Below are 56,806 nucleotides of genomic sequence, written 5' to 3'. Positions count from 1 at the left end.
AGCGGGCGTTCGTCATCGTCTCGAGCGTCGTGAAGGTCTTCGACACGATGATCGCGAGCGTTTCTTCGGGATCGACCTGTTCGAGCACGCGCGCGAGATCGGCGCCGTCGACGTTCGACACGAAGTGGGTCGAGATGTCCGGCGTCGCGACGTGATGCAGTGCATGCACGACCATCTTCGGCCCGAGATCGGAGCCGCCGATGCCGATGTTGATCACGTGACGGATGCGCTTGCCCGTATAGCCCGTCCACGTGCCGCTGCGCACGGCGCGCGCGAAGGTCGCCATCTTCGCGCGCTCGGCGCTCACCTGCGCGTGGAACGGCGCTTGCGGGTCGGTCGCGCGCAGTGCGGTGTGCAGCGCGGCGCGGCCTTCGGTCGGGTTGACGATTTCGCCCGCGAACATCGCGTCGCGGCGCGCTTCGACGCCCGCGTCGCGTGCGAGCTGCACGAGCAGGCGCAGCGTGTCGTCGTTGATGCGGTTCTTCGAGAAATCGGCCGCGAGGCCGCCGCCCGGAATCGTGAAGCGTTCGGCGCGAGTCGGCGCGTGGTCGTTTTCCGGCGCGAACCAGTCGCGCAGGCGAGCGTGACGGATCTGTTCGAAGTGGGATTGAAGGGCAGTCCAGGCGGGGAGCGAATTCAGCGTCATGGCGGTTCGAGTGAAGCGTGAATCGGGAGGAATGCCGCGCCGGCTCATCGGGATCGGAAGGCCGGCGGACGAGAAGGCCCGCCGTGCGGCGGGGCAGTCAGTATAGCGGCGTTACGTGTCGGCGCGCGGCGACGGATAAAAAAGGCGATTGATCAGCGTGCGCACCATCGGCGCGAGCTCGCCGGCCGTGAGCCCGGCCGGGCCGGTGCCGTTCGCGGTCAGCGTGTCGGCCGCGAGGCCGTGCAGGTAGACACCCGCGAGCGCCGCTTCGTACGGCGCGACGCGCTGTGCGAGCAGTGCGCCGATCAGGCCGCCGAGCACGTCGCCGGTGCCGCCGGTGGCGAGCGCCGCGTTGCCGGTCGGGTTGATCGTCACGTGGCCGTCGGGTGCCGCAATCGCCGTGCCTGAGCCTTTCAGCACGACGATCGCCGCATAACGTGCCGCGAGCGCCTGCGCGGCCGCGATGCGGTCGTGCTGCACCGCCGCCGTGTCGCTGCCGAGCAGGCGGGCGGCTTCGAGCGGATGCGGCGTCAGCACGCACGGATTGCCGCGCGCGCCGCGTGCGGCGACGGCGGCCGCGAGGTCGGCGTGCGTCGCGACGAGGTTCAGCGCGTCGGCATCGAGCAGCGTCACGGCGTCGTGCGCGAGCACGTCGCGTACGAGCGTCGCCGCGGCTTCGCGCGTGCCGAGCCCGCAGCCGGCCGCGATCGCGGTCATCGCGCCGAGATCGAGGGTATCGGCCGGATGCAGCATCAGTTCGGGGAATGGCGGATCGTACGGCGGCGCGCCGGCGCCGAGGAAGCCGACGTGCACCTTGCCGGCACCGGCGAACAACGCGGCGCGTGCGGCCAGAATCGGTGCGCCGCACATGCCGGTGTCGCCGCCGAGTACCGCAAGGCTGCCGTACGTGCCCTTGTGGGATGCGAACGCGCGTGCGGGCAGCGCCGCGGCGAACCGCGCGGGCGCATTCAGCATGATGGCCGGTGCGGCGGGCGGCGCGACGTCGAGCGAGGCGATGTCGATCTCACCGGCGAGATCGCGGCCGTCGCCCGTGTAGAGGCCCGGCTTCGCGCCGATGAAGGTGAGCGTGTGGGTGGCCGTGACGGCGACGCCCGCGCCGACGATCCGGCCCGTATCGCTGTCGAGCCCGCTCGGCACGTCGAGTGCGAGCACGCGGCCACCGCCGCGTGCATGCGCGGCGATGCGCGCAGCCTGCTCGGCAAACGCGCCGTCGAGCGCGCGGCCGAGACCGATGCCGAACAGCCCGTCGACGACCCACGCGAATTCGTCCAGCGCCGCGGGCGGTGTGGCCGACAGCGGCACGCCGGCCGCGCGGGCCAGGCCGAGCGCCCATTGCGCGTCGTCCGGCCTGACCGGTACCGGCATCCACGCCTGCGTCGCGACACCGAGCTGCTGGAGCTGGGCGGCGGCCACCAGCGCGTCGCCGCCGTTGTTGCCGGGGCCGACCGCGAACCACACGGGGCGCGCGTCGCCGGCGACGCGCTCGGACAGCCAGCGCGCGGCGGCGGCGCCCGCGCGTCCCATCAGCGTGTGCGGCGGCAGCGCCGCGGTGGCGTCGGCTTCGGCCGCGCGCAGGTCGGTGACGCGCAGCAGCGCGATCGGATCGGAATCGGGAAGCGGGCGGGGAACGGTCATCGCGGGATCGTGGCGGCTGGCAAGGATGCCGCCACGGGGCGAGCCCGCGGCGGTCAGGTCGTGAAGCGGCCGGCGCTGAGCGCGGCGAGCGTGTCGGCGGGCCAGTGCTGGGCGTTGCCGCCCAGGTAGTCGGTCACCACTTTAGCAGACCCGCAAGCGAGCCCCCAGCCGGTCGGGCCATGCCCGAAATTGACGAACACACGCGGATGCGGGGTCGGACCCACGACGGGCAGGCCGTCCGGCGACAGCAGCTGCATGCCCTGCCACGACAGCGCGGCCGAAATCCTGGCGGCGCCCGGCACCCAGTCGTGGACGGCCTGGCCGAGCAGCGCGAGCGCGGCCTCGGACAGCGGCTCGGCGAGCGGTTTGGCGGTGTCGGCGAGGCTTTGCAGCACGGCGCCGCCGCCGATGCGCAGCCGCTGATGGGTACGCGTGATCGAGATCCGCTTGATTGAATCGACGACGCTCAGATGCGGCGCGTGCTCTTCGTACGCGACCGGCGCGGTCAGGGTATGGACGCGGACCGGGTGCAGCGGCAGGCGCCAGCCGAGCCGCTCGAGCAGCGGTACGCTGCCGGCGCCGGCAGCGACCACGATCGCGTCGGCGGAAATCACGTCGACCTCGCGCGCCTTGGCCGCGGTCCGCTGGCCGGACGGCGCGAGCTCGACCGCGGCGCGGCCGTTATCGACGCGGATCGCGGCGACGTCCGCGCCGAAGCGGAACTGCACGCCATGTTCGTCGAGCGTCTGCTTGACCAGTTTCGCGAACAGCGGGCAGTTGCCGGTGCGCTCGGTTTCGAGCAGCACGCCGCCGGCAAAGCCGGGCTCGGCCGGCACCGACGGTTCGAGTGCCGCGCATTCGTCGGCGGTGAGCGTGCGGTACGGCTGGTCGAGCGTGCGCAGCAGGTCGAGCGCAGGCTGCAGCGCGTCCCAGTCGCGCGGGTCGCGCACCACGTGCAGGATCCCGGGCTTCTGCTCGAACTCGAGTTCGAGGCGCGCTTCGATATCGGCGAGCGTGTCGCGCGACGCGTCGATCAGCGGGCGCAGCCGCGCGTACTGTGCGGCGAACGCGTCGGGCTCGCGCAGCCCGCCGAGCTGCTTGACGAAGCGGCGCACGCCGCCGTTGAAGCCCGGCTTGTAGACGATGCCGCTGTCGCGCGGCTGGCGCTGGCGCATGAAAGTCGGGCCGAACCAGACGTCGAGCGGGCTCGGCAGCAGCGCGCCGCCGTCGCCGTAGGTTGCACCTTGCGCGACGGTCGCGTGGCGTTCGACCACGCAGACGCGATGGCCGGCCGCGCGCAGCTGGTAGGCGGTGGCGACGCCGCTGATTCCGCCGCCGATGACGATGACATCCATGGATTGCTTCGATGACGGGCGGCGCGCACGCCGCCCGGTGAGAATTCGCTGAGGGCCCGGCCCGGTGAACCCGGAATGATAGCGCCAAAATCGCGGGAGCCGGCGTCGGGCGCGCATGCGCCGTGCGGTCGCACCGCGATGGCCGGCGCGTGGGCCCGTGCGGGCCGGCCCGGAGGGCGGCCGTGCTCGCCGCGTGCCCGAGCACCGTTGCGGTGCATGCGGACTACCGATCGGCCGGTCTTGGGCGGCCGACTTCCGGGTATAATTACGGCCTTCCTTTCGCCCCACGTCGCCACCTCGCGCGACTCATCGACGTCAGTCCAGCCCATGGCTCACTTCTCGTGTTTTCCCGGCGCTTCGGCCCTCTCCGATTTCCGTCAAACCCGTCTGCTCGACACGCTCAGGCAAATCGACGCCAACATCGTCGCGGTGCGCGGCCAGTTCCTGCACTTCGTCAATGCGGCCGAGCCGCTGGCGGCCGACGACAGCGCGCGCATCGACGCGCTGATGCACTACGGCGAGCCGTTCCAGCCGGCGGGCGAGAAGGGCACGACCGAGACCTTCGTCGTGCTGCCGCGCTTCGGCACGGTTTCGCCGTGGGCGAGCAAGGCGACCGACATCGCCCAGCACTGCGGCCTCACGCACGTGCGCCGGATCGAGCGCGGCGTCGAATTCACGGTCACGCTGAAGTCGGGCCTGCTCGGCGGCAAGAAGGCGCTGTCGGACGACGCGCGTGCAGCCGTCGTGGACGCGCTGCATGACCGGATGACCGAAAGCGTGGTCGCGGCGCGCGACGACGCGAAGCACCTGTTCGACGAGCTGCCGGCCAAGTCGCTCGAGACCGTCGACGTGCTGGGCGTTGGCCGCGGCGCGCTCGAGCGCGCGAACGTCGAGCTGGGCCTCGCGCTCGCCGACGACGAGATCGACTACCTGGTCGACGCGTTCCGCAAGCTCGAACGCAACCCGACCGACGTCGAGCTGATGATGTTCGCGCAGGCGAACAGCGAGCACTGCCGCCACAAGATCTTCAACGCGCAGTGGACGATCGACGGCGAAGCACAGGACATGTCGCTGTTCGCGATGATCCGCAACACCGAAAAGCTGAACCCGCAGGGCACGATCGTCGCGTATTCGGACAACTCGTCGATCATGGTCGGCGCCGAAGCCGAGCGCTGGTTCCCGCGCAACGCGGGCGCGGCCGGCGAGCCGGGCGAGCGCTACGGCCGTCACACCGAGCTCACGCACACGCTGATGAAGGTCGAGACGCACAACCACCCGACGGCGATCTCGCCGTTCCCGGGCGCGGCGACCGGCGCGGGCGGCGAGATTCGCGACGAAGGCGCGACGGGCCGCGGCGCGCGTCCGAAGGCCGGCCTGACGGGCTTCACCGTGTCGAACCTCGACCTGCCGGACGCCCGCCAGTCGTGGGAAAACGCACGCGACGCGGCGCAGCCGGTCGGCGAGCGCAACCCGAACGACGCGCACGGCCCGTATGGCCGCCCGGACCGCATCGCGTCGCCGCTGCAGATCATGATCGACGGCCCGCTCGGCGGCGCCGCGTTCAACAACGAATTCGGCCGGCCGAACCTCGGCGGCTACTTCCGCGTGTACGAGCAGAACGTCGGCGGGAAGGTGCATGGCTATCACAAGCCGATCATGATCGCGGGCGGCCTCGGCAACATCGCGGATCAGCATACGCACAAGCACGACGTGCCGGCCGGCTCGCTGCTGATCCAGATCGGCGGCCCCGGCATGCGGATCGGGATGGGCGGCGGCGCCGCAAGCTCGATGGCGACCGGCGCGAACACGGCCGAACTCGACTTCGACTCGGTGCAGCGCGGCAACCCGGAAATCGAGCGTCGCGCGCAGGAAGTGATCAACGGCTGCTGGCAGCTCGGCGCGGAAAACCCGATCCTGAGCATCCACGACGTCGGCGCGGGTGGCCTGTCGAACGCGTTCCCGGAAATCGTCGACGGCGCGGGCAAGGGCGCGCGCTTCGAACTGCGCAAGGTCGCGCTCGAGGAATCGGGCCTGTCGCCGCGCGAAATCTGGTCGAACGAAGCGCAGGAGCGTTACGTGCTGGCGATCGCGCCGGCCGACCTGCCGCGCTTCGAGGCAATCTGCGCACGTGAGCGCTGCCCGTTCGCGGTGGTCGGTGTCGCGACCGACGAACGCCAGCTGAAGCTCGTCGACGACGAAGCGGCGGGCGCCGACGAATACCCGGTCGACATGCCGATGGAAGTGCTGCTCGGCAAGCCGCCGCGCATGCACCGTGACGTCGCGCGCGTGGCGACCGAGCGTGCGCCGGTCGACGTGACGGGCATCGCACTGTCGGAAGTCGCGGTCGACGTGCTGAAGCACCCGACGGTCGGCAGCAAGTCGTTCCTGATCACGATCGGCGACCGTTCGGTCGGCGGCACGTCGGTGCGCGACCAGATGGTCGGCCCGTGGCAGGTGCCGGTGGCCGACTGCGCGGTCACCGCGCTCGACTACGCGGGCTTCAAGGGCGAGGCGATGACGATGGCCGAGCGCACGCCGCTCGCCGTGATCGATGCGCCGGCATCGGGCCGCATGGCCGTCGGCGAGGCAATCACGAACATCGCGAGCGCGCCGATCGCGTCGCTCGACAAGCTGAAGCTGTCGGCGAACTGGATGGCCGCGTGCGGCACGGCCGGCGAAGACGCCGCGCTGTTCGACACGGTCAAGGCGATCGGCATGGAGCTGTGCCCGGCACTCGGGATCGGCATCCCGGTCGGCAAGGACTCGCTGTCGATGAAGACGAAGTGGGACGAGCAGGGTGTCGCGAAGGAAGTGGTGTCGCCGGTGTCGCTGATCATCTCCGCGTTCGCGCCGGTCGAAGACGTGCGCCGCCACCTGACGCCGCAACTGCGCCGTGTCGCCGACGCGGGCGACAGCGTGCTGATCGCGATCGATCTCGGCCGCGGCAAGAACCGGATGGGCGGCAGCATCTTCGCGCAGGTCACGCAGCAGGTCGGCGACACGACGCCGGACGTCGACGATGCGGAAGACCTGAAGCGCTTCTTCAACGCGATCCAGTCGCTCAATACGCAAGACAAGCTGCTCGCGTACCACGACCGCTCGGACGGCGGCCTGTGGGCGACGGTGTGCGAAATGGCGTTCGCGGGCCACGCGGGCGTGTCGCTGAACGTCGACATGCTGACGCTCGACCCGAACCACGAATCCGACTACGGCGACGCGAAGGACTGGGCGAAGCAGACGAGCGGCCGTCGTGACGACCGCACGCTGCGCGCGCTGTTCTCGGAAGAACTCGGCGCCGTCGTGCAGGTGCGCGCGTCCGACCGTGACGCGGTGCTCGGCGCGCTGCGCGAGTTCGGCCTGTCGGCGTGCTCGCACGTGATCGGCTCGGTCAACGACCGCGACGTGATCGAGGTGTACCGCGACGCGAAGAAGATCTTCGATGCACCGCGTGCCGAACTCCATCGCGCATGGAGCGAAGTGAGCTGGCGCATCGCGCGCCTGCGCGACAACCCCGCCTGCGCGGATGCCGAATACGACGCGCTGCTCGACGCGGCCGATCCGGGCATCTCGCCGGTGCTGAGCTTCGATCCGGCCGACGACATCGCCGCGCCGTTCATCGCGACGGGCGCACGGCCGCGCGTTGCGATCCTGCGCGAGCAGGGCGTGAACTCGCACCTGGAAACGGCCTACGCGTTCGACCGCGCGGGCTTCGACGCCCACGACGTGCACATGAGCGACCTGCTCGCGGGCCGTGCGACGCTCGCCGATTTCGCGGGTGCGGTCGCATGCGGCGGCTTCTCGTACGGTGACGTGCTGGGCGCGGGCGAAGGCTGGGCGAAGACGATCCGTTTCAACGCGAACCTCGCCGACATGTTCTCGGCGTTCTTCGCGCGTCCGGACACGTTCGCCCTCGGCATCTGCAACGGCTGCCAGATGCTGTCGAGCATCGCGTCGATGATCCCGGGCGCGCAAGCGTGGCCGAAGTTCACGCGCAACAAGTCCGAGCAGTTCGAGGCGCGCTTCTCGTTCGTCGAAGTGGAGAAGTCGCCGTCGATCTTCTTCGCGGGGATGGAAGGCTCGCGGATTCCGGTCGCGGTCGCGCACGGCGAAGGTTATGCAGACTTCTCGCAGCAGGGCGACATCGATCGCGTCGCGATCGCGATGCGTTTCGTCGACCACCGCGGCGAAGCGACCGAGCGCTATCCGTTCAACCCGAACGGCTCGCCGGCCGGCATCACGTCGGTCACGACGGCCGACGGCCGCTTCTCGGTGCTGATGCCGCACATGGAGCGTGTGCATCGTACGGTCGCGATGAGCTGGCACCCGGAAAGCTGGGGTGAAGCAAGCCCGTGGATGCGCGTGTTCCGCAACGCGCGCCGCTGGATCGGCTGACCGGGATGATGTTCGATCCGAACGCGCCGGTCGAGGTCGTCACGCTGCGCGACGAACGCGCGAGCGAGGCCGACGCGATCGGCCGCGTGATCGTCGCCGCGTTTGCGGGCGAGCCGGAATGCGGGCAGTTCGAGCGGCGCATCGTCGAGACGCTGCGCGCGGACGGTGCGCTGAGCGTGTCGCTCGTCGCGGAGCGCGACGGGCGCATCATCGGCCACGTCGCGTTCTCGGCGGTTGCGATCGGCGGCGAGCCGGCCGGCAGCCAGCAGTGGTACGGGCTCGCGCCGCTCGCGGTGCTGCCCGATTGCCAGCGGCAGAGCATCGGCGCGGGGCTCGTGCGCACGGGGCTCGACGCGTTGCGCCGGCTCGGTGCGCGTGGTTGCGTCGTGCTCGGCGAGCCGGCGTATTACGCGCGTTTCGGGTTCGAACCGTCCGGCGACATCGTGTTTCCGGGCGTGCCGCCCGAGTATTTCCTCGCGCTGTCGTTCGATGATTCGGCCACGCTGCCGTCGGGTGACGTGCGCTATCACGACGTGTTTTATCCCGCATAGTGCGGGTGACGTCCGGTACGGAACAGGCCGCTCTTCGGAGCGGCTTTTTTATGGCACGTTTTCGCGCACCCAACGAAAAAGCCGCTCCGAAGAGCGGCTTTTCGATGCACGGGCGAGTATCGCCGGCGTTACTGAATCTTCGCCTGCTGGCGCAGACCTTCCTCGAACGCCTGCAGCTTCTGCTGCACCAGCTGTTGCGCGATTTGCGCCTTCACCTGCTCGAGCGGCGGCGGGGCGATGTCGCGGATGTCGTCGACGCGAATGATGTGCCAGCCGAACTGCGTTTTCACCGGCGTGTCGGTCATCTGGCCTTTCTGCAGCTTCTGCGCAGCCGCCGCGAATTCCGGCACGTAGGCCTTCGGGTCGGACCAGTCGAGATCGCCGCCGTTCTTGCCCGAACCCGGATCCTTCGAGTATTGCTTCGCGAGATCCTCGAACTTCGCGCCGGCCTTGATCTTCGCGATCAGGTCCTTCGCCTGCTGCTCGTTGTCGACGAGGATGTGGTGCAGGTGGTATTCGCGGTTGCCGCCGGCGCCCTTGACGAGGTCGTCGTAGCGCGCCTTCACTTCGGCGTCGGTCGGCTGGTTCTTCTTCAGGAAGCTCTCGATCATCGAGCGCAGCACGACGGTCTGTTGCGCGACTGCGACTTGCGCCTTCACGTCAGGACGGTTCGGGATGCCTTCGCGGATGGCTTCCTGCATCAGGATTTCGCGGTTCACGAGTTCCTCGCGCACGGCCTGCTGCAGTTTCGGGCCATCGGCCTGACCTTGCTGGACGAGCTGCGCGACCATCGCGTCGGCGCGCGACTTCGGAATCGGCGTGCCGTTCACGACGGCGATGTTCTGGGCGAATGCCGGTGCCGCTGCAAAAGCAGCCGCCGCGACCCACAGGCGGGGGGATTTCAGGATCATCGGGAATTCCTAATGAGACTAGATTGAAGATTCGTTGAATTCTTCGGGCGTGTAAGCCACGATCGCGAGCGCGTGAATGCCGCGCTGCATCGCATCAGCGAGCGCATCATACACCAGCCGGTGCCGCGCGACGCGCGGCTTGCCGGCGAATGCGGCCGACACGATCGTGACCGTGAAATGGCCGCCGGCGGCCGCGCCGGCGTGGCCCGCGTGCTGCGCGCTGTCGTCGCGCACGGTGAGCGACAGCGGCGCGAGCGACGCTGTGAGGCGCGCTTCGATCAGCGCGACGCGTTCGCCGGTCGAGGCGTTGAGAAAGGCGTCCGTCATGTCACTCGTCCTTCAGGTATTTCGTGAGCCACAGGCTCTGCAGGATGATGAATACGACCATCGCGCCCGTCGTACCGAACAGCTTGAAGTTCACCCATTGCGATTCGGTGAAGTTGTGCACCACGTACAGGTTCGCGACGCCGAGCACCGCGAAGAACAGCGCCCATGCAACATTCAGCTTGTCCCACACGGGGGACGGCAGCGTGAGCTGCTTGCCCATCATCTTCTCGATCAGGTTCTTGCTGAACGCATAACGCGCGGCGAGCAACCCGATCGCAAACAACCAGTACAGCACAGTCGGTTTCCATTGAATGAATTTCTCGTCATGCAGGACGAGGGTGGCGCCACCGAATACGACGATCACGCCGAGGCTGACCCACAGCATCGTGTCGACCTTCCGGTGCCGGAAGGCGACCCAGGCGACCTGGGCCAGCGTCGCGATGATCGCGACCGCGGTGGCGGTGAAGATGCCCCAGACCTTGAAGGCGACAAAAAACAGGATGATCGGAAACAGATCGAACAGGAATTTCATGGCGCTCGCAGCTGCGTGAAAGGCCGCTTGAGCGGCCTTTCACCGTTGTAGGGACCCGCCAGGCATCGCCGTCGCGGATCGTCGGGGCGGTCCGGCCCGAGGCTGACCGCCCGGCAGATCCGCCCGGCGCCGCTCATTCGTTTTCGGGTCGGGACTCGAAGTTTAACGCAGCCGAATTGATGCAGTACCGCAAACCGGTCTGGTCGCGCGGGCCGTCCTCGAAGACGTGGCCCAGATGCGCGCCGCAGTGGTTGCAGCGCACCTCGACGCGCACCATCCCGTGCGAGTAGTCGACCTTCTCGTCGATCACCTCGCCGTTGAGCGGCTTGAAGTAGCTGGGCCAGCCGCAGCCCGAGTGGAATTTGGAACCGGATTCGAACAGCGGCGTGCTGCAGACGACGCATTTGTAGATGCCGGCGTCTTCCGTGTCGGTGTATTCGCCGGTGAATGCGCGCTCGGTCGCCGCATGCTGCGTGACCTCGTACTGCATCGGCGTGAGCCGGCGGCGCAGGTCGGCGTCGTCCTTCTGGTACGGGAAGGTTTTGTCGTCGGAATCGTGGGACATGTGGGGTTCTCCTGATCGGTCGGTCGATACGCGCGGGTTGCGGGCTCAGGACGAGCAGCTCACTTCGAGCGACCCGGCCCAGTCGGGCGGCAACGCCGCGTACGCTTCATGCTCGGGTTGTTCGTCGAACGGGCGGCGCAGGATCTGCGCGAGCCGTTCGACTTCCGAAAAATCCTTTTCCTTCGCGCGCCGGATCGCGACTTCGGCCAGATGGTTGCGAAGCACGTATTTCGGGTTCACGCGATTCATCGCGTCCGCGCGGGCCGCGTCGTCGCGCATTTCCTCGGACAGCCGCGCGCGGTAGAGGTTCGCCCACGCATCGAACGCTTCGCGGTCGATGAACAGGTCGCGCACCGGGGCGTCGCGGCTCGCGTCGTGCTTCGAGATCTGTGCGAGGCGGCGGAACGTCAGCGTGAAATCCGCATGGCTCGCGTGCATCGTCTCGAGCAGCTTGTTCGCGAGTTCGGCGTCGCTCTCGCGTTCGAGCTCGAGGCCGAGCTTCGCGCGCATCGCGCGTTCGAGCGCGGGGCCGAAACGTTCCGGGAATTTCGCGAGCACGGCCTGTGCGTCGTCCACTGCGCGCTCGGCACGCGCGTCGTCGTCGGCGATGTCGTGCTGCAGCCCGATCAGCGGCAGCAGCGCTTGCGCGAGGCAGTAGCAGTTCCAGTGCGCGATGCGCGGCTGCATCCGGTACGCATAGCGGCCTTTGTTGTCCGAGTGGTTGCAGATGTGGTTCGCATCGAACGCGTCGACGAAGCCGAACGGGCCGTAGTCGATCGTCACGCCGAGGATCGACATGTTGTCGGTGTTCATCACGCCGTGGCAAAAGCCGACGGCCTGCCACTGCGCGACGAGGTCGGCCGTGCGCAGCGTCGCGGCTTCGAGCAGCGCGAGGTACGGATCGTCCGCGTCGCGGCATTCGGGATAGAAGCGGTCGATCACGTGATCGGCGAGCTGGCGCAGCAGGTCGGGGCGATCGTTCGAGAAGAAGTGCTCGAAGTGGCCGAAGCGCACGAAGCTTTCCGACACGCGCGTGACGACGGCCGACGTCTCGATTTCCTCGCGGACCACCGGCTGATCGGAGCCGATCACCGTCAGCGCGCGCGTGGTCGGGATGCCGAGGTGATGCATCGCTTCCGAGCACAGGAATTCGCGGATCGACGAGCGCAACACCGCGCGGCCGTCGCCCATCCGCGAGTACGGCGTGCGGCCGCTGCCTTTCAATTGCAGTTCGTAGCGGCGGCCGTCGGTGCCGGTGCGCTCGCCGATCGTCAGCGCGCGGCCGTCGCCGAGCTGGCCGGCCCATACGCCGAACTGGTGGCCGGAATACACCGACGCGTACGGCATCGCGTGCGCGGGCCAGTCGCGCGTCGGGTTGCCGGCGAACAGCTCGGCGAAGCCGGGCTGCGCGGCGATCGACGGCGGCAGGTCGAGCCGCTGCGCGACTTCGTCGGAGAACCCGACGACGTACGGCGCGGCAAGCGGCGCGGCCGGCAGCCGCGTATGAAACGCATCGCCGAGCGTGACGAACGCGCCTGCGGCGGGCGCGCCGAGCGTGGCGGCGAGGTCGGGGAGGGTGTCAGCCGCATCGGCTGCGCTTCGGGAAAACGACATGTTGAGCGCCTCTGGGTAAGCCGATATTGTAAGGCGGCGCCGCGCCGCCCGCATGGTGGCGCGCGCGCCGTGCGCCACGCCCGTCCGGGGCCGCTGACGGGCGCGCCGCAGAGGCTGGTCACCGATTCGCATCCTCACGGAGAACAAGACGATGGGTAAGCCGTTGCTGGGCCAGATGATGGACATGCCGTTGCTGGTGTCCTCGCTGATTTCGCATGCCGCGCGGCACGCCGGCGACACGGAAATCGTGTCGAAGCGCGTGGAAGGCGACCTGCATCGCTATACGTACCGCGATTGCGAACGCCGCGCGAAGCAACTGGCGCAGGCGCTTGCGCGGCTCGGCGTCGAAACCGGCGACCGCGTTGGCACGCTGGCGTGGAACGGCTACCGTCATCTGGAGGCGTACTACGGGATCGGCGGGATGGGCGCTGTCTGCCACACGATCAACCCGCGCCTGTTCCCCGAGCAGATCGCGTACATCGTCAATCACGCGGAAGACCGCTACGTCTTCTTCGACATCAATTTCGCGCCGCTCGTCGACGCCATCGCACCGCAGTGCCCGCACGTGAAGGGCTGGGTCGCGATGACCGATGCCGCGCACCTGCCGTCGGGCGCGACGCCCTATCTCTGCTATGAAACGCTTGTCGAGGCCGAGGACGGCCGCTACGACTGGCCGCGCCTCGACGAGCAGCAGGCGTCGGGGCTCTGCTACACGTCCGGCACGACCGGCAACCCGAAGGGCGTGCTGTATTCGCACCGCTCGACGGTGCTGCACGCGTACGGCGCCGCGCTGCCCGACGCGATGAACCTGTCCGCGATGGACGCCGTGCTGCCCGTCGTGCCGATGTTCCACGTCAACGCGTGGGGGCTGCCGTATGCGGTGCCGTTGACCGGCGGCAAGCTCGTGCTGCCCGGCAAGGATCTCGACGGCAAATCGCTGTACGAGCTGATGGAGGCCGAACGCGTGACGTTCTCCGCGGGCGTGCCGACCGTGTGGCTCGGGCTGCTCAACTACATGCGCGAAGCCGGCGTGCGCTTCTCGACGCTGAATCGCACGGTGATCGGCGGCTCGGCGTGCCCGCCCGCGATGCTGCGCACGTTCGAGGACGAATACGGCGTGCGCGTGATCCATGCATGGGGAATGACCGAGCTGTCGCCGCTCGGCACGCTCGCGAAGCTCAACTGGGCGCAGTCGCAGCGGCCGCTCGACGCGCAGCGCCGGCTGCTCGAGAAACAGGGGCGCGTGATCTGCGGCGTCGACATGCGCATCGTCGGCGAGGACGGCCAGGAACTGCCGTGGGACGGCGTTGCGTTCGGCGAACTGCAGGTGCGCGGGCCGTGGGTGATCGACCACTACTTTCGCGGCAATGAATCGCCGCTGTCGGACGGCTGGTTCCCGACCGGCGACGTCGCGACGATCGATCCCGACGGCTTCCTGCAGATCACCGACCGCAGCAAGGACGTGATCAAGTCGGGCGGCGAATGGATCAGCTCGATCGACATCGAGAACGTCGCGATTGCCCACCCGGGTGTGGCCGAAGCCGCGTGCATCGCCTGTGCTCACCCGAAATGGACCGAGCGCCCGCTGCTCGTCGTGGTGCCGCGCGAAGGCGCGAACCTGAACCGCGACACGCTGCTCGCGTTCTATGAAGGCAAGGTCGCGAAATGGTGGATCCCCGACGACGTCGTGTTCGTCGAATCGCTGCCGCACACCGCGACCGGCAAGCTGCAGAAGCTGAAGCTGCGCGAGACGTTCCGCGACTACGTGTTGCCGACGGCGGTGTGCGAGCCGTAAGCGTGGCACCCGGGCCGGCGACGGCCCGCGAACCGGTCGCCCGATCCGTCCCCGGATCGGCAACAAAATTCAAATTGAACGACCGTGCTTTTTCGTTGTATGCTGCCTCAGTTCATCCGGACATGCGGCTGTTCGACCGCGCACAATGAAGCGCAGCCACCCCGGCGCGCGATGCATGGAGGCAGGCAGATGGCAGTGGATTACTCGACTCGCGACGGCGTGGCCGTCATTACGCTCAACAATCCGCCCGTCAACGGGCTTGGCCTGTCGACCCGCCAGGGCGTCATGGACGCGCTCGATCGCGCCGCGCAGGATCCGTCGGTCGCGGCCATCGTGCTGACCGGCGCGGGCCGCGCGTTCTCGGGCGGTGCGGATATCACCGAATTCAATACGCCGAAGGCGCTGCAGGAGCCGACGCTGCACACCGTGATCCACGCGGTGGAGGCAAGCGCGAAGCCCGTCGTCGCCGCGCTGCACAGCGTCGTGATGGGCGGTGGCCTCGAGCTTGCGCTCGGCGCGCACTACCGCGTCGCGGCGCCCGGCGCGCAGGTCGCGCTGCCCGAAGTGAAGCTCGGCCTGCTGCCGGGCGCGGGCGGCACGCAGCGCCTGCCGCGCGCGGTGGGGCTCGAAACCGCACTGAACATGATCGTGTCGGGCGCGCCGGTGCTGTCTGAACACCTTGCGAAAAGCGGGCTGTTCGATGCAATGGCCGACGGCGACCTGCTCGACGCGGCTGTCGCGTTTGCCCAGAAGGCCGGCGCGCAGAAGGGGCCGCATCCGCGCGTGCGCGATCGCAAGATCGTCCACGACAACGCCGCAGGCTTCATCCAGTTCGCGCGCAATTCCGCGCAGGCCGCCGCACCGAATTTCCCCGCGCCGCACAAGTGTATCGACGCGATCGAGGCCGGCGTGCTGAACGGCTTCGACAAGGGCAGCATCGCGGAGCGCGAGGGTTTCGTCGCGCTGATGATGACGCCGGAAAGCCGTGCGTTGCGCCACGCGTTCTTCGGCGAGCGTGCGGCGAGCAAGATTCCCGACGTGCCGTCCGACACGCCGCTGCGCGAGATCCGTCGCGTCGGCGTGATCGGTGCGGGCACGATGGGCGGCGGAATCGCGATGAACTTCATCAACGCGGGTCTGCACGTCACGCTGCTCGAGACGAAGCAGGACGCGCTCGAGCGCGGCATCGCGACGATCCGCAAGAACTACGACGCGCAGGTGAAGAAGGGCAAGCTCACGCAGGAGAAGCTCGACGCGCGCATGGCGCTGATCGCGCCGACGCTGTCCTACGACGACCTCAAGGATGCCGACCTGATCGTCGAAGCCGTGTTCGAGGAACTCGGCGTGAAGGAGCAGGTGTTCAAGAAGCTCGACGAAGTCGCAAAGGCGGGCGCGATCCTCGCGTCCAATACATCGACGCTCGACGTCGACAGGATCGCGGCGTTCACGAAGCGCCCGCAGGACGTCGTCGGCATGCACTTCTTCAGCCCGGCGAACGTGATGAAGCTGCTCGAGGTCGTGCGCGGCGCGCAGACCGCGAAGGACGTGCTCGCGACCGTGATGGCCGTCGCGAAGAAGATCCGCAAGACGGCGGTCGTGTCCGGCGTGTGCGACGGCTTCATCGGCAACCGGATGATCGAGCAGTACATCCGCCAGGCGCTGTTCATGCTCGAGGAAGGCGCATTGCCCGCGCAGGTCGATCGCGCGATCGAGAAGTTCGGGTTCGCGATGGGGCCGTTCCGGATGAGCGACCTCGCCGGCAACGACATCGGCTGGGCGATCCGCAAGCGCCGCTATGTCGAGAAGCCCGATCTGCAGTACTCGAAGATTGCCGACCGCCTGTGCGAACAGGGCCGTTTCGGCCAGAAGACGGGCGCCGGCTGGTACGACTACGTGCCGGGCGATCGCAAGGCGAAGCCGTCGTCGCTGGTCGACGAGATGGTCGTCGCGTATTCGAAGGAGCGCGGCGTCGAGCGACGCAAGATCGGCGACGACGAGATCGTCGAGCGGCTGGTGCTCGCGCTCGTCAACGAAGGCGCGAAGATCCTCGAAGAGAAGATCGCGTCGAAGGCGTCCGACATCGACATGGTCTACCTGACCGGCTATGGCTTCCCGCTGTGGCGCGGCGGCCCGATGCTGTACGCGGACGTGGTCGGCCTCTACAACGTCGAGCGCGCGATTCGCCGCTACGCGGCCGCGCCGAACGGCGACGCATGGCAGCTCGCGCCGTCGATCGCGGAACTGGCGAAAGCCGGCCGCGGGTTCAACGGCTGACGACGCTGCATGGCGGCGCGACCGATCCTGTCTGGAGACACGCAATGAAACGCACCGACGACGTCCTGCTCGTGATCGACGTGCAATACGACTTCATGCCGGGCGGCGCGCTCGCGGTGCCGGACGGCGATGCGGTCGTCCCCGTGATCAACGCGCTCGCACAGCGCTTCGACCAGGTCGTGCTCACGCAGGACTGGCACCCGCGCGAGCACGTGTCGTTCGCTGCGAACCATCCGGGCCGCGAGCCGTTTTCCACGCTCGCGCTGCCGTACGGCGAGCAGGTGCTGTGGCCCGTGCATTGCGTGCAGGACACTGAAGGTGCAGCGCTGCATCGCGACCTCGACATCCCGCACGCGCGGCTCGTGATCCGCAAGGGCGGCGACGCGCAGGTCGACAGCTATTCCGCGTTCGTCGAAGCCGACCGCACGACGCGCACCGGGCTCGCGGGCTACCTGCGCGAACTCGGCGCGAAGCGCGTGTGGTGCTGCGGGCTCGCGACCGACTATTGCGTTGCGTGGTCGGCGCTCGATGCGCGCGCGGCCGGTTTCGACGCCGCGGTGATCAACGATGCGTGCCGTGCGATCGACCTGAACGGGTCGCTCGCGCACGCATGGCAGCAGATGCAGGCAGCGGGCGTCGCACATGTGACGTCCGCGGGCGCGCGCCCGGCGGCGTAGCGCATTTCCCATCCGATTCAGGGTCTGTTTACATATTTGAAGCAGGACCGAAGGAGACTCGCATGACCGAAGCCGTAATCGTATCGACCGCACGCACGCCGCTGGCGAAATCCTGGCGTGGCGCATTCAACATGACGCACGGCGCGACGCTCGGCGGCCACGTGGTCGCGGCCGCGCTCGAACGCGCGAAGCTCGACCCCGCACGCGTCGAGGACGTGATCATGGGCTGCGCGAACCCCGAAGGCGCGACCGGTGCGAACATCGCACGGCAGATCGCGCTGCGTGCGGGGCTGCCCGTGACCGTGCCGGGGATGACGGTGAACCGTTTCTGTTCGTCGGGGCTGCAGACCATCGCACTGGCCGCGCAGCGGATCATCGCGGGCGAAGGCGAGGTCTATGTCGCGGGCGGCGTCGAATCGATCTCGTGCGTGCAGAACGAGATGAATCGGCACATGGTCCAGGAGGGCTGGCTCGTCCAGCACAAGCCGGAGATCTACTGGAACATGTTGCAGACGGCCGAGAACGTCGCGAAGCGCTACGGCATCTCGAAGGAGCGGCAGGACGAATACGGCGTGCAGTCGCAACTGCGCGCCGCGGCCGCACAGGAAGCCGGGCGTTTCCGCGACGAAATCGTGCCGATCACCGTGCTCGCGGGCATTGCCGACAAGGCGACGGGCCGCCTGTTCACGAAGGAAGTGACGGTATCGGCCGACGAAGGCATTCGCCCCGACACGACGCTCGAAGGCGTGTCGAAGATCCGTTCGGCCGTGCCGGGCGGCGTGATCACCGCCGGTAACGCGAGCCAGTTCTCGGACGGCGCGTCGGCATGCGTCGTGATGAGCGCCGAGGCCGCGCAGCGCGAAGGGCTGCAGCCGCTGGGCGTGTTCCGCGGCTTCGCGGTGGCCGGTTGCGAGCCCGACGAGATGGGCATCGGCCCCGTGTTCGCGGTGCCGAAGCTGCTGAAGCAGGCGGGGCTGAAGGTCGACGACATCGGCCTGTGGGAGCTGAACGAGGCGTTCGCGGTGCAGGTGCTGTATTGCCGCGACACGCTCGGGATTCCTGAGGACCGGCTGAACGTGAACGGCGGCGCGATCGCGGTCGGCCATCCGTACGGCGTGTCGGGCGCGCGCCTGACGGGCCATGCGTTGATCGAAGGCAAGCGGCGCGGCGTGAAGTACGTGGTCGTCACGATGTGCATCGGCGGCGGGCAGGGTGCGGCCGGCTTGTTCGAAATCCTCTGATCATTGACCGGTGGCGGCCACGGGCGCGCTTCGGCGACGCCCGCGGCCGCGACGTGAATCGGCGCGACTGAACCGCAATTCGAAACGGTCGGGAAGCAAAAGGCATGTGCCCGGCAATGCCGTTTCCCCTTACTTGTCAAACGAATTGCCCCACCTATACTTGCTCTGACATTTGCCTTTCGGCACGATGGGCCGGAGCGCGCATCGCGCGATCCGTGCCGCGAAGGTTCGAACCAACGCAGCAGACCGACCGGGGACCGAATGAGTACGACTTATGCAGCCGGGGAACCGCCGCGCGTCGTCAGCGCGGCCGCGAGGCTCTACGCGAAATGCCTGCTGGTCGGATTCGCGTTGCTGCCTGCGTATCTGATTGCCTATCTGTGGTTCTTCAGCGACCCGCACGTCGTGTTCGAGAGCCACGCATTCCATGAAATTGCGATCGCGGCCGCGACCCTCGAAGGCGCGTTCGTCACCTACGTGACGTGGGTGTGCTACCGGTCGTCCGGCGAGCCGCTGCTGCGCTGGCTGACGCTCGGCTTTCTCGGCTTCGCGATGATCTATGCGCTGCACGGTGCGTTCACCGGGATGGCGCACCACAATATCTGGCTGTTCCTGCTGTACGGGCCCGCGTCGCGGCTCGTGATGTCGATCCTGTTGCTGACGGGCCTGCTGTCGTATTCGCGTCCGCCCGACCGGATCGAGAAGCGCACGAGCGTGCGGACGTGGCTGCCGTGGATCGTGTTCTTCGTGATCGTCAACGTCGTCGTTGCCTACATTGCGTATTCGCCGATCGCCGGCGCGCTGGGGACGCGGCTGTCGATGGAAGGCGGCGCGCTCGTGTTCTCGCTGCTGAACGTGTGCCTGCTGCTCGCGCGGCGGATCCGTTCGCCGCTGATGGTGATCTACGGCGTGTCGATCATGGCGTTCGCGCTGTCGTCGCTCGCGTTCATTCTCGGCAAGCCGTGGAATCACATGTGGTGGCTGGCGCACGCGATTTTCGCGGGCGGCTTCTTCCTGCTCAGCTACGGCGTCGTGCAGGCGCTGCAGACGACGCGCTCGTTCTCGGCGATCTACAGCCAGGAAGACCTGATGAGCCGGCTGGCGGAATCGATGTCGCGCACCGAGAGCGCGTTGCAGGAACTGCGACGCACGAACCAGAAGCTCGAGTACATGGCCGCGACCGATCCGATGACGGGCGCGTCGAACCGCCGGCAGTTCATCGCGCAGGTCGAGCGCGAGATAGTGCGGGCCGAACGCGACGGCACGCCGTTCTGCCTGCTCGCACTCGATCTCGACAATTTCAAGAACATCAACGATGCCTACGGGCACCAGATCGGCGACGAGGTGCTGCGCGGCGTCGTGCGCCAGTGCCTCGAGGCGATCCGGCCGGCGGGCGGGCTCGCGCGGGTCGGCGGCGAGGAGTTCATGGCGTTGCTGCCGGACATGCCGCTCGAAGGCGCGCGGATGACGGCCGAGCGCGTGCGTTCGTCGATCGCGAGTTCGCCGTTCGGGCTGGACTTCAAGCGCGTGCAGGTGACGGTCAGCGTCGGCGTCGCGCAATACGGCGTCGACGGCAGCACGGTCGATGCGTTGCTGAGGGTGGTCGACGAGCGGTTGTACGCGGCGAAGCGGGAGGGGCGCAACCGCGTGGTGTCGCGGTAGTCCGGTTTCAGCCGAAGCCCCGGAGGCGGCAACGCCCCCGGGGCTGTTTGCATGCCGGCCGGCAGGCGATGCGCTAGCGTGACGCCACCGCCGTCGCATGTTTCGGCTGCCCGTCCGGCATCTGCTGCGACGCCTGCCACCAGTACTTGCCCGCGCGCTGCTGCGGATCGCGGATCGCGAGATACGTCGTACTCCAGAGCTGGGCCGCGTTGGCTTCGGTCGCGTCCGCGCTGCGCGTGCCGAATGCATCGGTCTGGTACCTGCCGTTCACGTAGGACCACGTCCACATTTCCGACGTCCGCATGTCGCGTCCGTTCGAGATCACCTGCCAGATCGTCTGCCGCGCCTGCGTGAGCAGCGTGCGGGTCGCGGCAGACAGGTCCTGCCGTGCGAGCTGGCGATCGAGCCCGGCCACCCACATCGCCTGCTGCCACGACCAGATCACCGTGCCGTGATACGCGGAACTCGTGAATTTCGGCCACAGCGACTGATTCGCATACGCCGGGTTCGCGATCAGCATCCCGGCATCGGTCACCAGCCCGGTCGGGAACGGCCGCGTGACGTCGGTGACGATCCGCTGGAGCTGGTCGTCCGGCGGCGTGCCGAACAGCAGCGCGAAACCGCCGTCGGAGTTCATCACCGGAATCGGGTTGCCCTGCTGATCGAGCGACAGCGCGTAGAACGCCAGCGGTGCGCCTGGCGCGGCACCGGCCGGCACGCCGGCGGATGGCGCATAGGTCGACACGTCGGTGGCCGCCTGCGCAGCCGGCACGCTGACCTGGAACAGCGGCGGCGCCTGCGTTTCCCATGTGGCGGCTTCGGTCGCCGTGTTGGCGAGCGTCGCGCGTTGCCCGGCATCCAGATACGGATCGAGCAGGCCGTGCGCGAGGAATGCGTTCGCCGCGCGCAGCGCAGCTGGCACGAGCACCGCATTCACGTCGTAAGGGTAGACGCCGCCGCCGAGGCCGTCGGTGCTGTCGCGCCAGTTGCCGACGATCTCGCCGGGCCGCAGGTGGATCAGGTTCGCGACCGTCGGTTGCTGCGCGAACGCCTGCGCGGTCGTCGCGACGTGCAGCAGGTTCACGACGAGGCGGTTGCCGTTGGTCTGCCCGTCGCTGCCGCGTTGCGCGAGATACGCGGCCGCACGCGCCTGGCCGCGCGTATCGTCGATCAGCCATGCGGCCGCGATCGGCGCGAGCAGGTAGTCGCTGTCGATCATCTTGTAGTCGTAGGTCGGTGCCGGATCGTTCGGCCGTCCGTTCTTCTGGTTGTCGACCAGCGCGAATTCGCCGATGCCTTCCTCGTGCGCGACCCTGCCGTCGACCGACAGGCGGCTCAGCACCGACGACAGGCCGGCCTCGATCGCCGCCGGTCCGAGTACCGGCATCAGCATGCGGACCGAGATCAGCGTGTCGCGGCCGAAGTACGTGTCGTACTGCCACGAGCCGGCCAGCAGCTTGTCATTGAAACTCAGGAATTCGAGGACGTTCTGGCTCACCGGGTCGGGGTTCACGGACGGGGCGAACAGGTCCGCGTGCGCGATCGGCGACAACGGCGTCTCGCCCGACAGCGCATCGATGTGCAGCTTCAGCGTGTGCGAGCCCGCCGGCGCGTTCAGCACGAGCTTGCCGCCGGCTGCCGGCGCGATGCTGCCGCCGTCGCGCAGCGTGATGCGCAGCGAATAGCCGGGCGCGCCGTCGATCCGGTCGCGTTGCCATTGCGCGGCGCTGCCCTGGACGGTCGGCGTGGTGAGAATCTGCTGCGGAATCGTTGCGCCGCCGTTGAAGTCGCGCAGGAAGCGCACGTTGCTGAGCACACCCTGGCGGATCGTCAGCGTATTCGTATCGACCGACACGTCGGCGCCGATGCCGTACAGCGGGCGGCCGCGCGCGTCGGGCGCCGACAGCGCGGACGGTGACGTGTCGAGGCTCCAGTTCACCGGTTGCGCGGTGTCGTCGAACCACAGCCCGGTGCCGCTGTTACCGGCGGGGAAGACCACGAGCAGGCGCGGCTTCGTCGACGAACGCACCAGCAGGTGCGCGGCGACCTTGTCCTGCCGGTAGAACGCGTTGATCTGGCCACCGGTGTCCATGCGGAACGACAGCGCGGCCTGGTTCGACGGCGGGCTGTTCGACTGGACGTCGTCGTCGTTGCAGGCTGCGAGCAGGCTGGCGCAGACGAGCCCGAGACACAGCGACTTCGCAAGGCGATGCATGTTGATGTCCCTCCTGATGAATGGCGATTTTTTATCTGGATGTTCGAATGCGCGGATCCGTGGTCCGTTTGGTCTCGTGTCGCAGCTATTTGGGTGAATGGCTGGAATTAATCGAAGCGTGGCGCTTGTTAAAAAAGCAAATCAGGCTGCAAATAAACGCATGACTGATAAGTGCGGAAAACTGAAGCGACGAGGGCGTCTTTGTGCAGCAAGGGAAAGGCGATGTAAAGCGCCTTCGCGCCAGTGAGTGGCGGATCGGGTGCGGTGGAAGAAAATGAAACGTAAGCCATCGTAGGGGATTCTAAATTTTGGGGAAAGTCAGAGTCAATAATGTCGTGTGATTTTTCAATATTGGATTGAGAATTTAGTTGCAATTATTACTCATTGAATCGGTAAAATGTGCGGTTGAATTGATTTGAGGAGTGCAGTCTGGATATCCGGTAATGAAACGATCGGCAATAGCGTTTCATCCCGGCGATTGACGTCGGAAAGGAAATGAATCGTCGTGTTTATATCGGCCGTTGTCGTGAAAGGCCGGGATGCGCTGATACGGCGCGCGCGAAACCGAGCAATCCGCATTCCTGCCAAGCAATCGAAGACCGCGTTCGTGTCACTGGAGCCGCCGGCCCGTACGTCGTGCTTGCCGGCGGTCCCAGGGGCGTCTCCAGTGCCACGATCCAGCCTGTACCTGGCGACGAGGCCAGGAAATGCCTCGACGTCTGCTAGCATTTGTCGAAGGAATCGATCGAAAAGACCTGTCGCAGCGCGATTCCTGTAGACCTGGCCCGCACGTGTTGGCGGGGTGGAATTCGACCATGGCAGGAGGCCCGCTCAATGGCGCTCGAATGCATCAATCCCAAGGATCTGCCCGTTCCGCAAACCTACACGCAAGTCGTCGTTGCGACGGGGAGCAAGATGGTATTCATCTCGGGCCAGGAGCCCGAGGACATCCACGGCAAGCTGGTTGGACAGGGTGATCTTGACGCCCAGGCGCGCCAGGTATTCGGCAATCTCGGCCGGGCACTCGCGGGTGCCGGGGCGCGACCCGAGCAGGTCGCGAGGATTACCATCTACGTCGTCAATTACGACCGCGACGCATGCCTGCCGATTATCGAAAGCGCACGGAAAGCGCTGTTCGGCGATCACAAGCCGGCGGACGTGGTGCTCGGTGTCGCGACGCTGTCCCCCGGCTACCTGATCGAGGTTGATGCGATTGCGATCATTGATTGATTGTCCGCTTCACCGCTCAAGCTGCTTGGCGCTAACGGCGGGTCATCTCCGACAAGGGCCTCAAAATACAATCCATTAGGCGTCGGCAAGTTTGGTAGGCTTGTCGCCTGCCTTCGCTTGTCGGATCTTGGGGCTGGACACGATTTCGAGTGAACGGTGATCGGGGGCGACGTACCCGATTGCCAAGCGTGACAGGCGAATTGCCGAAACAACACGAATTGGAGCGAACGAAGTGATCAGGCATATCGTCATGTGGAAACTGAATTGACATTTCGTATTGTAAGGTATTGATTAACAAGAAATGTTATCCGCACGCGTACGTTTGATACCCCCTGCAATACCCCTTTTTCGTGTGCTGGAACGACTGACCACGTGCGTATCCGGCCCTTCGCACGGTTCCGAAAACTGACGTGCGATTAACCCATTCTCCCAGGCTGTCGGGTGATTACAGGATTCGTTGCTCCGGGATGGGGCAGTGGTCTTCCGATCCATCCGGCTGCGCCTGAGCGTTCTCCGCGCTCGGATCATTTACACTCGATCGTTGCAATGGAGAGCAGGAATCAGAAATGGGCGAAAACTATCATCATGAGCCTCACTTCACAAACCTCCTGCAATTGCTAATGGCGATGGTTCAAGCGCAGGCAGGGATCCTCATCCCCAAGGGGCAAGAGTGGCAGAACGATCGTCAGACGCTAGCAAAGAAACTGGCCTTCCACTTGCACACCATAAAGACGCTTGGTGACGGGGCTGAGCTTGAAATTGGCGGCATAAAAACCCCCATCGTTGACCATGGCTCGATCAAGGTGTTGGCTCGGTCGGTCTTAGAAAACTACATCGTTTTTGCTTTCATCTTCGGAAACCCTAACCTCGATGTGAGCCGGTTCCGGCATATGACCTGGCGCATGGCAGGCCTCATGGATCGGCAGCGCCGGATTCCAATCACCGCAGACGGTCGACAAAAGTTGTCGGAGGAGTCGGCGACGGTGGAAGGATTGCGACGAGAGATTGAAGGTCACCCCTTGTTCGCAGGCCACTCGACAAAAGAGCGCAAAGCACTGGCAAAGGGTGATTGGAGTGCCGGCAAACAATGGCATGAACTGGCTACGGAAGCAGGGCTGCATCAGCGGTACTTCCGCAACATTTATGGCTACCTCTGTGACTACTCACATTCGAGCTACGCAGCCGCGCTGCAGGTGGGGGAAGCGAGAACCATCGAGGAACAGCGCGCGATTTCCAACAGTATGTTTGGCCTGTTGAATATGACCATGGCGCACTTCGTTGCGGTCTATGCGGGACTATTTGAATCCGCAAGGCAATTATTTGAGCAAAGTCCGACAAGAGAAACGGCAGAGAGGTGGCGCTTCACGGCCACTGATTTTGACGCAATCTATGGAACTGCCAGCTAGCAGACTCGTGTAAAAGTTGCTTTGGCTGCCCGAGTTTCCGGGCGGCCCAAGCGTGCCTGCTCGGAGGTCGCCATCCGACCAGTTGTCGGCACAGGCGAGCGGCGGCTACCGGCCAATATGAGTCTTTTGCGCGATCGCTCAAGTAGCCTGTCCAGTGACCGCTTCACCGGCAAGACCTGCCCGCCATGCTGTCCCGTGAACGTATTCACTCCTTCATTCAAGACGCGTGCGCCGCAATCACCCTAGCCACGGTCCCCAGCGATCGCTTGCGCTCCACCGCGCCGCACGGAGTGAAATTGCGTCGTTCGCTGTTATCATCGACGCGAAAGATGAGGGCGCTCGTCGCTTTTATGAGCGGGAGAGTCTCCTCGCATTGCCCGATCAGCCCATAAAGCTATTTCGGCCGATAACAGACATCCGGCGGCTCTTCTGATGATGCGCGACCTGACCGAGGAATGCCTTCGAATCCTGAACAAGGGTTTTTTCGAGATCACCGATCCCGGCCCACTCCATCAGCCAATTCGTAGCTTTTCGATCCGCCGGGACGAAAAGCTGAACCTTATCTTGGAGACTGAGGCCGCCCCCAATGCGACGTCGGCGGCGATCAATCTGCCGCCAGGCACGGTTCGTTTGACGAACGAGCGGGCGCTCCTCCGGAGCGTGGGTGGTCTCGAAGGGGAATTCTTTGGGCTGATGCCCTACAGTCAGAATCGCCAGACCCTCGGTGTGACCGAGCAGCCGCTCAAGGAGCTGGCTCAGGTCCATGTCGCCAAGACAAACAACCCGTCCGGGGCACCCGCGGCATATGTCATCGACTGGCTCGAAAACCTGCCCACGAGCCCATACGTTTGGCCAGCGGCTTCCAACGTGGTTACCAGAACCATCACTACTCGAAGAATTTCTCTGAACGACGGCATCACTATCGCGAGCGATACCGACCGTTCCAGCACCTCGTGGAACTCCGCCAAGGTTACGGTGGATGGCGCGACCTTCTACGTTTGCGCGCTCGACAGAGAAGACCGCCCCGGCGCCATCAAGCCGGGGTGCATCGTCTACGATGGCGCCCCAGACGACCAGTTTCGAAAGAAGGTCCGAACAGGCCTTTCTTTCGCGATGGGCGTGTACTTGGTCGATCTCGGCACATCCCACTACGATGCCGAATGGAACGTCGTGTCCACGCTCGCACGGAGCGCCTACAGCCTGCGCCGCCATGCCTTCGACATTGAAACTCTCCAGCTCGCGCCGCTCGGCGACCGCTTCCTGAATGAGCTTGGTGCCCCACAACTGTCAAAGGCGATCCAGGCATTTGTGACGGCGTTCGACTCCCTAGATCTTGCGAACCTGCACTGGGCCTTCTGGCATGCGTGCGCCGCCACTCCGCACATCGCGCCCGCTCACTTCGGCGCGGCGATTGAGGGCTTGCAGAGTGCCTACACCAAAGCCAACCCCGGAAAGGTGCAAGAGGGCTGGGCCACCCGAGACGAATGGAAGATCCTCAAGACTGCACTCAGCGCCGTCATCGACGGCGGCAACATCTCCCTTGAGGCGAAGATGGCCTTGAAGAATAAGCTGCCTACCTTCAATGGCATCGATCAGCGTCAGCGGCTGAAAGACGTGATGGCTGCCTTGAACCTTGAGCTGGGCGATGACGAGGACGCCGCGTGGCGCCGACGGAACAAAGCCGCCCATGGCACGCCGATCCCACAGGGTCAGGAGGTGGCTGCGATCCGGGACATGAAGCTGCTGAGGGGGCTGTTCCAGCGCCTACTGCTACGGATGACCAACGCGGCTGATCAGTACATCGACTACGCCTCGCCCAACCACGAATACCGGCCTTTGCGTCAAGCGCCGCCGACCATCGGTTAAGCGTCGGTGAATTCGCTGTCGAAACCGATGTCCGCCACGGGCTGGGTCAGAGCGTGGTCTTCGAGCGCACTGTGGAAGTAAGTGCTCGGCGAGGCGCGGATGCGGCGGCAGCACTCCAGAAACGGCCGTTGCAGTCGGACAAGTGCGAGCGGCGGCTAAGGGTCGATCATGGCCTTTGATGAGAGCACATCCAAGTTATTTCAGACCTGATCAGATGCTGGCTGAGGGATCAGGTCTAGACTTGGACATGTTATTGGGCAGTGGACGTTTCGCGCGATGTGATGGAACGAATCCATGCTTGTACTTCCGTCTCGGCCCAGAGCGACAGGTTTCGTACGCGTCGCGGTTTCGGGAAGGCATGGCGAGCTGGTCAGCGCTGCTTGATCCCGGTCCGATGGATATACGAGCCATGTTACGAGACGGGCCGGAATGTCTGGCAGCGGATTGGGCTAACGGATTGGCAACCGTATTGCGTCGCCGGTATCTGGCGGCGCTACGAAGGTGAGGACGGCCGCTCGCTGGTCGGCATGACGATGATGACCGTCAACGCGGACGGCCATGCCGTGATGGGGCGTATGCACAAGCCCGGCGACGAAAAGCGGTCCGTGGTGATATTGCACCCGGCGGACTATGACGAGTGGCTGCACACAACGAACGTTGAAGCTGTACGGGCAATGTTGCATTTGTATTTGTCGAACGACATGATCACAGAACCAAAGTAACTTGCAGGCACTTAAAGACAGTCGATAGTGCTTAGCCTGCGATGAGCGGTGTATTCCCTTTCGACAAGTATGTCGGGGAGTCGGGCCGGAGTTATGTTTGGTCGAAAAGGCGTGTCGTACAAACTTGGAACGAATACGGGGATGAGGGCATGGAGTCGGGGCAATTGACGAAGACGCGGATCACTATCACTCGAAGTGGTGGATGTCTTCGAGACGGCGTATGGGACAACATCCCGTTGCTTGCTATTGTGACTGGAGAGAACGGCACTGGAAAATCGCAACTTCTTCATGCGTTGGGTAAGGGACTAGGCGCGCAAGTCGATCAGCCTCAAGGACGTCAAATGGCTCATCAGTCGACATCCTATGGAAATGCTGCCGTTGTTCTTCATGGGGTTCCCCTTAACAATGGCGGTGTTTTCTATTCCTCGTCCGCGTGGACAATGAGGTCGGGAAGTTCAGCATCAGAAGATGCGGTCAAGCAGCGTATTAACGAACTGCATCGGCATCCATCTGAAACAATCACGGCGCAAGCTAATCCGGCCTGGCGAGGCGATCCGGCGTACGCGGATTTCGTTGTGGAAGAGATAGCATCGTCTAAGCGGATCGCATCTCAACCATCACTCGAATCATTTCGAGATGGACTAACGCCGCTTCACATTGCGGCGCCATTCTTTCACTCGCCAACACAATTTGATTTGGCGCTTTACTTCTTCGCCTATGAACTGCTGTCGGCAAATCTACGTTCGAAAGGGGTGAGTGATTCGGAAATTGAGAGGCGATTTGGAGAAAAGCCATGGAATTTGCTGAATGAGATCCTCGCAGCGGCCTCACTATCGTTGCGCGTATCACCTCCAGATCGTATAACGCCTTCTGTTTTTTCGAATTCAAACTACTATCAGCTTAAATTTATTGATGAGCAGAGAAGGGCCGAATTTCCATTTGAGGGACTTTCGTCAGGTGAGAAGGTGATCGTATCAACAATTATGTGGCGATTGGCTGCGGAAAGTACCGGGAAATTTTTCCAACTTCTTCTGCTAGATGAGCCTGACGCCCATCTTCACCCGTCAATGGCCAAGCGCTTCCTCGCTGTAATCGAAAATGTGTTTGTAAAGGCGCGCGGGGTGGCGGTGATTATGACAACGCATTCGCCGACAACCGTTGCACTCGCTCCGGAGGAGAGTCTTTTTATTCTCGAGCGACACGCTGGTGGTATACCGCGAAAATCCGGAAAAGATGAAGCCTTGTATCACTTGACCACTGGCGTCCCTGCGTTGAGTGTTGCTCACGAACATCGACGGCAAGTTTTTGTGGAAAGTGAGCATGATGCACAGTTTTATGAGCAAGTCTATCATGCGCATAGAGAGAAATTTATTTCGGAAATCTCGCTCCAATTCATCCCGGTTGGTCATGAAAAGGGTGGGGGGTGTGAAAGAGTGCGGTACTTAGTTGAGAATCTCGCTAAAGCCGGTAATCCGTGGGTATATGGATTGATAGATCGAGATATAGCGCAATCTGGTACTGAAAGAGTGAAAATTGCCGGGCTCAAACACAGTATTGAGAATTATCTGCATGATCCCATATTTCTTGCGGTGCATTTAAGGCGATGGAATTTGTGGCAGGACCATAATTTTCGTGAGCTATATGCGTGTCCGCCTGGTGAAATTTTCGATATGGACCGGGAGTCACTTCAAAAACTTTGCGCCTATATCAGCGAAAAAATTCTTGACACATTGTTTAAAATGCACAATCGGATTGTGACGGGTAAAGTCGATCGGGAGGATTTTGAGCGCATTGTTTCGTGGGCAGTGGAAAATTTTGACATTGTGCCTAGTGGATTCGTATGGTCGGGGGAGGACAGAATCGTCGAATATGCTGGCGGTACGAAAATCAGTCAGCCGAGGTGGCTTTCCGATATACGTGGGCATGATCTTGAGCTTGTGGCTCGCGAAACTTTTAATGAACTTAAATCCCACAAGAATCGGCTGTCTGGTAATTCGCGGCAAGAACATCTTCGCGATATGCCATCGCTGGCCCCTGCCGACGTGTTGACTACACTCCTCAGCATACAGTCACATGCGCCACACATCGAGGCGAAGCTTTAGACACGCCCTCGTGGGCCGTTGGCAATCGATTCCAACCAACGGCCCGATTGAAATCGGACGGAGAAACATCGTGGCGATACTTAGATCTCACTCATATGTCCACTGGAACTACTTCCTAGCCCTTGAGGAGGATCTAGATCGTCTCTCACGATTTGTGGACCTTGCCGCGGGCAACGACGCAACCTATTCAATCGAGATCGCGCGACTGCTACTCGGCGCCAGTTCAGAGGTCGATGTGGTGCTCAAGCAGCTCTGTCGGAAGCACAATCCGGAATCAACCGCAGAAAGCATCAATGCTTACTTTGGGGTGATCTCCCAAGCATGTTCAAATTTCATTGCATTTGAAGTCCAAATTCCCCGATACGGCCTGACTCTCCACCCTTGGATCGATTGGGCAGAGCGACATCCACCCATTTGGTGGCAAGACCATAACAAGGTTAAGCACCACCGCGACGTACATTTTTCAAAGGCAAACCTAAAGAACTGCATCAACTCAGTTGCCGCCCTGTTTGTTGCCGTGTTACACCTCTATGAAGAACCGGGGCGCAACGGTGAGCTTCTTCAACTGCCACGGCTTCTCAACGTCGGAGACCAGCATTTTAGGGGCACCAATGTGGGGCGCTACGGAAACAGCTTTAAGTACGAAGTGCGATGACGACCATAGGTCAATCGCCCCGAATGGCTGGCAGCAATGGGTCGGAAACGGTCTATCGGGAACCGGGTGGCGTAGGTCTTGGCGTAGGTTTGCGCGCTGAGCCTTATCAGGCAAGGCGCAGGTACTGCTGCATCATTGGGGTGACGGGTGCAGGTGCTGCGTAGGTTTGCGCGCCCATGTGACCAGGAAAAGTTGCTTTGGCTGCACGAGTTTACCAGCGACCCGCGCAAGATAATTCGAAGTTCGTCATCCGGCCAGTTGTCGGCAACGGCGAGTGGTAGCTCCCGGCCAAGTCCGAACCGTGCAGAATCCCCAAAGGTTGACCATCACGCTAACGGTCCGCGACCCACTGTATCATCGGGAGTCGGTCATGCTCATTCGTCTTCCGCAATGAAACCACGTTGGTTCTTTCGGTCTATGTTCGATATCACACAGCCAGTGGCGGACGCGCTTTTCTCCTGGGCTAACATTCTTCTTGTCGTCGGTGCCGTATCCGCGCTTGTAGGTACGATCGGGGTGTTTTGGAGCGGCGGCATTCGTGAAAAATTCGCTGACGAGCGAATAGCGGCGAATGAGGCGGAAACTGCTAAGGCTAAGGCCGAAGTTGCGCAAGCGCGGGTAGAGCAGGACCGTCTCAAAACGCAAATAGCCGAGACTGAGGCAGAGACTGCCAAGGCAAACGCTGAAGTTGCGCAAGCACGGCTGGAACAGGAGCGCCTCAAAGCACAAATGGCGTGGCGCCGAGTATCGTTAGGACAAGCCCGGCAACTTGCTATCGCCCTAAAGGGTAAGAGCATCGAACTTTGGCTTACGTTCGTGGGTGCCGACCCGGAGTCAACTGTATTCCGAGAGGATCTTAATCAGGCACTTACAGCTGCGGGTCTCAAGACGAAGTTTTTCAGTGGTTATGAGAGGGCTGTGGGTCTTACTTTGAAGGGTGGCACGCTTGAACAGCGAATCGCACTCATGCATGCGTTTCATGCAGCAGGGCTGCCACTCATCGAATCCGCTGAACCTGGATTTATGAAAGGGGAATTGGAGATCCTTGTTGGGACGAAACCACCGCCGGAGTTCCAGCAATGAACTCTGGCACGGTAATGCGCCGGATAGGTCCGAAAAGACGGGCAGATTGGTGATTTCAAGCGCTGAACGACTGTCTTTTGCAACAGACTGTTGAGGGGGACGCGGCCCATCGCCAAAACTATCTGTGTAGCTTACTGCGTCAGGCTTTGTCAGATAAAGCGCAGGTGCTACTGCATTATCGGGCTTTACAAGGTGCTGTGAACCCAAGTCGATGCCACAAATCCCCTGAAGCATGATCGCCGAAACGTTTCCCGTGTCCGTGCTTTCCCGCGAAGTGCTCAGGCTGCTATCCTAAAGTTCTTCGTCTATCTCTTGCCCTGAGGGACGACAATGACGGCCGATGATCGTATTGACGCTGTAATCCAAGCTAGCACCTATGCCGAGCTGCGGCAGGCGATGGACGGTTACTATGAAGAGGCCGTTCAGCAATATCCCAGCCTAGCCGGTTGCGCGCCGCTTCAAATTTGCCTTGCGAGCGGGGTGTACACGCATGCCGTTCAAGATCTTCAGAACTTCGCGGGCAAAACGGGAGAGAGCTTTCCCGATGCACAGCGGGTTCTTTTAGCCGCCTTTGACGCACACGTCAGATTTGGTGGTCAGATGCCACCCGATCCACCCCGACGACACTAATTTTCACTACACCCGCTGTACGATTTCGTCAAGCTATTGCGTCGACCGGTTGAATCCTCTGTCGGTAATGGCCCATCCACAATGCAGTGGCGTAAGTTTGGGCGCTGAACCTTGTCGCATAAGGCGCAGCTACTGCCGCATCAGTGGTCATTGATGGAAGCGTTTATGGTACCGCGTCTTGGCATACATCTGCCTCGACGTCGTCGAGCCAGTCTGCCCATACCTGCATCATCTCGCGCCGTTCTGCCAAGTACTTGGCATGGTTGTACGTCGAGCGAGTCCTGTCCTTGTCTTTATGCGACAACTGCATTTCAACGACTTCGTCCTTCCATCCCATTTCATGGAGGTTGGTCGACGCAGTTGCTCGAAAGTCATGACCTGTTATCGGTTCGGGGTTGTCCGGAACCATGTAAGCGATCGCTTGATTGATCGTTGCGCGACTCATGTATGGACGCTTTCGATTGCTATGCAGAATCGGCAGGATATACCCGCGATTTCCATACATCTCCTGCAACTCGCGCAACAAACCCACGGCTTGCTTGGGAAGCGGCACGATGTGTTGTCGTCGAGATTTAATTTTCTCTGGCGGGACGCGCCATTCCGCAGCCCCCAAGTCGATTTCTTCCCATCGCGCGCGACAAAGTTCGATCGTTCTCGGGAACAGCATCATCAGCAGTCGAATCGCAATGGCAGTTCGTCTGCTCTTGTAGGTCGGCAACTGCCGAAAGAGTCTCTGCAGTTCTTCGCGGCTCAGTGCTCGGGCATTCTCTGTCGGGGGTTTCAGGACCGATCCGCGCAACACAGAAGCCGGATCCGCATCTGCCCGAAGCGTGATCACCGCATATTGGAACACGTTGGACACGTACTGGCGCAGCTTGATCGCCACGGAAGGGGAGCCACGTTCTTCAACCCGGCGCATCAAAGCAAGCACATCGTGAGCGGTAACAGAGCGAATGGGGCGGCTTCCGATGTATGGGTATGCATCGGTTTCGAGCATGCGCAGAACTTCGCCAAAGTGTTGCTCAGTCCAAGTCTTCCGCTTCTTCTCCAGCCACTCATCACTGACGGCCCGGAAAGTTGCTTTGCCTTCGTCGATGCGCGCAGACAGCACTTCCTGCCGTGCGTGTGACGGATGTAGTCCCTTCTTGACGAGTTCACGGGCATCGTCACGTGCCGCACGTGCGGATTGAAGGCTGATGGTGGGATATTCGCCGATTGTGAAGAGGTTCTCCTTCCCCGCAATTCTGTATCTGTATCGCCAGAGCTTGGAGCCGGACGGCTTCACCAACAGATACAGACCATTGCCGTCGGTAAGTTTGGTAGGCTTGTTGCCTGCCTTCGCTTGTCGGATCTTGATGTCGGTAAGTGGCACGGTAAAAAAGGGGGTATCGCTTCAGGATGGTTGAAATGATACCCCCTTTTATACCCCCTTTTTTCTCGGCTGGACACGATTTCGGGCGAACGTAAGCGAATGGTGGAAGGGCGTGAAATTCTCGACTGGTAAGGGTTTCAGGCGAATTCACGAACTAACACGAACTGGAGCGAACGAAGTGATCAGACATATCGTCATGTGGAAGTTGAAGGAATCAGCCGAAGGCGCGACGCGCGCACAGAACGCGCTGAAGCTGAAGGAAAAGCTCGAAGGTTGCCGCGACCTCGTGCCGGGTACGCTGCAGATCGACGTCGGCGTGGCGACGCCCGGCCTCGACGCGACCGCCGACATCGTGCTCGTCTCCGATTTCGCGGATAAGGCTGCGCTCGACGCATACCAGGTGCACCCGGTTCACCAGGAAGTGAAGAAATTCGTCGTCGCGGTGGCCGAATCGCGCGAGTGCGTCGACTACATCGTCGACAGCGCACGATGAGCGACGCGGCAACTCCGACGGAAGGCCCGTCGATCGAAAGCCCGTTCGTCGACCTGCTCGGCGTGCAGCTCGTGTCCGCGAAGGACGGGGCGAGCGAGATCGTGCTGCCGCTCGAGGAGCGTCACATGAACACGTGGAGCATCGCGCACGGCGGCGTGACGATGACGCTCGCGGACATCGCGCTCGCGATGGCGGCGCGCAGCCTGACCGACGACGGCGTCGGCGTCGTCACGGTCGAGATGAAGGTGAACTTCATGCAGCCGGGCCGCGGCGAGTTGCGCGCCTACGGGCGCGTGATGCACCGCTCGACGACGATGGCCTACTGCGAAGGCGAAGTGCGCGACAGCGACGGCAATTTCGTCGCGAAGGCGCTCGGTACGTTCAAGTACATGCGGCGGCTCGCGGTGGGCCGCGACATCAAGCGGCAACGCTCGCGCACGGCGCCGGACGCGCAGCCCGGTCCGAGCGACGCGTAAGCTTCCACACGCACGGCCCTGTCTCTGGAATGAGGCAGGGCCGTTTGTTTTGCAGCACGGGATTCCGGCACTTCGCGCGCCATGCCCGCCCGGTGCGCGCGTGGCATCATGTCAAGCTTGTCCGTTCACGGCGCCGCACCGGCGCCGTCCACACCGATGCCGCTGAATCCGAAGATCGCCCAGGTGCTCGACATGATCGAGCGCGCGAAACGTCCGTCCTATCACCACCAGACGCCGCAGCAGGCGCGCGCCGCGTACGAGAAGAGCGCGCCGATTCTCGATGTCGCACCGGCGCCGATGCATTCGGTGGAGGAATGCGTGGTACCGACGCGCGACGGCCGCACGATCGGTGCGCGGCTGTACCTGCCGGTCGAGCCGAGTCTTGCGGAGCCGCTGCCCGCGCTCGTCTACTACCACGGCGGCGGTTTCACGGTCGGCAGCGTCGACACGCACGATGCGCTGTGCCGGATGTTTGCGCACGATGCGCAATGCGCGGTGCTGTCGGCCGGCTACCGGCTCGCGCCCGAGCACAGGTTCCCGACCGCGGTGAACGATGCCGACGACGCATTGCAGTGGCTGCATCGCGAAGCCGCCACGTTCGGTATCGACGCCGCGCGGCTGGCGGTCGGCGGCGATAGCGCGGGCGGCACGCTCGCCACCGTCTGCGCGGTGCTCGCGCGCGACGCGGGCATTCGCCTGGCGCTGCAATTACTGATCTATCCGGGCGTGACGGGCTACCAGGACACCGAATCGCATGCGCGGCTCGCGAACGGCTACCTGCTGACGCAGGACACGATCCAGTGGTTCTTCACGCAATACGTGCGCGATCGGGCGGACCGCGACGACTGGCGTTTCGCGCCGCTCGACGGCACGCGCGGCGCGCCGTCGTTTGCGGGCGTGGCGCCGGCGTGGATCGCGACGGCCGAATACGATCCGCTGAGCGACGAGGGCGCGGCGTACGCGGACAAGTTGCGCGCGGCCGGCAACGCGGTCACGCTGGTCCGCTATCCCGGCATGATCCACGAATTCTTCAAGATGGGCGGCTACATCCCCGAGGTGCGGGCCGCCCATGCCGATGCGGTCGCGGCGCTGAAGGCCGCATTCGACGACGTATGACGGGCGCGGGCGCCTGAAGGCGTGCGCGCCGCATGGAGGCTGCGATGACGGACGGTGTGGTGGAAACGGGCGACTGGACGGTACTGGGCGGCGATGCCGCGCGGATCCGCGACGCGGTGTTCGTGCGCGAGCAGCAGATTCCGCCGGAATGGGAGCTCGACGATGACGATCCGCTGTCGCTGCACGTGGTCGCGTACCGGATCGACGCGGCGGACGGAAGGCGCCGCGCGGTCGCGACGGGGAGGCTGCTGCCGTCCGGCACGATCGGCCGCGTCGCGGTGCTGGCCGATGTGCGCGGGCAGGGCGTCGGGTCAGCCGTGCTGAATGCGCTGCTGGAGGCCGCGCGGCGTCGCGGCGAAGCCGCCGTGCGGCTCTACGCGCAGGATTCGGCGGTGTCGTTCTATCTGCGGCACGGCTTCGCGACGGTCGGCGCACCGTTCGTCGAAGCCGGCGTGCCGCACGTGGAGATGACGCGCGCGCCTTAGCGCGCGGTGCGTGCGTTCAGCGCGGCGGCGTCGCGTCGAGGTCGAACGTGAACGCGCGCTCGAACGAACCCGGGCGGACGGTGCGGTGCGAACCGTCGTCGTCGCAGCGCTCCTTGATCTCGACCGTCAGCCGCACGCCTTCCTTCATCGTGACGCGCAGCGCGGTCGTGCCGCGCGTGCCGTATTCGGGCGTCTCGATGAACGCGGCCGACAGCGCGCGTTCGCGCTCGATCGGGATGCCGGTGTGCGGCAGCGCGTCGTCGTCCGCGACATGCGGGTCGCGCATCAGCGCGATCAGCTCGTCGAGCGACGGGCTCGGATTGTCGGTGAGCAGCGTGCCGAGCTCCGCGCGCTTGCGCACGACTTTCGGCCAGGGTGTATCGAGCCGCGCATTCGACAGCGCATGCACGCCGGGCGTGATCGCGACGGGCGCGGCGACCGTGTTTTCGCCTTCGGGCGCACGGTTGCAGAACCAGGCAAGTTCGCGCCGCCGCCAGTCGCCGACGAGCAGGTTGAAGCCGTTATACACGGCCGCATGCTCGGCAAGCTGCCCGAGATAGTCGAGCGGGGCGACGGACGGGCCGCCGAGGAAGTCGGACACGAGCTTGCCGCGGGTCGGCGCGCCCGCGCGGATGTCGAACGGCGCACGGAAATTCGTCAGCGCGGCGAAGCGGCCGTCGCGCGAGACGCCGAGCCACGTGCCGCCCGCTTCGAGATCGCGGCCGGCCAGTACGCCCGGCACATCCTCCCACCACGAAAGCGGCGCGCTCGTCCGGCGAAAGAACTCGTCGCGGTTGGCGGCGAGGGTAAAGACGGGACCGGCGGCGGCATCGGGCTGCCAGTCGAAGGCAATCAGACACATCGGGCGAATCTCTCGCAGGAAACATCGGGCGCCGGCTGCGACTCGCGAGCCGGCGCCCGAACAGGTTGTCAGTGCGTCACACTTCCGTCGGCCATGCGTACGGCAGTGCGTCGAATGCAAGCACCGGGCCGTCGGCCGAACCGAGGTGCACCGTGCCGTTGTCGAGTGCGGCGAGCTTGATCTCGACGAGCGCGTCGACGCCGCCCGCAGGCGCGGCCGCCGCGTTGACGATCATCCCGCACGGCTGGCCCGGGTCGTCGCTGTGGAACAGCTCGACGCCGGCATGCACGGTATCGAGCTCGCCGGCGACGTGCGCGAGCGCGGTGCGGCGCTTGATCGTGCCGCGGTACTGGCTGCGTGCGACGATTTCCTGGCCCGGGTAGCACCCCTTCCTGAAGTTAACGGCGCCGATCACGTCGAAGTTGACCATCTGCGGCACGAACTGCTCGACGGCCGGCTGCGTGATGCGCGGCTCGCCCGCGCGCACGTCGAGCCAGTCCCACACGGCCGGCGACACCACCGGCAGCGTGCCGGCGAGCGCCGCGAGGCGCGCTTCGACTTCCGCGCGCGGGCCGATCCACAGATAGCGCTTGCGGCCGGCCGCGTCGGGCACGCGGATCAGCGCGCCGGCCGGGCCGTCGACCTTCACGTGCACGCCGTCCGGCAGCGCATCGAAGATGCCCGACAGCGCGTCGCGCACGTCACCCGCGAAGCCGGCGACCGCGAGCGTGTCGCTCGCGTCGGTGAGCTTCGCCTTCGCACGCAGCACGAACATCGACAGCCGCTTCTGCACGGCCGGCTGCACGTCCTTCGACACGAGCAGGCGCACGCCGTGACCGGCGCGCCACGTGAGGAACGAGCCGAGGAGGCGCCCCTTCGGCGAGCAATAGCCGGACAGCCGCGCGCTCGCGGCGTCGAGATGCTCGATGTCGTTGGTCAGCTGGCTGTGCAGGAACGTCGCGGCGTCGTCGCCGGCCACGTCGATCACGCCGAACTGCGGCAGCGGCATGCAGGCGCCCGGGGCATCGAAATCGGCGGCGGACGGGCGGGGGAAAACGGGGAGCGAGGCAGATGCGGCCTGGGCAGCCGGTGAAGCGAACGGTGTGCTCATGGAATGAGGGAACAGTCAACCCTGACTTTGACGGAGGCGAGCAAGTATTATATGGGTCTTACCTGAGTCACGTTTCCATGTCCCTACTGAAGAAATGCGCCGCGACGATCGTGGCGCTGGCCGTCGTTGTGGCCGCTGCCGGCGCGGGCGGCGGGTATTACTGGGCGACCCGGCCGTTGCTGCTGGGCTCGGCATCGCTCGACGTCACGATCAAGCCGCGCAGCACCGTGAAGAGCGTCGCGCTGCAGCTCAAGCGTGGCGGCGTGCCGGTCGAGCCGTTCGGGTTCGTCGCGATGACGCGCGTGCTCGGGCTGTCGAGCCGGCTCAAGTCCGGCAACTACGAGTTCAAGACCGGCATCACGCCTTACGAGGTGCTGCAGAAGATCGCGCGCGGCGACGTGAACGAGTACGTCGCGACCGTCATCGAAGGCTGGACCTTCAAACGGATGCGCGCGGAACTCGATGCGAACCCCGACCTGGCGCACTCGACCGCCGGCATGAGCGACGCCGAGCTGCTGCGTGCGATCGGCGCACCGGACAGCGCCGTGCAGCGCGGCAGCGGCGAGGGGCTGTTCTTCCCCGATACCTACCTGTTCGACAAGGGCACGAGCGACCTGAACATCTACCGGCGCGCGTACCACCTGATGCAGACGCGTCTCGACGAGGCGTGGGCCGCCCGCGTACCGGGGCTGCCGTACAAGTCACCTTACGAAGCGCTGACGATTGCGTCGATCGTCGAGAAGGAAACGGGCCACGCGGCCGACCGCGCGTTCGTCGCGGCCGTGTTCGTGAACCGGTTGCGCGTCGGCATGCCGCTGCAGACCGATCCGTCGGTGATCTACGGGCTCGGCGACGCGTACGACGGCCGCCTGCGCAAGCGCGATCTGCAGGCCGACACTCCTTACAATACCTACACAAGACGCGGCTTGCCGCCGACGCCGATCGCGTTGCCGGGCGTAGCCGCGCTGCAGGCGGCGATCAATCCGGCATCGACGAGCGCGCTCTATTTCGTCGCGAAGGGCGACGGTACGAGCGTGTTCTCGGACACGCTGGGCGATCACAACAAGGCCGTGGACAAGTACATACGAGGTCAATAATGGCGAGCGGTAAATTCATTACGTTCGAAGGCATCGACGGGGCGGGGAAGACCACCCACCTGCAATGGTTCTGCGAACGGCTCCAGGGCAAGCTGGCCGCCGCCGGACGGCAGGTCGTCGTCACCCGCGAGCCGGGCGGCACGCAGCTCGGCGAGAAACTGCGCGAAATCCTGCTGAACCAGCCGATGGATCTCGAGACGGAAGCGCTGCTGATGTTCGCCGCGCGCCGCGAGCACCTCGCGCTCGTGATCGAGCCGGCGCTCGCGCGCGGCGACTGGGTCGTGTCCGACCGCTTCACCGACGCGACGTTCGCGTACCAGGGCGGCGGCCGCGGGCTGCCGCGCGACAAGCTCGAGACGCTCGAGCGCTGGGTGCAGGGCGGGTTCCAGCCCGACCTCACGGTGCTGTTCGACGTCGCGCCGCAGATCGCGAGCGAGCGCCGCGGCGCCGCGCGCATGCCCGACAAGTTCGAAAGCGAATCCGACGCGTTTTTCAACCGCACGCGCGGCGAATACCTGCGACGCGCGGAAGAGGCGCCGCACCGTTTCGCGATCGTCGACGCGACGCAGTCGATTCCCGAGATCCGCCAGCAGCTCGAACGCGTGCTCGCCGCGCTGTAACCCGCAAGGAACGCACCAGATGATCTATCCGTGGCAGACCGACGACTGGAACCGCCTGCAGCAACTGCGCGCGCAATGGCCGCATGCGCTGCTGCTGCACGGTCAGGCCGGGATCGGCAAGCTGCAGTTCGCGCAGCATCTCGCACAGGGTTTCCTGTGCGAATCGCCGCAGCCGAACGGCGAGCCGTGCGGGACCTGCGCGGCCTGCAACTGGTTCTCGCAGGGCAACCACCCGGACTACCGGATCGTGCTGCCCGAGGCGCTGGCCGGCGAAGCGCCGGGCGCCGCGGACGACGCGAAGCCGGCCGAGGCGGACGAAGGCGGCAAGAAGACCCGTGCGCCGAGCAAGGAAATCAAGATCGAGCAGGTGCGCGCGCTGCTCGACTTCTGCGGGGTCGGCTCGCATCGCGGCGGCTTGCGCGTCGTCGTGCTGTATCCGGCCGAGGCGCTCAACGTCGCCGCGTCGAACGCGTTGCTGAAAACGCTGGAGGAGCCGCCGTCCGGCGTCGTGTTCCTGCTCGTGTCGGCGCGCATCGACCGCCTGTTGCCGACGATCATCAGCCGCTGCCGGCAGTGGCCGATGACGGTGCCGGCGCCCGACGCGGCCGAGGCATGGCTTGCAGCGCAGGGCGTCGACCACGCGAGCGCGCTGCTTGCCGAAGCCGGCGGCGCGCCGCTCGCCGCGCTGGCGCTCGCGAGCGACGAGAACCGCCCGCTGCGCGACTACACGCTCGGGCAGCTCGCGGCCGGTGCGGCATGCGATCCGTTCGCGTGCGGCGAGACGCTGCAGAAGCTGCCGGTGCCGCTGGTGCTCGGCTGGCTGCAGCGCTGGCTGTACGATCTGCTCGCGCAGCGGATGGCGGGCGCGCCGCGCTACTTCCCGATGCACGCGGCAGCCCTTGCGCGCTGCGCGGAATCGGTCGATGCCAACGCGTTCGCGCGCTTCATGAAAGCCGTGACGCGGCAGCGGACGGTCGAGAACCATCCGCTCAACGCGCGGCTCGTATTCGAGGAATTGTTTCTCGGATATCGGGAAATGTTTGCTTGATCCGGCATCGTTTCCATCGGGTTGGGAAACGATGCGCGGATCGCATGGCGACGCGCGCCGGGCTTGCCGGCCCGCGAACGCCGCCCGTTGCCGCATGCCGGCGAGCGCATGGGCGCCCGTCTTACGTATTCAGGAAACACGATGTTCGTCGACTCTCACTGCCACATCAATTTCAAGGGCCTGGCCGACCGCCTGCCGGCCGTTCTCGAGAACATGCGCGAGCATGACGTCACGCACGCGCTGTGCGTGTCGGTCGATTTCGAGACGCTGCCCGACGTGCTTGCGATCGCGGACGCGCACGAAAACGTCTACGCGTCGGTCGGCGTGCATCCCGATCACGAGGACGCGCGCGAGCCGACGCTCGCGGAGCTCGTCGAGCTGGCCGCGCACCCGAAGGTCGTCGCGATCGGCGAGACGGGCCTCGACTACTACCGCCTCGAAGGCCGCTCGATCGCCGACATGGAATGGCAGCGCGAACGCTTTCGCACGCACATCCGCGCGGCGACCGCGACGATGAAGCCGCTGATCGTCCACACGCGTTCGTCGTCGGAAGACACGTTGCGGATCATGGCCGAGGAGCGTGCGGACGTGCCGGGCGGCGTGATGCATTGCTTCACCGAGCCGTGGTCCGTCGCCGAGCAGGCGCTCGCACAGAACTTCCATATCTCGCTGTCGGGCATCGTCACGTTCAAGAGTGCGACCGACGTGCAGGACGTCGCGCGGCGCGTGCCGCTCGACCGGCTGCTGATCGAAACCGACTCGCCGTACCTCGCGCCGGTGCCGTATCGCGGCAAGCCGAATGAACCTGCGTACGTCAGCCATGTCGGACGCTTTATCGCATCCGAGCGCGGGATCGCCGTCGAGGCGCTCGCCGATGCGACGACGCAGAACTTTTTCCGGCTGTTCAAGATCGCCCGCTAACGACGTGCGCGCAGCCGATACAACCCAGGGAAGGAGCCCACAACAATGACGAAGCCGACCAATCATCTGTCCAAACGTGCACTCGCCGCCGCCGCGCTGGTCGCGAGCGGCCTGTTCGCCGCCGCCGGCGCGCACGCCGAGTCGCTCGACGCGATCGTCAAGGCCGTCAAGTTCGACGACATCGCCGACATCGGCAAGCAGCTCAAGAGCGGTAAGCTCGACCCGAACACGCTCGCGCCGAACGGCGACCCGATCCTGGTGATCGCCGCTCGCGAGAAGTCGGACAAGGTCGCGGCCGCGATCGCGACGACGCCGAACGTCGACCTCGAGAAGGAAGACAAGGCCGGCGAGAACGCGCTGATGCTCGCGTCGCTGAACGGCGATCTCGCCCTCGCGAAGCTGCTGATCGACAAGGGCGCGGAAGTCAGCAAGAAGGGCTGGGCGCCGCTGCACTACGCGGCGACCAACGGCCAGGACGCGGTCGTCAAGCTGCTGCTCGATCACGACGCGTACATCGACACCGCATCGCCGAACGGCACGACCCCGCTGATGATGGCCGCGCGCGGCAACCATGCATCGACGGTCAACCTGCTGCTCGACCAGGGTGCCGATCCGCAGGTGAAGAACCAGCTCGGCATCACCGCGCTCGAGTTCGCGAAGCACTACAAGGCGCCGGACGCGATCGACATCCTGAGCAAGCGGACGGAGCGCGTCGGCGGATCGGCGCCGGCAGATGCGCAAAAGAGTGCAAAATGACGGTTTTCGGTGCGGCGGACGGTACGCCCGCCCGGCCGGATTCCGGCCGGAGCAGGGTGCCCGGCGCCGCGCCGGCCAAGGCAGCAGGCGGTCTCGGGCCGCATTGACATAAGGAACACCATGTTGCGCGCAATGTTTTGTGCCGCGGCGTTTGCCGTACCGTTGTCGGCGGCGGCTTTCACGGGCGCGGATCTCGACCGGCTGTGCGCGAAGACGGACGTCAAGTCGCGGGCGTCGTGCGCGGCCTATATCGAAGGCGCCGCCGACGGCGTCTACAACACGATCGACGCGATCGGCGGCACCACGGGGCCGCGCGTCGGCCAGTATTTCTGCCTGCCGCCCGACATCCGGGCGCAGCAGATGACCGACGCGGTGCGCAAGTACATCGCGGAAAATCCGAAGCTGGCCGACTACAACGCGAGCACCGCGGTGTCGCTCGGTCTCGGCAAGGCGTTTCCGTGCAGGAGCGGCAACTGATCTGACGCCGTGTCCGGGGACGTACGCGGCCCGGGCGTCGCCGACGCATCCAGGACGAGGCGCGCGCGCCTCATCACCCAAGGGCGCCGATGATTTCAATCGAGGAACTGCAGCGCATCGCCGATGCGCCGCTGCATTCGTGGCTCGGCACGCTGGCCGTGTCGGTCATCGTCATGCTGGTCGTCACGGTCGTGCACCGTCTCGGCGCACGCATCGTCAAGCGCATCGCGCAGCCGTATCCGCTGATGAGCGCGATCCTGCGCTACATCGACAAGCCGTCGCTCGTCGTGATCGCACTGCTGGCGCTCGAATTCCTGTGGGTCCAGGCGGACGACGGCATGTCGTTCGTGCGCGGCATGCGCACCGCGGCCGCGGTCGGCTCGATCGTGTCGCTCACGTGGCTGCTGGTGCGGCTCGCGGCCGGCGTCGGCGACGCGATCATCCAGGCCCATCCGATCGATACGGCCGACAACCTGCAGGCGCGACGCATCCATACGCAGGCCAGGGTGCTCGTGCGGACCGTGATGGTGCTGATCGTGATCATCGGCACCGGCGCGGCGCTGATGACGTTCCCGAACGTGCGCCAGGTCGGCGCGAGCCTGCTGGCGTCGGCCGGCGTCGCGGGGCTGGTTGCCGGTATCGCCGCGCGGCCGGTGCTCGGCAACCTGATCGCCGGGTTGCAGATCGCGCTCACGCAGCCGATCCGGCTCGACGACGTGGTCGTGATCCAGGGAGAGTGGGGGCGCATCGAGGAAATCACCGGCTCGTTCGTGTCGGTACGGCTGTGGGACCAGCGGCGCCTCGTCGTGCCGCTGCAGTGGATCATCGAGAACCCGTTCACGAACTGGACGCGCAGTAGCTCGGAGATCATCGGCACCGTCTACCTGTCGGTCGACTACCGCACGCCGCTCGCGCCGCTGCGCGAGGAGCTCGCGCGGCTCGTCCATGCGGCGCCCGAGTGGGACGGCCGTGTGCAGGTGTTGCAGGTGACCGACGCGACCGAGCGCACGATGCAGTTGCGCGCGCTCGTCAGCGCGGCCGATTCGCCGTCGTGCTGGGATTTGCGCTGCCGCGTGCGCGAAGGGTTGATCGCGTACCTGCAGGACCGCTATCCGCAATGCCTGCCGCGCAGCCGGATGGAGCTGTATCCGCATGAATCGGCGCCGGACGCGCCGAATCCCGAACGGCCGCATGCGCGGGCGCCCGCCGCCAGCACGGCGGCCCATACCGCAGCCGATCCGCAGGCCGCCGAAGGCCGCTAGGCGCGGCCCGGTGCCTTTTTCCGTTTTTCCCGTTCCCATGACCGCGCTGAAGACGCTCGCCATCGCCAATTACCGCTCGCTGCGCGAGCTGATCGTGCCGCTCGCGGCGCTCAACGTCGTCACGGGGCCGAACGGCAGCGGCAAGTCGAGCGTGTATCGCGCGCTGCGCTTGCTCGCCGACACCGCGCAGGGCCGCGTGATCCCGTCGCTCGCCCGCGAAGGCGGGTTGCCGTCGACGCTGTGGGCCGGCCCCGAGCGCTTCTCGCGCGCGATGCTGGCCGGCGATGCGCCGGTCACGGGCACGGTGCGCAAGGGGCCCGTGAGCCTGAAGCTCGGCTTTGCGTGCGACGATTTCGGCTATTCGATCGATCTCGGCCTGCCGGTGCCGAGCCATTCGCAGTTCGCGCTCGACCCGGTGGTCAAGCGCGAATGCATCTGGGGCGGCGCGCTGCTGCGCCCGTCGACGCTGCTGGTCGACCGGCAGGGCGCGCAGATCCGTGCGCGCACCGCGTCGGGAGACTGGCAGACGATTCCGCAGCCGGTCGCGAGCTTCGACAGCATGATGACCGAGTTCGCCGATCCGACCGGTGCGCCCGAGATGATCGCGGTGCGCGAGCGGATCCGCTCGTGGCGCTTCTACGACCATTTCCGGACCGACGCGCAGGCGCCGGCGCGGCAGTCGCACATCGGCACCCATACGCCGGTGCTCGCGGACGATGGCGCCGACCTGGCTGCCGCGCTGCAGACGATCCGCGAAATCGGCGACGCGGCGGCGCTCGATGCGGCGATCGACGACGCATTTCCCGGCGCGTCGGTCGAGATCGACAATCCGGGCGGACGCGGCCGTTTCGACGTGCTGATGCGACAGCCGGGGCTGCTGCGGCCGCTGGCGGCGGCCGAACTGTCCGACGGCACGCTGCGCTACCTGCTGCTCGCGGCCGCGCTGCTGACGCCGCGCCCGCCCGCGCTGATGGTGCTGAACGAACCGGAGACGAGCCTGCATCCGGATCTGCTGCCCGCGCTCGGCCGCCTGATCGCACAGGCGGCGCAGCGCTCGCAGGTACTCGTCGTGTCGCACGCGGCGCGGCTCATCGCGACGCTCGAGCGCGAGGCCGGCTGCGAATCGCTGGTGCTCGACAAGCAGCTCGGTGCGACCGCGCTCGTCGACGCCGATACGCGTGACCTGCCGGCCTGGAAGTGGCCGTCGCGTTGACGGGGGGAAGGGCGCGTGTTCGGCGGAGATCGATGCCTGGCGGGGCCGGATCGGCCCGGCTGTGCCCGATGCGGGGCCACCGGGCCGGGCTGGCCGAATGTATCCGGCCTGTAACAACATCCAAAAAATGCAAGACCGGCGGTTCCGCGCATCGGGATCGCGAATAATAATGAGATATCTGGCTGGCGCCATGCCGGCCGGCGCGGCACGGGCGCGGGGCGGGCGCGAAAGCGAAAGCGTGGACGCCCGCCGGCTGCGCCGCAACGGACAGGACACAGGAGACGTGGACCATGAGAATTGCGCAGATCGCCCCGCTGACCGAATCCGTGCCGCCGAAGCTGTATGGCGGCACCGAGCGCGTCGTGTCCTACATCACCGAGGCGCTCGTCGAGCTCGGCCATGATGTGACGCTGTTCGCGAGCGGCGACTCGACGACGCGGGCGAAGCTCGAGCCGGTCTGGCCGCGCGCGCTGCGGCTCGATTCGTCGATCCGCGACCGCGTCGCGCCGCACATGCTGCTGATGGAGACGGTCGCGCGCCGCGCGAAGGATTTCGACGTGCTCCATTTCCACATGGACTACTACTCGTTCTCGGTCTTCAACCGGCAGGAAACGCCTTACGTGACGACGCTGCACGGCCGGCTCGACCTGCCCGAGCAGCAGCCGGTGTTCGACACGTTCAACACGGCGCCGGTGATCTCGATTTCGAACTCGCAGCGCCAGCCGCTGCCGCAGGCGAAATGGCTGACGACCGTCTATCACGGGCTGCCCGATACGCTGTACATGCCGCAGCCGGTCGAGCCGCGCTATCTCGCGTTCCTCGGCCGTATCTCGCCGGAGAAGCGCGTCGATACCGCGATCCGCATCGCGCGCCAGTGCGGGTTGCCGATCCGGATCGCCGCGAAGATCGACGCGGCCGACCAGGAGTACTTCGACCGCGAGATCAAGCCGCTCTTCGCGTTGCCGCACGTCGAATACATCGGCGAGATCGCCGATCACCAGAAGGCCGAACTCCTGTCGGGCGCGCATGCGCTGCTGTTTCCGATCGACTGGCCGGAGCCGTTCGGCCTCGTGATGATCGAGGCGATGTCGTGCGGCACGCCGGTGATCGCGTTCAATCGCGGCGCGGTGCCCGAAGTGCTGGACGAGGGCGTGTCGGGGTTCATCGTCGAGGATGAAATCAGCGCGGTCGCTGCCGTGAACCGGCTGCACCTGCTGCCGCGTGCGCGCGTGCGGCAGCGCTTCGAGGAGCGCTTCACGTCGCGCCGGATGGCGCAGCAGTACGTCGACGTCTACCAGTCGGTGATCCGCGCGCAGAAGCGCTCGCGCTTCAAGGTGATCGACTCGACGACCTGAACGGCCTGACGCAGCACGCGGACGGATAAAAAAACGGCGATGCCCGCAAGGACATCGCCGTTTGCGCATGGCCCGCGCGCGGCGCGCACGGGCGGTGCGTCAGCGTCAGATCTTGAGCTTCGTGACCTTCGTGCCGTTGATCGACACGTCGCCCATCAGGCCCGCGTTCGTCAGTACGACGACCTGGACCGGCGCGGTGGCCGTGGTCGTGTCGACCGCGCCGTTCGCGCCCATCTTCACGAGCGCGACCGATGCGCCGGCACCGGCTGCCCAGCCGTCCGAGCCGCGGAATTCGTCGAGCGCTTCCTGCGTCATGAACAGGAACACGATCGCCTTCGACTGCGCGCCGGCCTGCAGGCCGACCGACAGCGACGACGTGTTGTAGTAGCCGACCGTGCTGCCGCCGACGCGCAGCGCGCCGTTGCCGGACTGGCCGCCGACGATGAAGCCGGCCTGGATCACTTCGGGGAACACCAGCACGCCGCGCGATTTCGCGACGAGTTCGCGCGAACCCTTGACCGTGGAGTACATGCGCGACAGCGTGGCGTCGACGCTCGCGTCGATCGACTGGCGCTTCGACGCGTTGGTTGCGGCGTTGTCCGGCTTGTCCGGGGTGGTGGTGCAACCGGTGAGCGCGAGGCTACCGACGATGAGCGCAGCGGCGGCTTTCAGCACAAGATTCCGTTTTTGCATCGTTCTTCTCCATCGGATGACGTTCGGAGTGAGTCTCGCTCATGGAGCGGATCACGTCGGCAGTTATATCACAGCGGATTACAGCCTCTTTTCGTCAGGTCATGAAAAAGCGTCAAATCGCTTGGGGGTGTCGCGGCGCGCCAACGGACGAAGCGACGCTGGCGCGTGCGGGGCGCGCCCCGCGCGTGGTCGGCGCGCGGGGCACTTAACGGTGAATCGGGAGGGCGACAGGCGCGTGCGGCGCACGTCAGTGCGTGACGGGCGGGACCGGCGGCTTGATCGGCGGGCGGCGCAGCGCACGGCGGATCAGCGCGATCACGACGCCGCACGCGAACAGGAACGCAGCCGGGACGACCCAGTAGCCGACGAACGCGTGCCACAGGTAACCGGCGAGCGTATTGCGGCGCACCACGTATTCGTCGCGGGCCGCCTGCTGGCGCGGCGCGTTGGCGGCGAGCACGTCGGCCGGGCAGCCGGCCGCGCGCGCCTCGTCAGGATCCCCGTGGCACTTCGCGGCCGCGCCGGCGGCCTGCTGCGCATCGGTGAGCTGCCAGGTGGTCAGCGCGAGCTGCAGGTCCGCCTTGTTGTAGGCCATTTCCTCGCGGATCTCGCGCACGGCGACGATCGCGACGGGCACGGCCCAGAACACGATCACGATCAGCCAGCGGCGGAACCAGCGGTGTTGTCTCCATGCCATCCAAGCCTCCGTTTGACGCGCGTGCGCGTCCGTCTCGAGGGCGGCCCGATGGCGCTTCTTGTACTTGGGTGGGCCGCGTTGCAGCCATCATAGAAGAAAACGCGGCGAATTGCCGCACCATGTGGCGGCGGGCCGGAAAAGCGGGGCGGGAAGGGGTGAAGCCGGCTGGAAACGGGTGCGTCGATGCGCGTGCAACGAAAACGAAAATGCCGCGCCCGCCGAAGCGGTGCGCGGCATTCGAGACGGGAGCGCCGGAACTCAGGCGGCCGGCTGATTGCTCAGGCAGCTCTTCATGAACGCCTTGCGGTCGTCGCCCTTCTTGCCGGTGGCCTGCGTGTTGCACGCCTTCATCTTTTCCTGCTGCGTCATCGCCTTCGCGGGCTTCGCCGACAGGCAGTCCTTCATGAACGCCTTGCGTTCGTCGCCCGTCTTGCCGGTTGCCTGGGTGTTACAGGCCTTCATCTTGTCCTGCTGGCTGTTCGCCGCGAATGCGGGGGAAGCCAGCATGCCGCCGAGAAGCACTGCGGCTACGAGCGATTGGATTTTCATTTCGACACTCCCATGGGGTGAATTGCGTGTTATCGACGCCGTCACGAAGCACGCGGCGTTGCGGATAGGGCCGCATCGCACCGTGCGCTCCGATTATGGCAAATCAATGTGAAAACACCAAAACGGCACTTCCTATAACGTTGCGGACGCCACGGCCGTTGACGGCGCGCGCGGCCGGGCGATCGGGACAAACCATGACGTGCGGCCGCCGGCACCGGCTGCCGGGCCGGAACCTGCCGGATCCCGGCCACGAGCCATTACAATCGCGGCCATGAATACTCCGAATTCCGCATCTCCTTCGTCCGCGGCGGGGCTGCCGCGCATCGCCGTGCTCGCCACCGGCGGCACGATCGCCGGCGCCGCACCCGACGCGGCCAGCACGGCCGGCTACCAGGCCGGCGCGCTCGGCGTCAATTTCCTGGTCGACGCGGTGCCGGCGCTCACATCGGTCGCGCGCATCGACGCCGAGCAGGTCGCCAGCATCGACAGCAAGGATCTCGCGCTGCCGCTGTGGAACACGCTGGCCGCGCGGATCGACGCGCTGATGGCCGATCCGTCGGTGGACGGGATCGTGATCACGCACGGCACCGACACGCTCGAGGAAACCGCGTACGCGCTGCATCTGGTCGTGAAAGGCGACAAGCCGGTCGTGCTGACGGCTGCGATGCGGCCGGCGACCGCGCTGTCGTCCGACGGCCCGCTGAACCTGCTGAACGCCGTGACGGTGGCCGCGCATCCGGCCGCGCGCGGGCAGGGCGTGCTGATCGCGTTCAACAACCGGATCCATGGCGCGCGCGATGTCGTGAAGACGAGCACCTATGCCGTCGACGCCTTCCAGTCGCCGGAACTCGGCGCGCTCGGCTGGGTGCAGGACGGCCGGGTCGAATTCGCGCGCCGCGCGACGCGTGCGCGCGACACGCAGCTGGCGATCGCCGCGGCCTGGCCGCCGGTCGAAGTCGTCGCGAGCTATGCGGGCGTGACGCGCACGGCCGTCGATGCGCTGGTTGCTGCCGGCGTGCGCGGCCTCGTCGTCGCCGGCACGGGAAACGGGTCGATCCATGCGACGCTGCAGGCGGCGCTCGCCGATGCAGCGAATGCGGGTGTGGCCGTGGTCCGCGCGTCGCGCGTCGGATCGGGGCATGTGATGCGCAACGGCGCCGCGAACGACGACGCGCTCGGTTTCGTCAGCGCGGGCTCGCTGAATCCGTTCAAGGCGCGCGTGCTGCTGATGCTCGCGCTCGCGAACGGCATTCACGATCGCGACGCGCTGCAGCGCGCGTTCGATACGCTGTAACCGGGGCGCACCGGGCGGGCGGCGCGTCGCCCATGAAAAAAGGCAGGCCTGCGGCCTGCCTTTTTTGCGTCAGTCCGGCGGAATGCTCAGGACTGCGGCGGAATCACGAGCTTCTGGCCCGGGTAGATCCGGTCCGGGCTCGACAGCATCGGCTTGTTCGCTTCGAAGATCACCGGGTACTTGTTCGCGTCGCCATACACTTCCTTGGCGATCGCCGACAGCGTATCCCCGGACTTCACGTCGTGATACTGCACTTCCGGATCGTCCGGCTGCAGATCGTCGTCATTGACGCCCGCGACCCCCTGCACGTTGCCGGCCGCGACCTTGACCTTCGCCTTCGTGTCGAGATCGGCGACGCTGCCCGACAGCGTGACGGTGCGCGATGCGCCGTCGAACGCGACGGTCAGGTTCGACGTGTCGAGCCCTTGCGTGCTGATGTAATTCTTGATCGCGTCGGCCGCGGTTTGATTCGCGGCATTCGGATCTTCCGCCGCTTGCGCGTCGGCATGACCCAGCAGTTTTTCACCCGCCTCTTTGATAAACGAAAGAAGACCCATCGCTGCACTCCCTAGGTGGTTGAAAAGAAAACGCGCCGTGAAGTGGCGAAAAAAACACCGCGCTGGGCGCGGTCACCGGAGGTGCACGCAAGCGCGGCGGTTTTCTCGAAAGGCGTGGCGAAAGTGTAGGCGTTCAGCGCGACGATTGCATGAAAAATCGCACGCTTGAACGTAAAGAAATGTAATACGCGAAATCCGACAGGCGGACACCCGACGACGACGTCTGACCGACCAAGGCTTCCCCGGCGCCGCCGGGTGCCGCTGCGGACCCCACCACGCCGCTCTCAGCCCAGAGCGGCGTTTTTCGCCCCGTCCCGCATGCCGTTGGCGATGCAGGGCGGGGCGCCCCACCGTGATGCGCGCCTATTCGCGCATCGATGCGCCCGGCCGCGGCCGGGTCGCGCGTGTCTGTCGCGCGCCTCCGCCATTGCAGCGGAAACGCGCGTTGCGGCAGTCGCGTTACGCGGCCGGCGTCTGGCCGATTTCGAAGTTCGACATGATCTCGAGCGCGCGCACGAGCGCCGAGTGATCCCATGCCTTGCCGCCGTGCGATGCGCACACGCTGAACAGCTGCTGCGCGCTTGCCGTGTGCGGCAGGGCGAGGCCGAGCTTGCGTGCGCCGTCGAGCGCGAGGTTCAGGTCCTTCTGGTGCAGTTCGATCCGGAAGCCCGGGTCGAACGTGCGCTTCGTCATCCGCGCGCCGTGCACTTCGAGGATGCGCGACGCGGCGAAGCCGCCCATCAGCGCCTGGCGAACGCGTTCCGGATCGGCGCCCGAGCGTGCGGCGAACAGCAGTGCTTCGCCGACCGCTTCGATGTTCAGCGCGACGATGATCTGGTTCGCGACCTTGCAGGTCTGGCCCGCGCCGTTGTCGCCGACCAGCGTGATGTTCTTGCCCATCTTCTCGAACAGCGGCTTCGCACGCTCGAAGGCCTGCTCCGGGCCGCCGACCATGATCGTCAGCGACGCTTCGCGTGCGCCGACTTCGCCGCCGGACACCGGCGCGTCGAGGTAGTCGCAGCCGAGTGCGTTGATCTGCTTTGCGAATTCCTGCGTGTCGAGCGGCGAGATCGAGCTCATGTCGATCACGAGCTTGCCGGCCGTCAGGCCCTTCGCGACGCCGTCGTCGGCGAACAGCACGTTACGCACGTCCGGCGTGTCCGGCACCATCACGACGATGACGTCGGCGTTCTTCGCGACTTCGGTCGAGTTGGCGACGACCTTCGCGCTCGTGCGCAGGTCGTCCGGAATCGGGAACGCGCCGTTCACGACGAGCTGGTGGTCGCCCTTGAGCAGGTTGCGCGCCATGTGCGCGCCCATGATGCCGAGGCCGATGAAACCGATGGTTGCCATGTGAAAGTCTCCTATAGGGCTGATAACGGGAAGGGCGCTTCTCAGGCGGCGCGACGCGCGGAGCCCGGTGCGCAGCCGGCGACGCTTTGCAGCCAGCCGAGGCCTTCCGTCGTGGTGGTACGGGGCTTGTACTCGCAGCCGACGTAGCCGGCATAGCCGAGCCGGTCGAGCAGCGCGAACAGGAACGCGTAGTTGATCTCGCCCGTGCCCGGCTCGTTACGGCCCGGGTTGTCCGCGAGCTGGACGTGGCCGATCGATGCGAGGTTGCGTTCGATCGTCGCGGCCAGTTCGCCTTCCATGCGTTGCATGTGATAGATGTCGTACTGCAGGAACAGGTTGTCCGAGCCGACCGCGCGGATCACGTCGAGCCCTTCCGACGAGCGGTTCAGCGCGAAGCCCGGGATGTCGAAGCTGTTGCACGGCTCGACGAGCAGGCGGATGCCTTCGCGCTTCAGCGCGTCGGCCGCAAAGCGCAGGTTGTCGACGATCGTGACGAACGTCTTGTCGCGCGCCGTGCTGGCCGACGGAATACCGACGAGGCAGTTCAGCTGCGGCACCTTCAGTGCCTTCGCGTACTCGATCGCACGGCCGACACCTTCCTGGAATTCGCCGACGCGATCGGGCAGGCACGCGATGCCGCGTTCGCCCTGATCCCAGTTGCCGGCGGGCAGGTTGTGCAGCACGAGGCGCAGGCGATGCGTCTCGAGCCGCTCGGCGAGTTCCTCTTTCGCGTACGGATACGGGAACAGGAACTCGACGGCGTCGAAGCCCGCGTCGGCGGCCGCCTTGAAGCGGTCGAGGAACGGCACTTCGTTGAACAGCATGGTCAGGTTTGCAGCAAACTTCGGCATGAGCTAAGCCTCTTCGGTCGGTCAGTCAAAAATGTCGTGCGGTTCAGTCGAGCATCGAGATCGCGGTCGGTGCGTGTTCGGCCTTTTCGGCGAGGTCTTCGAATTCGTTGATCGCGTCGATTTCGGTGCCCATCGAGATGTTCGTCACGCGTTCGAGGATCACTTCGACGACCACCGGCACGCTGAACTCTTCCGCGAGCGTTTGCGCCTGACGCAGTGCCGGCTCGATCTCTTCCGGCTTGAACACGCGCAGCGCCTTGCAGCCGAGACCTTCCGCGACGGCCACGTGATCGACGCCGTACCCGTTCAGTTCCGGTGCGTTCACGTTGTCGAACGCGAGCTGCACGCAGTAGTCCATATCGAACGCGCGCTGCGCCTGACGGATCAGCCCGAGGTACGAGTTGTTCACGACGACGTGCACGTACGGCAGCTTGAATTGCGCGCCGGCTGCCAGTTCCTCGATCATGAACTGGAAGTCGTAGTCGCCGGACAGCGCGACGATCGGGCGGCTCGGGTCGGCAGCACGCACGCCGAGCGCGGCGGGGATCGTCCAGCCGAGCGGGCCGGCCTGGCCGCAGTTGATCCAGTTGCGTGCCTTGAACACGTGCAGGAACTGCGCGGCGGCGATCTGCGACAGGCCGATCGTGCTGACGTAGCACGTATCGCGGCCGAACACCTTGTTCATCTCTTCGTACACGCGCTGCGGCTTGACCGGCACGTTGTCGAAGTGCGTCTTGCGCTGCAGCGTGCGCTTGCGTTCCTGGCATTCCGAGACCCATGCGCTGCGGTCCTTCAGCTTGCCGGCGGCCTTCCATTCCTGTGCGACCGCAACGAACAGCTCGAGTGCGGCCTTCGCGTCGGACACGATGCCGAGGTCCGGACCGAACACGCGGCCGATCTGCGTCGGCTCGATGTCGACGTGCACGAACTTGCGGCCCTTCGTGTAGACCTCGACGCTGCCCGTGTGGCGGTTCGCCCAGCGGTTGCCGATGCCGAGCACGAAGTCGGACGCGAGCATCGTGGCATTGCCGTAGCGATGCGACGTCTGCAGGCCGACCATGCCGGCCATCAGCGGGTGATCGTCCGGAATCGCGCCCCACGACATCAGCGTCGGGATCACCGGCACGCCGATCGTTTCGGCGAACTGGACGAGCAGGTCTTCGGCTGCCGCGTTGAGCACGCCGCCGCCCGACACGATCAGCGGCTTGTCCGCATCGTTGAGCATCGTGATCGCTTTCTCGATCTGCGCGCGGGTGGCCGCGGGCTTGTAGACCGGCAGCGGTTCATACGTGTCGATGTCGAATTCGATTTCGGCGAGTTGCACGTCGATCGGCAGGTCGACCAGCACCGGGCCCGGACGGCCCGAGCGCATCAGGTGGAATGCCTGCTGGAACACGCGCGGCACGAGCGCCGGTTCGCGCACGGTGACGGCCCACTTCGTGACCGGCTTCGCGATCGACTCGATGTCGACGGCCTGGAAGTCTTCCTTGTACAGGCGTGCACGCGGCGCCTGGCCCGTGATCGCGAGGATGGGAATCGAGTCGGCGGAAGCGGAGTAGAGACCGGTGATCATGTCGGTGCCGGCGGGGCCCGACGTGCCGATGCACACGCCGATGTTGCCCGGTGCCGCACGCGTGAAGCCTTCGGCCATGTGCGACGCGCCTTCGACGTGGCGGGCCAGCACGTGGCTGATGCCACCCGACTTGCGCATGGCGGAGTAGAACGGGTTGATTGCTGCGCCCGGCACGCCGAACGCGGTCTGGATGCCTTCTTTCTCGAGCACGAGCACTGCTGCGTCGACGGCTCTCATCTTGGCCATGAATGTCTCCTTGAATGTGGCGGATCTTGCGAATGGGTCTGTTGGGGACACTTTAGGGTTGCAGGAAAGGTTTGATAAGATCAGCTCGAGTCGCTTATTTCGAAACTAAAAGTATGGAATGACGGCCGGACGGGCCTCCCGCCGGGGCCGGAACAGAGACGGAGACAGGAGATGGATCGCTTCAAGCAGATCGAGACGTTCGTGCGGGTGGCCGATGCCGGCAGCCTCGCGGCGGCGGCGCTCGAGGAGGGCGTGTCGCCGGTGGTGCTCGGGCGGCGCATCGACGCGCTCGAGAAGCGCCTCGGCGTGAAGCTGATGTACCGCTCGACGCGGCGGCTGGTGGTCAGCGAGGAGGGCGCCGCGTTCCTCGAGCGCTGCCGCGGGTTGCTGTCCGAATGGGACCAGGCCGAGAACGAGCTGGCCGCCGGGCGGCGGGCGGTCAGCGGGCACCTGATCGTGTCGGCGCCGGCCGCGTTCGGGCGCAAGCACGTCGCGCCGCACGCGCCCGGCTTTCTGGTCGACAAGCCCGAGATGCAGCTGTCGTTCAACCTGACCGACCGCGTCGTCGATCTCGTGCGCGAGGGCTACGACCTGTCGATCCGGATCGGCGGCGCCGTCGATCCGAACTTCGTCGCGGTGAAGCTCGCGTCGAACCGGCGCGTCGTGTGCGGCACGCCCGACTATTTCCGCCGGCACGGCCGGCCGAAGTCGCTCGACGACCTGCTGAAGCACAACTGCCTCGCGTTCAACCTGCAGGGCGGGCAGAACCGCGGCTGGTATTTCCAGCGCCACGGCAAGATCGCGACGATGCGCGTGGCCGGCAACCTCGACTGCAACGACGGCGAGCTGCTGCACCGCTGGGTGGCCGAGGGGCTCGGGCTCGGCTGGCGCTCGACGTGGGAAATCGCCGCGCAGCTCGAGACGGGCGAGCTCGAGACCGTGCTCGACGAATACGCGCTGCCCGACTACGACATCCTCGCGGTCTACCCGCAGCAGCGCTACGTGCCGGCGCGCGTGCGCTATTTCATCGACTACCTGCGCGCCGCGTATGCGCGCCCCGGCTACTGGAGCACCACGCCGTAACGGAGGCGGGCGCCCGGTCATTTTTTTACGCTTCTTGCGCCCGGTGCGGGAATAAACTCGACGCAGCAACGGTATGGTGATCAAGCGTGCACGTTGCCGGTCTGTCCGGGCGCCGTGCGCGGAACGGGCGCGGCATCGGCCGCCGGGACCAGGGAGGCCATGTGGGGCAAGCCGGACAGGCGGTCGATGAACGGGCGGCAGACGATGCGGTTGCGCGCGGCGAGCGGTTTCGCGCGCTCGTGCTGCCGCATCTCGACGCCGCGTATAACCTCGCGCGCTGGCTGAGCGGCAACGCCGGCGACGCGGACGACGTCGTTCAGGACGCGTGCATGCGCGCGCTGCGCTTCGTCGATTCGTGTCGCGGCGACAACGCGCGGCCGTGGCTGCTGACGATCGTGCGCCATACCTGGTACACGGAGTGGCGGCGTCGCACGCATGCGCACGAGGTCGCGCTGCCCGATACGCTCGACGACACCGACGTGCCCGACGACTGGCAGCCGGCGACGGAGGATCCGCTGGCGCACTTGCTGCGCGGCGAGAACGTGCGGCTCGTGAACGCGGCGCTCGCGAAGCTGCCGCCCGAATACCGCGAGGTGCTCGTGCTGCGCGAGATGGAGGACCTGAGTTACCGCGAGATCGCGGCGATCGCGGACGTGCCGGTCGGCACGGTGATGTCGCGGCTCGCGCGCGGCCGGCGCAAGCTCGCCGCGCTGCTGGGCGGCGCGCCGGCACCGGCGCCCGAAGGCAGGCCGGGCCGTACGCCGGCCGGCGGAACCGCATCGGAGGCTATCGATGGACTGTAACGAAGCGCGAGCGTTGCTGGACGCGGACGTCGACCGCGAGCTGTCGGCGCCCGATGCGTTGCGGGTCCAGCAGCATGTCGAAGGGTGCGACGCGTGCCGCCGCGAACGCGCGCGGATCGTCACGCTGGTGCAGGCCGTGCGGCAGGCCGATTATCACCGTGCGCCGGATGCGCTGCGGGCGAGCATCCTGGCGAGCCTGCCGGCAGCGGCCGACGCGCCCGTTCGCGAGCCGGCGCGGGCAGAGCCGCCGCCCGAGCGTCAAGCGCAGCCGAAGCCGCGGCCGCGCAGCCGCGGCTGGTTTCCCTGGCTGGCGGGGCGGGGCGGGTCGACACGGCC

Annotated in this window: 50 protein-coding genes and 1 pseudogene (1 of these 51 cut by a window edge); 32 read left to right on the top strand and 19 right to left on the bottom strand. The window is 65.6% G+C overall.

Annotated features, from left to right (window positions below):
• The 3 genes from pgi to BLA15945_RS17380 form a co-directional block, all read right to left on the bottom strand.
• Positions 1 to 646, bottom strand: the 5' portion of a protein-coding gene (gene pgi, locus BLA15945_RS17390) for a glucose-6-phosphate isomerase (RefSeq protein ID WP_059233931.1). 977 nt of this gene lie to the left of the window's left edge; only the first 646 of its 1,623 coding nucleotides appear in the window; it begins with the start codon at positions 644 to 646; the stop codon falls past the left edge of the window.
• A 111-nt stretch (positions 647 to 757) separates the two neighbouring features.
• Complete coding sequence (locus tag BLA15945_RS17385) at positions 758 to 2,302, bottom strand: NAD(P)H-hydrate dehydratase (protein WP_174993002.1); 1,545 nt, start codon at positions 2,300 to 2,302, stop codon at positions 758 to 760.
• Between the two features lie 53 nt (positions 2,303 to 2,355).
• Positions 2,356 to 3,657, bottom strand: coding sequence for an FAD-dependent oxidoreductase (locus BLA15945_RS17380; RefSeq protein WP_059233933.1), 1,302 nt, complete (start codon positions 3,655 to 3,657; stop codon positions 2,356 to 2,358).
• A 327-nt stretch (positions 3,658 to 3,984) separates the two neighbouring features.
• Between BLA15945_RS17380 and purL the strand changes: the two genes are divergently transcribed.
• On the top strand, positions 3,985 to 8,049 hold the full coding sequence (gene purL, locus BLA15945_RS17375; RefSeq protein ID WP_174993001.1) for a phosphoribosylformylglycinamidine synthase: 4,065 nt from the start codon (positions 3,985 to 3,987) through the stop codon (positions 8,047 to 8,049).
• Between the two features lie 5 nt (positions 8,050 to 8,054).
• On the top strand, positions 8,055 to 8,600 hold the full coding sequence (locus tag BLA15945_RS17370) for a GNAT family N-acetyltransferase (RefSeq protein ID WP_174993054.1): 546 nt from the start codon (positions 8,055 to 8,057) through the stop codon (positions 8,598 to 8,600).
• A gap of 128 nt (positions 8,601 to 8,728) precedes the next feature.
• On the opposite strand, the gene BLA15945_RS17365 is transcribed toward BLA15945_RS17370, so the two are convergent.
• From BLA15945_RS17365 to BLA15945_RS17345, 5 genes are all read right to left on the bottom strand, one after another.
• Positions 8,729 to 9,511, bottom strand: a complete 783-nt coding sequence (locus tag BLA15945_RS17365; protein WP_059233935.1) for a peptidylprolyl isomerase — start codon at positions 9,509 to 9,511, stop codon at positions 8,729 to 8,731.
• An 18-nt stretch (positions 9,512 to 9,529) separates the two neighbouring features.
• On the bottom strand, positions 9,530 to 9,838 hold the full coding sequence (locus BLA15945_RS17360) for a BolA family protein (protein ID WP_059233936.1): 309 nt from the start codon (positions 9,836 to 9,838) through the stop codon (positions 9,530 to 9,532).
• Between the two features lies 1 nt (position 9,839).
• Positions 9,840 to 10,370 (bottom strand): septation protein A, encoded by a 531-nt coding sequence (locus tag BLA15945_RS17355; RefSeq protein WP_059233937.1) that lies wholly within the window; start codon positions 10,368 to 10,370, stop codon positions 9,840 to 9,842.
• A gap of 133 nt (positions 10,371 to 10,503) precedes the next feature.
• Positions 10,504 to 10,935, bottom strand: coding sequence for a peptide-methionine (R)-S-oxide reductase MsrB (gene msrB / locus BLA15945_RS17350; protein WP_059233938.1), 432 nt, complete (start codon positions 10,933 to 10,935; stop codon positions 10,504 to 10,506).
• Positions 10,936 to 10,980: 45 nt separating this feature from the next.
• Positions 10,981 to 12,549 carry a protein adenylyltransferase SelO gene (locus BLA15945_RS17345; protein ID WP_174993000.1) on the bottom strand — a complete coding sequence of 523 codons (1,569 nt, stop codon included), beginning with the start codon at positions 12,547 to 12,549 and terminating at the stop codon, positions 10,981 to 10,983.
• Positions 12,550 to 12,700: 151 nt separating this feature from the next.
• On the opposite strand from BLA15945_RS17345, the gene BLA15945_RS17340 reads away from it, so the two are divergent.
• The 5 genes from BLA15945_RS17340 (at position 12,701) to BLA15945_RS17320 (ending at position 20,198) form a co-directional block, all read left to right on the top strand.
• A complete protein-coding gene (locus tag BLA15945_RS17340; protein ID WP_174992999.1) occupies positions 12,701 to 14,344 on the top strand; it encodes a 3-(methylthio)propionyl-CoA ligase in 1,644 nt (547 codons plus the stop codon).
• A gap of 189 nt (positions 14,345 to 14,533) precedes the next feature.
• Positions 14,534 to 16,618, top strand: a complete 2,085-nt coding sequence (locus BLA15945_RS17335; protein WP_174992998.1) for a 3-hydroxyacyl-CoA dehydrogenase NAD-binding domain-containing protein — start codon at positions 14,534 to 14,536, stop codon at positions 16,616 to 16,618.
• Between the two features lie 44 nt (positions 16,619 to 16,662).
• A complete protein-coding gene (pncA, locus tag BLA15945_RS17330) occupies positions 16,663 to 17,295 on the top strand; it encodes a bifunctional nicotinamidase/pyrazinamidase (RefSeq protein WP_059233942.1) in 633 nt (210 codons plus the stop codon).
• Between the two features lie 62 nt (positions 17,296 to 17,357).
• Complete coding sequence (locus tag BLA15945_RS17325; RefSeq protein ID WP_174992997.1) at positions 17,358 to 18,536, top strand: acetyl-CoA C-acyltransferase; 1,179 nt, start codon at positions 17,358 to 17,360, stop codon at positions 18,534 to 18,536.
• 261 nt (positions 18,537 to 18,797) lie between these two features.
• Positions 18,798 to 20,198 (top strand): GGDEF domain-containing protein, encoded by a 1,401-nt coding sequence (locus BLA15945_RS17320; RefSeq protein WP_059233944.1) that lies wholly within the window; start codon positions 18,798 to 18,800, stop codon positions 20,196 to 20,198.
• A gap of 73 nt (positions 20,199 to 20,271) precedes the next feature.
• On the opposite strand, the gene BLA15945_RS17315 is transcribed toward BLA15945_RS17320, so the two are convergent.
• Positions 20,272 to 22,413, bottom strand: a complete 2,142-nt coding sequence (locus tag BLA15945_RS17315) for a hypothetical protein (RefSeq protein WP_174992996.1) — start codon at positions 22,411 to 22,413, stop codon at positions 20,272 to 20,274.
• Between the two features lie 834 nt (positions 22,414 to 23,247).
• Between BLA15945_RS17315 and BLA15945_RS17310 the strand changes: the two genes are divergently transcribed.
• From BLA15945_RS17310 to BLA15945_RS17275, 8 genes and pseudogenes are all read left to right on the top strand, one after another.
• Positions 23,248 to 23,643, top strand: coding sequence for a RidA family protein (locus tag BLA15945_RS17310; RefSeq protein WP_174992995.1), 396 nt, complete (start codon positions 23,248 to 23,250; stop codon positions 23,641 to 23,643).
• Positions 23,644 to 24,209: 566 nt separating this feature from the next.
• Positions 24,210 to 25,049 carry a DUF5677 domain-containing protein gene (locus BLA15945_RS17305; protein WP_174992994.1) on the top strand — a complete coding sequence of 280 codons (840 nt, stop codon included), beginning with the start codon at positions 24,210 to 24,212 and terminating at the stop codon, positions 25,047 to 25,049.
• Between the two features lie 432 nt (positions 25,050 to 25,481).
• Positions 25,482 to 26,915 (top strand): hypothetical protein, encoded by a 1,434-nt coding sequence (locus BLA15945_RS17300; protein WP_217468161.1) that lies wholly within the window; start codon positions 25,482 to 25,484, stop codon positions 26,913 to 26,915.
• A gap of 305 nt (positions 26,916 to 27,220) precedes the next feature.
• Positions 27,221 to 27,637: pseudogene (locus BLA15945_RS17295) on the top strand (SOS response-associated peptidase family protein); the annotation flags it as partial.
• A gap of 41 nt (positions 27,638 to 27,678) precedes the next feature.
• Entirely contained in the window at positions 27,679 to 29,739 is a 2,061-nt protein-coding gene (locus BLA15945_RS17290; RefSeq protein WP_233464249.1) for an AAA family ATPase, read from the top strand.
• 10 nt (positions 29,740 to 29,749) lie between these two features.
• Entirely contained in the window at positions 29,750 to 30,394 is a 645-nt protein-coding gene (locus BLA15945_RS17285; protein ID WP_217468160.1) for a hypothetical protein, read from the top strand.
• A 417-nt stretch (positions 30,395 to 30,811) separates the two neighbouring features.
• Complete coding sequence (locus BLA15945_RS17280) at positions 30,812 to 31,477, top strand: hypothetical protein (protein WP_174992992.1); 666 nt, start codon at positions 30,812 to 30,814, stop codon at positions 31,475 to 31,477.
• A 330-nt stretch (positions 31,478 to 31,807) separates the two neighbouring features.
• Positions 31,808 to 32,107 (top strand): hypothetical protein, encoded by a 300-nt coding sequence (locus BLA15945_RS17275; RefSeq protein WP_174992991.1) that lies wholly within the window; start codon positions 31,808 to 31,810, stop codon positions 32,105 to 32,107.
• Between the two features lie 163 nt (positions 32,108 to 32,270).
• Here BLA15945_RS17275 and BLA15945_RS17270 read toward each other — a convergent pair whose 3' ends face one another.
• Positions 32,271 to 33,479, bottom strand: coding sequence for a tyrosine-type recombinase/integrase (locus tag BLA15945_RS17270; protein ID WP_174992990.1), 1,209 nt, complete (start codon positions 33,477 to 33,479; stop codon positions 32,271 to 32,273).
• 178 nt (positions 33,480 to 33,657) lie between these two features.
• Between BLA15945_RS17270 and BLA15945_RS17265 the strand changes: the two genes are divergently transcribed.
• From BLA15945_RS17265 to BLA15945_RS17250, 4 genes are all read left to right on the top strand, one after another.
• Positions 33,658 to 33,972 (top strand): Dabb family protein, encoded by a 315-nt coding sequence (locus BLA15945_RS17265; protein WP_027787175.1) that lies wholly within the window; start codon positions 33,658 to 33,660, stop codon positions 33,970 to 33,972.
• Positions 33,969 to 34,448 carry a PaaI family thioesterase gene (locus BLA15945_RS17260; RefSeq protein ID WP_006483907.1) on the top strand — a complete coding sequence of 160 codons (480 nt, stop codon included), beginning with the start codon at positions 33,969 to 33,971 and terminating at the stop codon, positions 34,446 to 34,448. The genes BLA15945_RS17265 and BLA15945_RS17260 overlap by 4 nt, the downstream gene beginning before the upstream one ends.
• Before the next feature lie 156 nt (positions 34,449 to 34,604).
• On the top strand, positions 34,605 to 35,564 hold the full coding sequence (locus BLA15945_RS17255) for an alpha/beta hydrolase (protein WP_174993050.1): 960 nt from the start codon (positions 34,605 to 34,607) through the stop codon (positions 35,562 to 35,564).
• 44 nt (positions 35,565 to 35,608) lie between these two features.
• A complete protein-coding gene (locus BLA15945_RS17250) occupies positions 35,609 to 36,049 on the top strand; it encodes a GNAT family N-acetyltransferase (protein WP_059233948.1) in 441 nt (146 codons plus the stop codon).
• A 16-nt stretch (positions 36,050 to 36,065) separates the two neighbouring features.
• Here the strand turns inward: BLA15945_RS17250 and BLA15945_RS17245 are convergent, their stop codons facing one another.
• Both BLA15945_RS17245 and ygfZ read right to left on the bottom strand, forming a co-directional pair.
• A complete protein-coding gene (locus BLA15945_RS17245; RefSeq protein ID WP_174992989.1) occupies positions 36,066 to 36,911 on the bottom strand; it encodes an NRDE family protein in 846 nt (281 codons plus the stop codon).
• A 76-nt stretch (positions 36,912 to 36,987) separates the two neighbouring features.
• A complete protein-coding gene (gene ygfZ, locus BLA15945_RS17240) occupies positions 36,988 to 38,022 on the bottom strand; it encodes a CAF17-like 4Fe-4S cluster assembly/insertion protein YgfZ (RefSeq protein WP_059233950.1) in 1,035 nt (344 codons plus the stop codon).
• Positions 38,023 to 38,099: 77 nt separating this feature from the next.
• Here ygfZ and mltG point away from each other — a divergent pair, with 77 nt between their 5' ends.
• The 9 genes from mltG (at position 38,100) to BLA15945_RS17195 (ending at position 46,771) form a co-directional block, all read left to right on the top strand.
• Positions 38,100 to 39,119 (top strand): endolytic transglycosylase MltG, encoded by a 1,020-nt coding sequence (gene mltG / locus BLA15945_RS17235; protein ID WP_059233951.1) that lies wholly within the window; start codon positions 38,100 to 38,102, stop codon positions 39,117 to 39,119.
• Entirely contained in the window at positions 39,119 to 39,739 is a 621-nt protein-coding gene (gene tmk, locus BLA15945_RS17230; RefSeq protein WP_059233952.1) for a dTMP kinase, read from the top strand. The genes mltG and tmk overlap by 1 nt, the downstream gene beginning before the upstream one ends.
• A 19-nt stretch (positions 39,740 to 39,758) precedes the next feature.
• Positions 39,759 to 40,787, top strand: a complete 1,029-nt coding sequence (locus tag BLA15945_RS17225) for a DNA polymerase III subunit delta' (protein WP_059233953.1) — start codon at positions 39,759 to 39,761, stop codon at positions 40,785 to 40,787.
• Positions 40,788 to 40,928: 141 nt separating this feature from the next.
• On the top strand, positions 40,929 to 41,708 hold the full coding sequence (locus tag BLA15945_RS17220; protein ID WP_174992988.1) for a TatD family hydrolase: 780 nt from the start codon (positions 40,929 to 40,931) through the stop codon (positions 41,706 to 41,708).
• Between the two features lie 45 nt (positions 41,709 to 41,753).
• Complete coding sequence (locus tag BLA15945_RS17215) at positions 41,754 to 42,464, top strand: ankyrin repeat domain-containing protein (RefSeq protein ID WP_059233955.1); 711 nt, start codon at positions 41,754 to 41,756, stop codon at positions 42,462 to 42,464.
• A gap of 120 nt (positions 42,465 to 42,584) precedes the next feature.
• Complete coding sequence (locus BLA15945_RS17210) at positions 42,585 to 42,941, top strand: Rap1a/Tai family immunity protein (protein WP_006485939.1); 357 nt, start codon at positions 42,585 to 42,587, stop codon at positions 42,939 to 42,941.
• 89 nt (positions 42,942 to 43,030) lie between these two features.
• The gene (locus BLA15945_RS17205) at positions 43,031 to 44,203 is read left to right on the top strand and encodes a mechanosensitive ion channel family protein (RefSeq protein ID WP_059233956.1); all 1,173 of its coding nucleotides are present in this window, start codon (positions 43,031 to 43,033) and stop codon (positions 44,201 to 44,203) included.
• A 37-nt stretch (positions 44,204 to 44,240) separates the two neighbouring features.
• Positions 44,241 to 45,416: an AAA family ATPase gene (locus BLA15945_RS17200; protein WP_059233957.1), complete on the top strand. Its 1,176-nt coding sequence runs from the start codon at positions 44,241 to 44,243 to the stop codon at positions 45,414 to 45,416.
• Between the two features lie 290 nt (positions 45,417 to 45,706).
• Positions 45,707 to 46,771 carry a glycosyltransferase family 4 protein gene (locus tag BLA15945_RS17195; RefSeq protein ID WP_174992987.1) on the top strand — a complete coding sequence of 355 codons (1,065 nt, stop codon included), beginning with the start codon at positions 45,707 to 45,709 and terminating at the stop codon, positions 46,769 to 46,771.
• A gap of 105 nt (positions 46,772 to 46,876) precedes the next feature.
• On the opposite strand, the gene BLA15945_RS17190 is transcribed toward BLA15945_RS17195, so the two are convergent.
• The 3 genes from BLA15945_RS17190 to BLA15945_RS17180 form a co-directional block, all read right to left on the bottom strand.
• Positions 46,877 to 47,464, bottom strand: coding sequence for a BPSL1445 family SYLF domain-containing lipoprotein (locus BLA15945_RS17190; protein WP_059233959.1), 588 nt, complete (start codon positions 47,462 to 47,464; stop codon positions 46,877 to 46,879).
• A gap of 247 nt (positions 47,465 to 47,711) precedes the next feature.
• Positions 47,712 to 48,161, bottom strand: a complete 450-nt coding sequence (locus BLA15945_RS17185; protein ID WP_050013249.1) for a hypothetical protein — start codon at positions 48,159 to 48,161, stop codon at positions 47,712 to 47,714.
• Between the two features lie 258 nt (positions 48,162 to 48,419).
• Complete coding sequence (locus tag BLA15945_RS17180; RefSeq protein ID WP_059233960.1) at positions 48,420 to 48,710, bottom strand: PsiF family protein; 291 nt, start codon at positions 48,708 to 48,710, stop codon at positions 48,420 to 48,422.
• Between the two features lie 271 nt (positions 48,711 to 48,981).
• Between BLA15945_RS17180 and BLA15945_RS17175 the strand changes: the two genes are divergently transcribed.
• Positions 48,982 to 50,004 carry an asparaginase gene (locus BLA15945_RS17175; protein WP_059233961.1) on the top strand — a complete coding sequence of 341 codons (1,023 nt, stop codon included), beginning with the start codon at positions 48,982 to 48,984 and terminating at the stop codon, positions 50,002 to 50,004.
• 86 nt (positions 50,005 to 50,090) lie between these two features.
• On the opposite strand, the gene lysM is transcribed toward BLA15945_RS17175, so the two are convergent.
• The 4 genes from lysM to gcl all read right to left on the bottom strand — a co-directional run bounded on the left by lysM (position 50,091) and on the right by gcl (position 54,584).
• Positions 50,091 to 50,561, bottom strand: coding sequence for a peptidoglycan-binding protein LysM (gene lysM, locus BLA15945_RS17170; RefSeq protein ID WP_059233962.1), 471 nt, complete (start codon positions 50,559 to 50,561; stop codon positions 50,091 to 50,093).
• A gap of 459 nt (positions 50,562 to 51,020) precedes the next feature.
• Positions 51,021 to 51,929, bottom strand: a complete 909-nt coding sequence (locus BLA15945_RS17165) for a 2-hydroxy-3-oxopropionate reductase (protein ID WP_340624609.1) — start codon at positions 51,927 to 51,929, stop codon at positions 51,021 to 51,023.
• Between the two features lie 26 nt (positions 51,930 to 51,955).
• Positions 51,956 to 52,765: a hydroxypyruvate isomerase gene (hyi, locus tag BLA15945_RS17160; protein ID WP_011657073.1), complete on the bottom strand. Its 810-nt coding sequence runs from the start codon at positions 52,763 to 52,765 to the stop codon at positions 51,956 to 51,958.
• A gap of 43 nt (positions 52,766 to 52,808) precedes the next feature.
• A complete protein-coding gene (gene gcl, locus BLA15945_RS17155; RefSeq protein ID WP_059233964.1) occupies positions 52,809 to 54,584 on the bottom strand; it encodes a glyoxylate carboligase in 1,776 nt (591 codons plus the stop codon).
• A 171-nt stretch (positions 54,585 to 54,755) separates the two neighbouring features.
• Between gcl and BLA15945_RS17150 the strand changes: the two genes are divergently transcribed.
• The 3 genes from BLA15945_RS17150 to BLA15945_RS17140 form a co-directional block, all read left to right on the top strand.
• A complete protein-coding gene (locus tag BLA15945_RS17150) occupies positions 54,756 to 55,667 on the top strand; it encodes a LysR family transcriptional regulator (protein WP_059233965.1) in 912 nt (303 codons plus the stop codon).
• A gap of 161 nt (positions 55,668 to 55,828) precedes the next feature.
• Positions 55,829 to 56,470, top strand: coding sequence for an RNA polymerase sigma factor (locus tag BLA15945_RS17145; protein ID WP_059233966.1), 642 nt, complete (start codon positions 55,829 to 55,831; stop codon positions 56,468 to 56,470).
• Positions 56,460 to 56,806 (top strand): anti-sigma factor family protein (locus tag BLA15945_RS17140; protein WP_174992986.1); only part of this gene is annotated, 347 nt, incomplete at its 3' end. The genes BLA15945_RS17145 and BLA15945_RS17140, both read left to right, overlap by 11 nt.

The sequence above is a fragment of the Burkholderia arboris genome (assembly GCF_902499125.1).
Classification (GTDB): Bacteria; Pseudomonadota; Gammaproteobacteria; order Burkholderiales; family Burkholderiaceae; genus Burkholderia; species Burkholderia arboris.
This window is presented reverse-complemented; position numbering and strand designations above follow the sequence as displayed.

What these genes read in the sequence shown, in the direction of transcription:
- BLA15945_RS17385 (WP_174993002.1), bottom strand. Translation starts at nt 2,302, where the DNA reads ATGACCGTTCCCCGCCCGCTTCCCGATTCCGATCCGATCGCGCTGCTG.
- BLA15945_RS17380 (WP_059233933.1), bottom strand. Translation starts at nt 3,657, where the DNA reads ATGGATGTCATCGTCATCGGCGGCGGAATCAGCGGCGTCGCCACCGCC.
- purL (WP_174993001.1), top strand. Translation starts at nt 3,985, where the DNA reads ATGGCTCACTTCTCGTGTTTTCCCGGCGCTTCGGCCCTCTCCGATTTC.
- BLA15945_RS17370 (WP_174993054.1), top strand. Translation starts at nt 8,055, where the DNA reads ATGATGTTCGATCCGAACGCGCCGGTCGAGGTCGTCACGCTGCGCGAC.
- BLA15945_RS17365 (WP_059233935.1), bottom strand. Translation starts at nt 9,511, where the DNA reads ATGATCCTGAAATCCCCCCGCCTGTGGGTCGCGGCGGCTGCTTTTGCA.
- BLA15945_RS17360 (WP_059233936.1), bottom strand. Translation starts at nt 9,838, where the DNA reads ATGACGGACGCCTTTCTCAACGCCTCGACCGGCGAACGCGTCGCGCTG.
- BLA15945_RS17355 (WP_059233937.1), bottom strand. Translation starts at nt 10,370, where the DNA reads ATGAAATTCCTGTTCGATCTGTTTCCGATCATCCTGTTTTTTGTCGCC.
- msrB (WP_059233938.1), bottom strand. Translation starts at nt 10,935, where the DNA reads ATGTCCCACGATTCCGACGACAAAACCTTCCCGTACCAGAAGGACGAC.
- BLA15945_RS17345 (WP_174993000.1), bottom strand. Translation starts at nt 12,549, where the DNA reads ATGTCGTTTTCCCGAAGCGCAGCCGATGCGGCTGACACCCTCCCCGAC.
- BLA15945_RS17340 (WP_174992999.1), top strand. Translation starts at nt 12,701, where the DNA reads ATGGGTAAGCCGTTGCTGGGCCAGATGATGGACATGCCGTTGCTGGTG.
- BLA15945_RS17335 (WP_174992998.1), top strand. Translation starts at nt 14,534, where the DNA reads ATGGCAGTGGATTACTCGACTCGCGACGGCGTGGCCGTCATTACGCTC.
- pncA (WP_059233942.1), top strand. Translation starts at nt 16,663, where the DNA reads ATGAAACGCACCGACGACGTCCTGCTCGTGATCGACGTGCAATACGAC.
- BLA15945_RS17325 (WP_174992997.1), top strand. Translation starts at nt 17,358, where the DNA reads ATGACCGAAGCCGTAATCGTATCGACCGCACGCACGCCGCTGGCGAAA.
- BLA15945_RS17320 (WP_059233944.1), top strand. Translation starts at nt 18,798, where the DNA reads ATGAGTACGACTTATGCAGCCGGGGAACCGCCGCGCGTCGTCAGCGCG.
- BLA15945_RS17315 (WP_174992996.1), bottom strand. Translation starts at nt 22,413, where the DNA reads ATGCATCGCCTTGCGAAGTCGCTGTGTCTCGGGCTCGTCTGCGCCAGC.
- BLA15945_RS17310 (WP_174992995.1), top strand. Translation starts at nt 23,248, where the DNA reads ATGGCGCTCGAATGCATCAATCCCAAGGATCTGCCCGTTCCGCAAACC.
- BLA15945_RS17305 (WP_174992994.1), top strand. Translation starts at nt 24,210, where the DNA reads ATGGGCGAAAACTATCATCATGAGCCTCACTTCACAAACCTCCTGCAA.
- BLA15945_RS17300 (WP_217468161.1), top strand. Translation starts at nt 25,482, where the DNA reads ATGATGCGCGACCTGACCGAGGAATGCCTTCGAATCCTGAACAAGGGT.
- BLA15945_RS17290 (WP_233464249.1), top strand. Translation starts at nt 27,679, where the DNA reads ATGAGCGGTGTATTCCCTTTCGACAAGTATGTCGGGGAGTCGGGCCGG.
- BLA15945_RS17280 (WP_174992992.1), top strand. Translation starts at nt 30,812, where the DNA reads ATGTTCGATATCACACAGCCAGTGGCGGACGCGCTTTTCTCCTGGGCT.
- BLA15945_RS17275 (WP_174992991.1), top strand. Translation starts at nt 31,808, where the DNA reads ATGACGGCCGATGATCGTATTGACGCTGTAATCCAAGCTAGCACCTAT.
- BLA15945_RS17260 (WP_006483907.1), top strand. Translation starts at nt 33,969, where the DNA reads ATGAGCGACGCGGCAACTCCGACGGAAGGCCCGTCGATCGAAAGCCCG.
- BLA15945_RS17255 (WP_174993050.1), top strand. Translation starts at nt 34,605, where the DNA reads ATGCCGCTGAATCCGAAGATCGCCCAGGTGCTCGACATGATCGAGCGC.
- BLA15945_RS17250 (WP_059233948.1), top strand. Translation starts at nt 35,609, where the DNA reads ATGACGGACGGTGTGGTGGAAACGGGCGACTGGACGGTACTGGGCGGC.
- BLA15945_RS17245 (WP_174992989.1), bottom strand. Translation starts at nt 36,911, where the DNA reads ATGTGTCTGATTGCCTTCGACTGGCAGCCCGATGCCGCCGCCGGTCCC.
- ygfZ (WP_059233950.1), bottom strand. Translation starts at nt 38,022, where the DNA reads ATGAGCACACCGTTCGCTTCACCGGCTGCCCAGGCCGCATCTGCCTCG.
- mltG (WP_059233951.1), top strand. Translation starts at nt 38,100, where the DNA reads ATGTCCCTACTGAAGAAATGCGCCGCGACGATCGTGGCGCTGGCCGTC.
- tmk (WP_059233952.1), top strand. Translation starts at nt 39,119, where the DNA reads ATGGCGAGCGGTAAATTCATTACGTTCGAAGGCATCGACGGGGCGGGG.
- BLA15945_RS17225 (WP_059233953.1), top strand. Translation starts at nt 39,759, where the DNA reads ATGATCTATCCGTGGCAGACCGACGACTGGAACCGCCTGCAGCAACTG.
- BLA15945_RS17220 (WP_174992988.1), top strand. Translation starts at nt 40,929, where the DNA reads ATGTTCGTCGACTCTCACTGCCACATCAATTTCAAGGGCCTGGCCGAC.
- BLA15945_RS17215 (WP_059233955.1), top strand. Translation starts at nt 41,754, where the DNA reads ATGACGAAGCCGACCAATCATCTGTCCAAACGTGCACTCGCCGCCGCC.
- BLA15945_RS17210 (WP_006485939.1), top strand. Translation starts at nt 42,585, where the DNA reads ATGTTGCGCGCAATGTTTTGTGCCGCGGCGTTTGCCGTACCGTTGTCG.
- BLA15945_RS17205 (WP_059233956.1), top strand. Translation starts at nt 43,031, where the DNA reads ATGATTTCAATCGAGGAACTGCAGCGCATCGCCGATGCGCCGCTGCAT.
- BLA15945_RS17200 (WP_059233957.1), top strand. Translation starts at nt 44,241, where the DNA reads ATGACCGCGCTGAAGACGCTCGCCATCGCCAATTACCGCTCGCTGCGC.
- BLA15945_RS17195 (WP_174992987.1), top strand. Translation starts at nt 45,707, where the DNA reads ATGAGAATTGCGCAGATCGCCCCGCTGACCGAATCCGTGCCGCCGAAG.
- BLA15945_RS17190 (WP_059233959.1), bottom strand. Translation starts at nt 47,464, where the DNA reads ATGCAAAAACGGAATCTTGTGCTGAAAGCCGCCGCTGCGCTCATCGTC.
- BLA15945_RS17185 (WP_050013249.1), bottom strand. Translation starts at nt 48,161, where the DNA reads ATGGCATGGAGACAACACCGCTGGTTCCGCCGCTGGCTGATCGTGATC.
- BLA15945_RS17180 (WP_059233960.1), bottom strand. Translation starts at nt 48,710, where the DNA reads ATGAAAATCCAATCGCTCGTAGCCGCAGTGCTTCTCGGCGGCATGCTG.
- BLA15945_RS17175 (WP_059233961.1), top strand. Translation starts at nt 48,982, where the DNA reads ATGAATACTCCGAATTCCGCATCTCCTTCGTCCGCGGCGGGGCTGCCG.
- lysM (WP_059233962.1), bottom strand. Translation starts at nt 50,561, where the DNA reads ATGGGTCTTCTTTCGTTTATCAAAGAGGCGGGTGAAAAACTGCTGGGT.
- hyi (WP_011657073.1), bottom strand. Translation starts at nt 52,765, where the DNA reads ATGCCGAAGTTTGCTGCAAACCTGACCATGCTGTTCAACGAAGTGCCG.
- gcl (WP_059233964.1), bottom strand. Translation starts at nt 54,584, where the DNA reads ATGGCCAAGATGAGAGCCGTCGACGCAGCAGTGCTCGTGCTCGAGAAA.
- BLA15945_RS17150 (WP_059233965.1), top strand. Translation starts at nt 54,756, where the DNA reads ATGGATCGCTTCAAGCAGATCGAGACGTTCGTGCGGGTGGCCGATGCC.